At 66.5% G+C, this 56245-nt stretch carries 51 protein-coding genes and 2 tRNA genes (1 of these 53 running past the window's edge); 33 read left to right on the top strand and 20 right to left on the bottom strand.

Annotated elements, in window-relative coordinates:
* A protein-coding gene (gene acs, locus ACWPWT_RS02440; RefSeq protein WP_454278408.1) for an acetate--CoA ligase crosses the window boundary here: on the top strand, positions 1-406 show its 3' portion. The gene continues 1547 nt to the left of window position 1, outside the view; 406 of the gene's 1953 nt are visible here — the last part of the coding sequence; the start codon falls outside the window, past its left edge; the stop codon is at positions 404-406.
* A gap of 83 nt (positions 407-489) precedes the next feature.
* Here acs and ACWPWT_RS02435 read toward each other — a convergent pair whose 3' ends face one another.
* Positions 490-1359 carry a peptidylprolyl isomerase gene (locus tag ACWPWT_RS02435; protein WP_454278407.1) on the bottom strand — a complete coding sequence of 290 codons (870 nt, stop codon included), beginning with the start codon at positions 1357-1359 and terminating at the stop codon, positions 490-492.
* Positions 1360-1454: 95 nt separating this feature from the next.
* Here ACWPWT_RS02435 and ACWPWT_RS02430 point away from each other — a divergent pair.
* Positions 1455-1545, top strand: a tRNA-Ser gene (locus tag ACWPWT_RS02430).
* A gap of 253 nt (positions 1546-1798) precedes the next feature.
* Positions 1799-2452, top strand: coding sequence for a PAS domain-containing protein (locus ACWPWT_RS02425; RefSeq protein ID WP_261270999.1), 654 nt, complete (start codon positions 1799-1801; stop codon positions 2450-2452).
* Here ACWPWT_RS02425 and ACWPWT_RS02420 read toward each other — a convergent pair.
* On the bottom strand, positions 2423-2590 hold the full coding sequence (locus ACWPWT_RS02420) for a hypothetical protein (protein ID WP_454278406.1): 168 nt from the start codon (positions 2588-2590) through the stop codon (positions 2423-2425). The two genes, ACWPWT_RS02425 and ACWPWT_RS02420, sit on opposite strands and share 30 nt — an antisense overlap.
* Positions 2591-3157: 567 nt before the next feature.
* On the opposite strand from ACWPWT_RS02420, the gene ACWPWT_RS02415 reads away from it, so the two are divergent.
* On the top strand, positions 3158-5638 hold the full coding sequence (locus ACWPWT_RS02415; RefSeq protein WP_454278405.1) for a glycoside hydrolase family 95 protein: 2481 nt from the start codon (positions 3158-3160) through the stop codon (positions 5636-5638).
* Between the two features lie 19 nt (positions 5639-5657).
* On the opposite strand, the gene ACWPWT_RS02410 is transcribed toward ACWPWT_RS02415, so the two are convergent.
* Positions 5658-7196, bottom strand: coding sequence for a GMC family oxidoreductase (locus ACWPWT_RS02410; RefSeq protein ID WP_454278404.1), 1539 nt, complete (start codon positions 7194-7196; stop codon positions 5658-5660).
* Positions 7193-8572: an alpha/beta fold hydrolase gene (locus ACWPWT_RS02405; protein ID WP_454278403.1), complete on the bottom strand. Its 1380-nt coding sequence runs from the start codon at positions 8570-8572 to the stop codon at positions 7193-7195. Before ACWPWT_RS02405 ends, ACWPWT_RS02410 begins: the two co-directional genes overlap by 4 nt.
* Before the next feature lie 195 nt (positions 8573-8767).
* On the opposite strand from ACWPWT_RS02405, the gene ACWPWT_RS02400 reads away from it, so the two are divergent.
* The 3 genes from ACWPWT_RS02400 (at position 8768) to ACWPWT_RS02390 (ending at position 11695) form a co-directional block, all read left to right on the top strand.
* Positions 8768-9337: a Dps family protein gene (locus tag ACWPWT_RS02400; protein WP_261271004.1), complete on the top strand. Its 570-nt coding sequence runs from the start codon at positions 8768-8770 to the stop codon at positions 9335-9337.
* Between the two features lie 222 nt (positions 9338-9559).
* On the top strand, positions 9560-10255 hold the full coding sequence (locus ACWPWT_RS02395) for an aspartate/glutamate racemase family protein (protein ID WP_454278402.1): 696 nt from the start codon (positions 9560-9562) through the stop codon (positions 10253-10255).
* A gap of 78 nt (positions 10256-10333) precedes the next feature.
* Entirely contained in the window at positions 10334-11695 is a 1362-nt protein-coding gene (locus ACWPWT_RS02390; protein WP_454278401.1) for a chloride channel protein, read from the top strand.
* A 93-nt stretch (positions 11696-11788) separates the two neighbouring features.
* Here ACWPWT_RS02390 and ACWPWT_RS02385 read toward each other — a convergent pair whose 3' ends face one another.
* From ACWPWT_RS02385 to ACWPWT_RS02370, 4 genes are all read right to left on the bottom strand, one after another.
* Entirely contained in the window at positions 11789-12151 is a 363-nt protein-coding gene (locus ACWPWT_RS02385; protein ID WP_454278400.1) for a reverse transcriptase-like protein, read from the bottom strand.
* Positions 12148-13767, bottom strand: a complete 1620-nt coding sequence (locus ACWPWT_RS02380; RefSeq protein WP_261271008.1) for an NAD(P)/FAD-dependent oxidoreductase — start codon at positions 13765-13767, stop codon at positions 12148-12150. The genes ACWPWT_RS02385 and ACWPWT_RS02380 overlap by 4 nt, the downstream gene beginning before the upstream one ends.
* Positions 13768-13844: 77 nt before the next feature.
* Complete coding sequence (locus tag ACWPWT_RS02375; protein ID WP_454278399.1) at positions 13845-14309, bottom strand: N-acetyltransferase family protein; 465 nt, start codon at positions 14307-14309, stop codon at positions 13845-13847.
* 33 nt (positions 14310-14342) lie between these two features.
* On the bottom strand, positions 14343-15623 hold the full coding sequence (locus ACWPWT_RS02370; RefSeq protein ID WP_454278398.1) for an HD-GYP domain-containing protein: 1281 nt from the start codon (positions 15621-15623) through the stop codon (positions 14343-14345).
* A gap of 254 nt (positions 15624-15877) precedes the next feature.
* On the opposite strand from ACWPWT_RS02370, the gene ACWPWT_RS02365 reads away from it, so the two are divergent.
* Both ACWPWT_RS02365 and ACWPWT_RS02360 read left to right on the top strand, forming a co-directional pair.
* Entirely contained in the window at positions 15878-18283 is a 2406-nt protein-coding gene (locus ACWPWT_RS02365) for a TonB-dependent receptor (RefSeq protein ID WP_454278397.1), read from the top strand.
* A gap of 18 nt (positions 18284-18301) precedes the next feature.
* On the top strand, positions 18302-18985 hold the full coding sequence (locus ACWPWT_RS02360; RefSeq protein ID WP_454278396.1) for a Fe2+-dependent dioxygenase: 684 nt from the start codon (positions 18302-18304) through the stop codon (positions 18983-18985).
* Positions 18986-18998: 13 nt separating this feature from the next.
* Here ACWPWT_RS02360 and ACWPWT_RS02355 read toward each other — a convergent pair whose 3' ends face one another.
* A complete protein-coding gene (locus tag ACWPWT_RS02355; RefSeq protein ID WP_454278395.1) occupies positions 18999-21107 on the bottom strand; it encodes a TonB-dependent siderophore receptor in 2109 nt (702 codons plus the stop codon).
* A gap of 135 nt (positions 21108-21242) precedes the next feature.
* Here ACWPWT_RS02355 and ACWPWT_RS02350 point away from each other — a divergent pair, with 135 nt between their 5' ends.
* From ACWPWT_RS02350 to rarD, 7 genes are all read left to right on the top strand, one after another.
* A complete protein-coding gene (locus ACWPWT_RS02350) occupies positions 21243-22148 on the top strand; it encodes an endonuclease/exonuclease/phosphatase family protein (protein WP_454278394.1) in 906 nt (301 codons plus the stop codon).
* A gap of 92 nt (positions 22149-22240) precedes the next feature.
* On the top strand, positions 22241-24220 hold the full coding sequence (locus ACWPWT_RS02345; protein WP_454278393.1) for a sialate O-acetylesterase: 1980 nt from the start codon (positions 22241-22243) through the stop codon (positions 24218-24220).
* 158 nt (positions 24221-24378) lie between these two features.
* Entirely contained in the window at positions 24379-25674 is a 1296-nt protein-coding gene (locus ACWPWT_RS02340) for a thiamine pyrophosphate-dependent enzyme (protein ID WP_454278392.1), read from the top strand.
* A gap of 178 nt (positions 25675-25852) precedes the next feature.
* Positions 25853-26860 (top strand): alpha-ketoacid dehydrogenase subunit beta, encoded by a 1008-nt coding sequence (locus tag ACWPWT_RS02335; protein WP_454279873.1) that lies wholly within the window; start codon positions 25853-25855, stop codon positions 26858-26860.
* 1 nt (position 26861) lies between these two features.
* A complete protein-coding gene (locus ACWPWT_RS02330; RefSeq protein WP_454278391.1) occupies positions 26862-28175 on the top strand; it encodes a dihydrolipoamide acetyltransferase family protein in 1314 nt (437 codons plus the stop codon).
* A 139-nt stretch (positions 28176-28314) separates the two neighbouring features.
* On the top strand, positions 28315-28545 hold the full coding sequence (locus ACWPWT_RS02325) for a hypothetical protein (protein WP_454278390.1): 231 nt from the start codon (positions 28315-28317) through the stop codon (positions 28543-28545).
* Between the two features lie 44 nt (positions 28546-28589).
* Positions 28590-29483 carry an EamA family transporter RarD gene (gene rarD, locus ACWPWT_RS02320; RefSeq protein WP_454278389.1) on the top strand — a complete coding sequence of 298 codons (894 nt, stop codon included), beginning with the start codon at positions 28590-28592 and terminating at the stop codon, positions 29481-29483.
* Between the two features lie 120 nt (positions 29484-29603).
* Here rarD and ACWPWT_RS02315 read toward each other — a convergent pair whose 3' ends face one another.
* Positions 29604-30383 carry an SDR family NAD(P)-dependent oxidoreductase gene (locus ACWPWT_RS02315; protein WP_261271020.1) on the bottom strand — a complete coding sequence of 260 codons (780 nt, stop codon included), beginning with the start codon at positions 30381-30383 and terminating at the stop codon, positions 29604-29606.
* 513 nt (positions 30384-30896) lie between these two features.
* Between ACWPWT_RS02315 and ACWPWT_RS02310 the strand changes: the two genes are divergently transcribed.
* Positions 30897-31664 (top strand): enoyl-CoA hydratase/isomerase family protein, encoded by a 768-nt coding sequence (locus tag ACWPWT_RS02310; protein ID WP_261271021.1) that lies wholly within the window; start codon positions 30897-30899, stop codon positions 31662-31664.
* A gap of 97 nt (positions 31665-31761) precedes the next feature.
* On the opposite strand, the gene ACWPWT_RS02305 is transcribed toward ACWPWT_RS02310, so the two are convergent.
* The 3 genes from ACWPWT_RS02305 to ACWPWT_RS02295 all read right to left on the bottom strand — a co-directional run bounded on the left by ACWPWT_RS02305 (position 31762) and on the right by ACWPWT_RS02295 (position 33974).
* Positions 31762-31983 (bottom strand): DUF1289 domain-containing protein, encoded by a 222-nt coding sequence (locus ACWPWT_RS02305; protein ID WP_261271022.1) that lies wholly within the window; start codon positions 31981-31983, stop codon positions 31762-31764.
* A 7-nt stretch (positions 31984-31990) separates the two neighbouring features.
* Positions 31991-33406: a DEAD/DEAH box helicase gene (locus ACWPWT_RS02300; RefSeq protein WP_454278388.1), complete on the bottom strand. Its 1416-nt coding sequence runs from the start codon at positions 33404-33406 to the stop codon at positions 31991-31993.
* Between the two features lie 121 nt (positions 33407-33527).
* On the bottom strand, positions 33528-33974 hold the full coding sequence (locus ACWPWT_RS02295) for a hypothetical protein (RefSeq protein ID WP_454278387.1): 447 nt from the start codon (positions 33972-33974) through the stop codon (positions 33528-33530).
* Positions 33975-34041: 67 nt separating this feature from the next.
* On the opposite strand from ACWPWT_RS02295, the gene ACWPWT_RS02290 reads away from it, so the two are divergent.
* From ACWPWT_RS02290 to ACWPWT_RS02280, 3 genes are all read left to right on the top strand, one after another.
* On the top strand, positions 34042-35466 hold the full coding sequence (locus tag ACWPWT_RS02290; protein WP_454278386.1) for an FAD-binding oxidoreductase: 1425 nt from the start codon (positions 34042-34044) through the stop codon (positions 35464-35466).
* A gap of 75 nt (positions 35467-35541) precedes the next feature.
* Positions 35542-36315 carry a SapC family protein gene (locus tag ACWPWT_RS02285; protein WP_454278385.1) on the top strand — a complete coding sequence of 258 codons (774 nt, stop codon included), beginning with the start codon at positions 35542-35544 and terminating at the stop codon, positions 36313-36315.
* Positions 36316-36319: 4 nt separating this feature from the next.
* Positions 36320-36859 carry a cytochrome b gene (locus ACWPWT_RS02280; RefSeq protein ID WP_454278384.1) on the top strand — a complete coding sequence of 180 codons (540 nt, stop codon included), beginning with the start codon at positions 36320-36322 and terminating at the stop codon, positions 36857-36859.
* 365 nt (positions 36860-37224) lie between these two features.
* Here ACWPWT_RS02280 and ACWPWT_RS02275 read toward each other — a convergent pair whose 3' ends face one another.
* Both ACWPWT_RS02275 and ACWPWT_RS02270 read right to left on the bottom strand, forming a co-directional pair.
* Positions 37225-37479: a hypothetical protein gene (locus ACWPWT_RS02275; RefSeq protein WP_454278383.1), complete on the bottom strand. Its 255-nt coding sequence runs from the start codon at positions 37477-37479 to the stop codon at positions 37225-37227.
* Between the two features lie 346 nt (positions 37480-37825).
* Positions 37826-38632 (bottom strand): N-formylglutamate amidohydrolase, encoded by an 807-nt coding sequence (locus tag ACWPWT_RS02270; RefSeq protein ID WP_454278382.1) that lies wholly within the window; start codon positions 38630-38632, stop codon positions 37826-37828.
* Between the two features lie 148 nt (positions 38633-38780).
* Here ACWPWT_RS02270 and cpdR point away from each other — a divergent pair, with 148 nt between their 5' ends.
* The 7 genes from cpdR (at position 38781) to ACWPWT_RS02235 (ending at position 43864) form a co-directional block, all read left to right on the top strand.
* A complete protein-coding gene (cpdR, locus tag ACWPWT_RS02265) occupies positions 38781-39158 on the top strand; it encodes a cell cycle two-component system response regulator CpdR (protein ID WP_261271031.1) in 378 nt (125 codons plus the stop codon).
* 44 nt (positions 39159-39202) lie between these two features.
* Positions 39203-39277 (top strand) — tRNA-Val (locus tag ACWPWT_RS02260).
* 196 nt (positions 39278-39473) lie between these two features.
* A complete protein-coding gene (locus tag ACWPWT_RS02255) occupies positions 39474-39758 on the top strand; it encodes a hypothetical protein (RefSeq protein WP_454278381.1) in 285 nt (94 codons plus the stop codon).
* The gene (locus ACWPWT_RS02250; protein WP_261271033.1) at positions 39758-40189 is read left to right on the top strand and encodes a periplasmic heavy metal sensor; all 432 of its coding nucleotides are present in this window, start codon (positions 39758-39760) and stop codon (positions 40187-40189) included. Before ACWPWT_RS02255 ends, ACWPWT_RS02250 begins: the two co-directional genes overlap by 1 nt.
* Before the next feature lie 10 nt (positions 40190-40199).
* The gene (locus tag ACWPWT_RS02245; RefSeq protein WP_454278380.1) at positions 40200-40760 is read left to right on the top strand and encodes an RNA polymerase sigma factor; all 561 of its coding nucleotides are present in this window, start codon (positions 40200-40202) and stop codon (positions 40758-40760) included.
* A 48-nt stretch (positions 40761-40808) separates the two neighbouring features.
* The gene (locus ACWPWT_RS02240) at positions 40809-42617 is read left to right on the top strand and encodes a copper resistance system multicopper oxidase (RefSeq protein ID WP_454278379.1); all 1809 of its coding nucleotides are present in this window, start codon (positions 40809-40811) and stop codon (positions 42615-42617) included.
* A complete protein-coding gene (locus tag ACWPWT_RS02235) occupies positions 42614-43864 on the top strand; it encodes a copper resistance protein B (RefSeq protein ID WP_454278378.1) in 1251 nt (416 codons plus the stop codon). The genes ACWPWT_RS02240 and ACWPWT_RS02235 overlap by 4 nt, the downstream gene beginning before the upstream one ends.
* Here ACWPWT_RS02235 and ACWPWT_RS02230 read toward each other — a convergent pair.
* From ACWPWT_RS02230 to ACWPWT_RS02220, 3 genes are all read right to left on the bottom strand, one after another.
* On the bottom strand, positions 43861-45060 hold the full coding sequence (locus ACWPWT_RS02230) for a DUF1624 domain-containing protein (protein WP_454278377.1): 1200 nt from the start codon (positions 45058-45060) through the stop codon (positions 43861-43863). The genes ACWPWT_RS02235 and ACWPWT_RS02230 overlap by 4 nt on opposite strands.
* A complete protein-coding gene (locus tag ACWPWT_RS02225) occupies positions 45039-45653 on the bottom strand; it encodes a DUF1826 domain-containing protein (protein WP_454278376.1) in 615 nt (204 codons plus the stop codon). Before ACWPWT_RS02225 ends, ACWPWT_RS02230 begins: the two co-directional genes overlap by 22 nt.
* Before the next feature lie 149 nt (positions 45654-45802).
* A complete protein-coding gene (locus ACWPWT_RS02220) occupies positions 45803-47113 on the bottom strand; it encodes a sugar MFS transporter (protein WP_454278375.1) in 1311 nt (436 codons plus the stop codon).
* Positions 47114-47296: 183 nt separating this feature from the next.
* Here ACWPWT_RS02220 and ACWPWT_RS02215 point away from each other — a divergent pair, with 183 nt between their 5' ends.
* Positions 47297-48391, top strand: coding sequence for an aldose epimerase family protein (locus ACWPWT_RS02215; RefSeq protein WP_454278374.1), 1095 nt, complete (start codon positions 47297-47299; stop codon positions 48389-48391).
* Positions 48392-48404: 13 nt separating this feature from the next.
* Positions 48405-50195 carry an IlvD/Edd family dehydratase gene (locus ACWPWT_RS02210; protein ID WP_454278373.1) on the top strand — a complete coding sequence of 597 codons (1791 nt, stop codon included), beginning with the start codon at positions 48405-48407 and terminating at the stop codon, positions 50193-50195.
* Between the two features lie 68 nt (positions 50196-50263).
* On the opposite strand, the gene ACWPWT_RS02205 is transcribed toward ACWPWT_RS02210, so the two are convergent.
* Entirely contained in the window at positions 50264-50647 is a 384-nt protein-coding gene (locus tag ACWPWT_RS02205; RefSeq protein ID WP_454278372.1) for a hypothetical protein, read from the bottom strand.
* 204 nt (positions 50648-50851) lie between these two features.
* Between ACWPWT_RS02205 and ACWPWT_RS02200 the strand changes: the two genes are divergently transcribed.
* From ACWPWT_RS02200 to ACWPWT_RS02190, 3 genes are read left to right on the top strand one after another with little or no spacing between them, the layout of a single operon-like run.
* Positions 50852-51997: a fumarylacetoacetate hydrolase family protein gene (locus ACWPWT_RS02200; RefSeq protein ID WP_261271043.1), complete on the top strand. Its 1146-nt coding sequence runs from the start codon at positions 50852-50854 to the stop codon at positions 51995-51997.
* A gap of 14 nt (positions 51998-52011) precedes the next feature.
* Positions 52012-52797, top strand: a complete 786-nt coding sequence (locus tag ACWPWT_RS02195) for an SDR family NAD(P)-dependent oxidoreductase (RefSeq protein WP_454278371.1) — start codon at positions 52012-52014, stop codon at positions 52795-52797.
* Positions 52798-52826: 29 nt separating this feature from the next.
* Positions 52827-53690, top strand: a complete 864-nt coding sequence (locus ACWPWT_RS02190) for an SMP-30/gluconolactonase/LRE family protein (protein WP_454278370.1) — start codon at positions 52827-52829, stop codon at positions 53688-53690.
* A gap of 63 nt (positions 53691-53753) precedes the next feature.
* Here the strand turns inward: ACWPWT_RS02190 and ACWPWT_RS02185 are convergent, their stop codons facing one another.
* Positions 53754-54551, bottom strand: a complete 798-nt coding sequence (locus tag ACWPWT_RS02185; RefSeq protein WP_454278369.1) for a FadR/GntR family transcriptional regulator — start codon at positions 54549-54551, stop codon at positions 53754-53756.
* A 103-nt stretch (positions 54552-54654) separates the two neighbouring features.
* Here ACWPWT_RS02185 and ACWPWT_RS02180 point away from each other — a divergent pair, with 103 nt between their 5' ends.
* Positions 54655-56178 (top strand): aldehyde dehydrogenase (NADP(+)), encoded by a 1524-nt coding sequence (locus ACWPWT_RS02180; RefSeq protein ID WP_454278368.1) that lies wholly within the window; start codon positions 54655-54657, stop codon positions 56176-56178.
* The last annotated feature ends 67 nt before the right edge of the window (positions 56179-56245 follow it).

The following is a 56245-nucleotide window of genomic DNA, read 5'->3' as shown; positions in this document are numbered from 1 at the left end:
CATCAATGTCTCGGGCCACCGCATGGGCACCGCCGAGGTCGAGTCCGCGCTGGTCGCCCATGTGAAGGTCGCGGAGGCGGCGGTGGTCGGCATGCCGCACGACGTGAAGGGGCAGGGCATCTATGCCTTCGTCACGCTGAATGCCGGTGTCGAGGAAGACGAGGCGCTACGTGCCGAGTTGGTCCAGTGGGTCCGTCGCGAGATCGGACCGATCGCCACCCCCGACGCTCTGCAATTCGCGCCCGCTCTCCCGAAAACCCGCTCGGGCAAGATCATGCGTCGCATCCTGCGCAAGATCGCCGAGAATCAGGTCGATGCGCTGGGCGACACCTCGACGCTGGCCGACCCGGCGGTGGTGGATCATCTGGTCGCCAACCGGGTCGAGCCGGGGAAGAAGGCGGCGTGATGCCGGATGGGGCCGCTTCGCGGTAAGCGGCCCCGTTTCGCCCATGGGCCTTCTGGCCACACCCAACGCTCAAACCAAACCGATCAAGGCGCCTTCCGAAGCGGCGGCAATGCCGCACAAATGTCCACACCCCCGGCCGGCACGGTGAAGAAGTCGTTCTTCCGATTCTCCCGTCCCTTGATCCAGGCGGCGAAGCGAGGAGACGCCGTCTCGCGATACTGATAATGCGGCCGCTCGGCGGCGGGCAATTCGCTCGCCAGCCGCGCCGACACGATCGGCAGACGCTGCCCCTCTTCCTTGTAGAAACCCAGATCCCCCGTGCCGCGCGGCAGAGTGGACAGCGCCTCCATCCCATCGATCACCCGCCCCGCGACCGCGATATTGCGGTCGAGCCCGCGCGGCGAATGGCCGATGATCGTGTAAAGCTCCGCCCCCGTCCCGGTGCTGGGCGCCAGATCGCGCGCGACGCCGACCATGCCATAGCAATGCGGTATCCATTCGGACGAAGCATCCCCCGCCAACGGCCAGCCATCCCGGCTATAGCCCGCCCAGGCGGCATAGGGATCGGGCTTGCTCAACCGCGCCACCGCGCTGTTGCCGGCGCGGACATATTCCGCCGGCGGATTGGCGACGATACCGGGCGGCACCGGCTTCTTCTCGGTCGCATCGCCCCATTGCGCGACATAGTTCTCCTGCACGCGATAGACGCTGGTCCCCGCATCCCACCAATGCGCCCGCGCCAATGCGCGGATATTGGCGACATGCACCGGCGCCTGGGCGGCGGCGAGCCGTACCGTCACCATCTTGCCGTTCGACAGGGTGAAGATCAGCACCTCGTCATCGGGAACCGCGATCCAGTCGCCGGGCAGGGGATCGCCCGGTGGCGCGGCGGCCGGGGCGGGAGCGGGCGAGGCCTGCGCAAACAGCGCGGCGAGCAGAAGCGCGATCGTCATGGCGGAACAGACTGCCTCACCCGCTTCCCCCACGCAATCGCTTGCGCGCCGGGCAGAAGCGCATTAGGGGCCCGTGCTCCAGGCATGATTTCAGCGGAGCGGTGGCCGAGTGGTCGAAGGCGCTCGCCTGGAAAGTGAGTATACGGCAAAACCGTATCGAGGGTTCGAATCCCTCCCGCTCCGCCAAATTTTGCTCAAGTCATTAGCTTTTCGATATTTCAGCGTTTTCGAACCCTGGGTCCCACATCTCCCGGCGACACGCATTTCGCGCGGGTCCGGTTGTCGGCGACCGACTTTCGACCGGCGCATGGTCGGTCAATTTCCTAGCCGATCGTCCCGCTGCCACGCCATCGTCAGGAAACGCGCCGGTCATTGACCTGAATCATTGACGCAGAAAAATTCGGCATGTCATCTGCAGCGATGCGGGGACCTTCTTGATATGCCGACGGCGCATTGTGTCTCTACGATCGACGGCTTCATCCTAGAGGCGGACAGGGGCTTTCTGGACCTTGTCGGGCGCCGCGAGGACGAGATATTGGGTATGTCCTACAAGGACATAACTCACCCTGACGATCTCGATCGCAGTGGCGCGATGCTCGCGTCGTTGATCAAGCGGGCGGCCCCGGTGCGGTTGCAGAAGCGCTATATCCGGCCCGATGGCTCGTTGATTGCAGCCAATCTCTACGTCTCGCGCTTCGACAATCCCGATCGGCTGGTCAGCACCTTGTTCTGGAACGAGGTCGGGCGTGAATTACCCCCGGCGCGCTTATGGGAAATGGCGCTGCGCGTGCGTCGGCTGCGCGAAGTGCGACGGGAGGAATTCGGCGTCGATGTCGCGATCAGCCCGCTCGGCGATATTCTGAACTGCATCTATCTGGCGGAGGCGGAAGGGCGCATCGTGGGCAGCCCCGAGATTTCCGCCGAAAGCAAATTGCCGCCCCATATCGTCACGCGGTGGGTGAACCACCTGACCGATCAGGGTGTGCTCGAACCCGGCTCGAAGATGGGCCGGAACGTGCAATTCACCCATCTCGGCATATCGAAGATGGAGCGGATGCTCGCCTCAGCGTATGATGTGCCCGTTTCCGACTGACGCGGCCTCGACCATCTGGATGACCCCGTCGAGATGCGCGGCAGCGACCGACAGGCCTTGCTCATCCAAGAGCGCCAGAGCCTCTTGAAGCAGCGCCTCGATCTGCGCCAGCCGCGCTTGGTCAGGAACGGTCCGCATTGGCTGGCTCCATCATCAATGGGTTTCCTTTGAAAGTTTAGCCGATGGAATCGCGGCGTAAATGGGAAATTTGGCAAGCCGCCAACCATCCGCCGCGAAACGCTCCGGACCGGGCGCCATGCTTTGCGAGCCGCGCCGCCCGGGGGTGATCGATAAATCCGAACGGCGCGACCTGGCATCACGACGGCCTTGCAGCAGGCTTCGTTCCATTCGGTATCGGTTGCGGAGCAATAGGAGAATGCAGGGCCTGCCAGTTGGGAGAAGAAGCAGGCCCTGCGGTCGAACGCCGTTAGGGAGTTGCGCCCGACTCGGCCCCAATAGGGTCCTTTTGAACATCTGTCATTAACAGAAGGCAAGGCCAGCATGAAACAGGGGACGGCGAGCCGCCCGATCATCCCCGGTGAAATGCCGAACGATGATCGGGTCCCCGATAATGGCCGTTGGCCGCCTGCTCATGATGCATCTGTCGCCTGAGACATGACGAAAATTCGTTCTTTCTTCATGGCGTTAAATGGGTCACCGTCATCGACGAACAGTGAATCTTATACAGGCGATTGAGGGGGCGGGATGTCGACCGATCTGACGCGGCGGGGCGTGCTGGGGGCAGGGGCGTTTGCGGCTGCCGCGGGTGGGCTCGGCAACCTGCCGTTGCTCGCGCAGCCGGTGGCCGCCGACGACTCGCATCGCCTGTGGTTCGATGCCCCCGCGACTCGCTGGGTGGAGGGTCTTCCGGTCGGTAACGGACGGCTGGGCGCGATGGTCCGCGGCGGGACGGATCGCGAGATCGTGTCGCTGAACGAGGACAGCTTGTGGTCGGGCTATCCGACCCCCGACACCAGTTCCGAGGGCCAGGCCGCGCTGCCGGGCGTTCGCCAGGCCACGCTGGCGGGCGATTATCACGCCGCCGACGAACGGGCGAAGCGGCTGCAGGGCCCCTATTCCAACAGCTATGCGCCGCTCGGCGATCTGGTGATCGCGCTGCCGGGGGGCGGGGCGGTGAACGAGTATCGGCGCGAGCTTGACCTCGACCAGGCGGTGATCGGTGTCGCCTATACCGCCGGCCGGACGCGCCACAGGCGCGAGGTGTTCGTATCGCATCCCGCGCAACTGGTCGTCGTGCGGCTGACGGCGGAGGGTGGGACGATCGATGCGGACCTGTCGCTCTCCACCCTGTTGCGCGGATCAGCGCGGGCCGAGGGCCATCGGTTGATCCTGCATGGCAAGGCCCCGGCCTATGCCGCGCCCAATTACCAGCAAGTGGCCGATCCGATCCGGTATGACGATGCGGCCGGACGCGGCATGATGTTCGCGGCGGTGGCCGAAATCGCGACGGAGGGCGGGCGTGCCAGCCCATCGGGCGAGACCATCGCGGTGCGCGGCGCGCGCAGCGTCGAGATCCGCATCGCCGCCGCCACCGGCTTTCGCCGTTTCGACCAGCCACCCGACCTGCCGATCGCGACCATCGAGGCGAAGGCGGTCGCCGCCCTGGCGGCAGCGCGGGGCAAGAGCTATGCCGCCCTTCGCGCGGCGCATGTCGCAGACCATAGCGCGCTTTATCGCCGTGCCGAGCTTCGGCTGGCGGGAGAGGCGCAGGGCACCACCGCACAGCGCCGCGCAGCGAATGAGCGGGTCAGCGATCCGGGACTGGCCGCGCTGCTGTTCCATTTCGGCCGATACCTGTTGATCGCCAGCTCGCGCCCCGGCACCCAGCCCGCCAACCTTCAGGGCATCTGGAACGCCGAGGTGCGGCCGCCCTGGAGCAGCAATCACACCACCAACATCAATACCGAGATGAACTATTGGCCCGCCGAGGTCGCCAATCTCGCCGATTGCCATGGCGCGCTGTTCGACTGGATCGAGCATGTCGCGGTGCGCGGTCGCCGCGTCGCGCAAAGCTATTACGGCATGCCCGGCTGGTGCCTGCACCATAACAGCGACATCTGGGCGATGGCGAACCCGGTCGGCGAGGGCGATGCGACGCCGGTCTGGGCCAATTGGCCGATGGGTGGACCATGGCTGATGCAGCATCTGTGGCAGCATTATCGTTTCGGTGGCGACCTGACCTTTTTGCGGGAACGGGCTTGGCCGCTGATGCGCGGCGCTGCCGAGTTCTGCGCCGCCTGGCTGGTCGCCGATCCGGCGAGCGGTCGGTTGACCACCGCGCCGTCCATCTCGCCCGAGAATGAGTTTCTGGCCCCCGACGGCAAGAAGGCGTCGATCAGCGCGGGTTGCACCATGGATCTGGCGCTGACCCGCGAGCTGTTCGCCAATTGCATCGCGACCGCCGATTTGTTGAACACCGACGCGGCCTTCGCGGCCCGACTGCGCGGGCTGGTCGGGCGGCTGGAGTCCTATCGGATCGGCAGCCAGGGGCAATTGCTCGAATGGTCGCGCGAATTCGCCGAGGCCGAGCCTGGCCATCGCCATATCTCGCACCTCTATCCGCTTTATCCCGGCGATGAGTTCACGCCCCGCCACACGCCGCAATGGGCTAGGGCGGTGGCGACCTCGATGCAGCGTCGCGAGGACAATGGCGGGGCGCAGACGGGCTGGAGCCGCGCTTGGGCGACCTGTATCTGGGCGCGGATGGGGGATGCGGGCCGCTCCGGCCGGTCGATCGACGCCTTTTTCAAGGGAAGTACGCTCGACAATCTGTTCGACACCCACCCGTCGAACAAGGGGCCGATCTTCCAGATCGACGGCAATTTCGGCATCACCGCCGCCATCGCCGAGATGCTGTTGCAAAGCCATGACGGCGCGATCGCGCTGTTGCCCGCACTGCCCCCGGCCTGGCGGGACGGAAGCGTCCGTGGCTTGCGCGCGCGGGGCGGGGTGACCGTCGATCAGCGCTGGGCGGCGGGGATGCTGGAGCAGGCGGAACTGCTGTCCACGCACGGCGGAGAGTTTCGGGTACGCCTGCCCGCCGGTCGTCGCCTGCGTGCCGCGACCCGGGGCGGGGTGGCCGTCGCCACGCGTAGCGAGGCGGACGGCCTGCGCTTCACGGCACGGGCGGGGGATCGGATCACGCTGAGCATCGGCGCCGCCTGAGCGTCACGTCACTCCGCCGCTATTGCCCCGATGCCAGAAAGCGATCCGCAGTGCGCAACGACAGGGCCATGATGGTCAGCGCAGGGTTGGCGGCCAGCGCGCTGGGGAAGATCGAATTGTCGCAGATCAGCAGGTTGGGAATGTCGAAGCTGCGCCCATCGGCATCGACGACCGCTTCGTCGCCCTTTTCGCCCATGCGGCATGTGCCGATGGTGTGCGCCGAACGATCGACCGCGAAAATGTCCTGCGCTCCCGCCGCCGCCCAGATCGCGGTCATCGTCCGGCGGGAATGCGCATCGATCGCCCGTTCATTGTCATGATAGCTGAAGTCGATCCGCGCCTTGCGATGACCGAAGCCATCCCGCTCGTCCGACAGGGTCAGGCGATTGTCGTCATGGGGGAGGCATTCGCCGTTGATGCCGATCCCGGCCATGCGGTTATAGCCGTAGAGCAGATGCTGTAGCCGCTCCCCCCACAGCCCCGCCCCGCGCGCCAGCCCTGTCGCGAGGTTGACCGGCAACACGCCCAGGCTCTGGATCAGATACCCACCGGCACATCCCGCTTCGGCGGGACGCATCATGTCCTCGGTAATCAACGAAGACGGATAGCCCCGGTTCATCCGCATATCGTCGTCGAACCGACCCCAGACCTGGGTGGCGACATGCGCCATGAAGTTGCGCCCGACCTGCCCACTGGAATTGGCGAGATCGAGATTGAGCAGCAGACGCGGCGTTTCCACGCCGCCCGCACACAGGAATACAGCGCGGCATCGCTGGCGGCGTTCCTCGCCCGCTTGGTGATAGACCACGGCATCGATCCGCCCGGCATGATCGCGATCGAGGGAGAGGACACGGCATTCGGACCGGACCTCCGCCCCATGCGCCACGGCGTAGGGGAGATAACTGGTATCCATGCTGGTCTTGGACGCGTTGCGACATCCCTGGTGACAGGTTCCGCAGTTTACGCACGCCTGACGCTGCCCCCAATAGGGCTGGTCGCGGTCGCGGGAAACCAGTGCGGCGGGCGCGTCGGTCGCGGTGATGCCCAGCGCCGCGCAGCCCCGCGCCATCGCATCGGCCGATGCGTTGCGTGCCACGGGGGGATAGGCATAGCGGCGCGTGTCGTCCCAGGGATAATGAGCGGGCCCGGAGACGCCGGTGAAATCCTCGACCTCCTCGATATAGGCGGTCAGCTCGGCATGGGGGATGGGCCAGTCCGCGCCCTGCCCGGTCAACGTCTTCAGCATCAGGTCGCGCGGGTCGGGCCGTGGACAGAAAGCGCCCCAATGCAGAGTCGATCCGCCGACGCCCATGCCCGAATTGTTCGATCCGAAGGCGGTGGGGTCCGCACCACCGCTCAGCCGTTCCTCCATCCAATAAATGTCGGCGGCCACTTCGTCGGCGACATGGTCGTTGGGACGAAAGGCGCGCCCGGCCTCCAGCGCCACGACCGACAGTCCCGCCTTCGCCAGCCGCGCCAGCAGCGGTGCCCCGCCCGCGCCGGTGCCGATGACCACGGCGTCGACCGCATCCCGACCGTCATAGGGAGGGCGGCTCATGCGCCGGTCCCCATCCCGATCTCCGTTCCGCTCTCTGCCCCGTGCTGCCACGCCTCGCGATCATTGGCGGCGGTGCGCGCATATCCCTGTTTGCGCGGGCCATCGCCACCGACCGCGAAGCCGTCATAGCCGATCGCGGCCATGGCGGATGGCGATGCGATCCACTGGCGGACGATCTCGGCACGGACATCGGTGAACCACAGCGCCATCTGCTCGGGGGACGGACAGGCGTCTTCACCGGCGATACCCGCCCCGCCCGCCGCCATTTGCGTCAGCCAGTCGGCCTGCACCGACCGTTCCAGCAAGGCGAAGCCGCCCGTCAGAGCGTCCAGCGTCGCCAATCCGCGCGTCCAGGCGATCGGATCGGGGGGAAGATCGGCAAAACGCCAGCCATCGCCGGGCCCTGCGACGACGGCAGCTTCGACATGGCGCGCCAGATCATGATCGGCGCCCCGGTCGGGCAGGATATGCGCGATCAGCGTGGCGACGAGCGCGCATTGATGGTCCGACCAGCCGGTTTCCGGCCGCTTCGCGGGACGTGTCCGCTCCAGCATCGCCGCGCGGGTTCGGCGGCTGACCCGGTTGGAATCGAGGGCGTGCACGAACCCGGCGGGCAGGATCGCGGCCGCGACCGAGGCGGCATGCTCGGCGATCAGATCGGCCAGCGCGTCGGGCTGGTCATAGGGGATGAGGTGCGCGGCGCCTTTGACGACGCGGATGTCGGCATGGCGATAATGCGGCAGGTTCAGGCGGCGCTGGGCGTCCTCCCCGAGATCGCCGTCTTCCGACCCGGCGACGATGAGCGCGGGAATGGAAATCCGACCGGCCGTCGCGCGCCAATCCTCGCGGCTGCCGCGCTCCAGCCAGCCCAACCACGCCTCGCGGCTGGAGCGACGCACATCCTCTATCGCCTTGTCGCGCAAAGGTTCGGGCAGCGGCGCGGCCGTGTTGGCGTCGACAAAGGTCTCGGCATCCTCCCGGCGGATCGGGCCATTTTCGACCCAGCCGATCATCTGCGCGCGGCGATCTTCCTCCATCGGTTCGGGCGAAGGTGGGGAGGCCGCGACCAGCACCACGCCGACCACGCCTGCCAGCCCGGCCTCGCCCGCGGCGGCACGCGCCGCGACGAGGGTGGCGATCTTGCCACCCATGCTGTGGCCGACCAACAGGCAGGCGGTCATTCGCCGCTTGCGGATTTCATCGGCCAACCCGTCCGCCATGGCGGTGACATCCGCATAGCCCTGGTCCGCATGCTCACCGAAACCGGGCAGGTCGAGCGCGATGCCGGGCATGGGGGCAAGCCGCTCACGCACCCGATCCCATTCGCGCCCGCTGGCGCCCAGCGCATGAAGAAAAACCAATGTCGGTTGGGTCATATCGTCTCACCCGAGTAAATCCCATGCTGGACGTTACAAAAGCGGGACCGTTCCCCGTCGCGACCGACGATCAAAAATTAATTTGGATTATGAGTGGGATGATTTGGTTCCCGATTTCCCGTCGATAATTTCATGGAACCCTGTCCGCCCGAAAAGCGCTTCGGCACGAACTGCATCCATCATAGGAGTGACGTCATGGCCGATACCGACCAAGCGCAGCCGCAATACAAGATCGAATATCGCGAAATCCAGGCATTCAACACGCTGAAAGACTTGCCGCTCGGCCTGTCGGACAATGCCCGCAAGCAGAGCGTGTCGATCCTCAATCAGGTGCTGGCCGACACGATGATGTTGCGCGACCTGTACAAGAAGCATCACTGGCAGATGTCGGGCGCGACCTTCTATCAACTCCATCTGCTGCTCGACACCCATTATGAGAAGCAGGCCGAACTGGTCGACATGGTGGCGGAGCGTATCCAGTCGCTGGGCGGGATCAGTATCGCGACGCCGCACGACGTGGCCGAGATGACGAAGATCGCACGCCCGCCGCGCGGTCGCGAAGATGTGCCGACCATGCTCGCCCGTTTGCTGGAAGCGCACAAGATCGTGCTGGAAGAGGCGCATGAAGGCGCCAAGGTCGCCGACGAGTCGGGCGATGACGGCACTAACGACCTGTTGGTCAGCGACATCATCCGCTCCAACGAGCCGCAGGTCTGGTTCATCGGCGAGCATCTGGCCGCCACCGCGCTGCAACGCGCGGATTGATCCGGAAGATTTGGCGGGGAAGCCCGATCATTCCTCGCCTGTCTGAAGCGGTTCAGGTACGAATAGGGCGCAGCGCCGGGTCTGGTGGGTTATCCTTGCCCGGTGCTGGCCCTGTGCCAAAGCAAACCATGCTTTCGACGGAGCGGACTTCGTTCCTATCGCCAGGCTCCCGTCTGACCTCCTGATGCGATAAGCAGAGATGGGCGGACGGGAGACGACGGAATGCGGACGATCGGCTTGATCGGGGGAATGAGCTGGGAAAGCTCGGCAGAATATTACCGCATCCTCAACGAGGGCGTTCGCGACCGGCTGGGCCCCACGGCCTCGGCGTCCTGCCTGTTATGGTCTTTCAACTTCGCCGAGATCGAGGCGTTGCAGCATCACGGCGACTGGAACGCGCTGACAGCGCGTATGGTGGACGCCGCACGGCGGCTGGAGGCGGGCGGTGCCGAACTGCTGCTGATCTGTACCAATACCATGCATCGGATGGCGGCCGCGGTGCAGCAGGCGGTGGCGATCCCGCTGCTCCATATCGCCGATCCGACGGCGGAGCGCATCCGCGCGGTGGGCATTCGGACGGTCGGGCTGCTCGGCACCGCCTTCACCATGGAGCATGACTTCTACAAGGGGCGTCTGGCGGAACGCCATGGCTTGAACGTCATCGTGCCCGGTGCGGCGGACCGGGCGGAGGTGCACCGGGTGATCTATGAGGAACTGGTCGCGGGTCAGGTGACCGCCACATCGCGCGAGGCGTATCGCGCGGTCATCGCCCGGCTGGTCGCGGCGGGCGCGGAGGCGGTGATCCTGGGCTGTACCGAGATCATGCTGCTGGTCCGCCCGGAGGACAGCGCCGTGCCGCTGTTCGATACGACCGCACTCCACGCCGCCGCCGCGGTCGAGATCGCCCTGGCCGACTGAAGCACCATCGCTCGGGTGCGGGAAAGCGGCCGTGCTTCGGCTGGTTTTTGCTAGCGGTCCCGGTGTAGGGATGGGCGCATGGCAGACCCCCGATCGGACAATGTCGGCGCCCGGAAATGGACGCCCGCCCGTTACCGCGCGCTGTTGCGGGCGCAGGGGCCGAAGTCGGTTCGGTTCCGCACACGGCTGGCCATCCTGATCGGCGCGGTCGCGGTGGGCCTGGCCGCCAGCGCCTTCGCCCAGGCCGCCGATCTGGCTGGGGAGATTTTCGGCCATTTCGCCGCACGTTGGCATTGGGCGCCGCTGGTCGTGACGCCGCTCCTGTTCGCGGCCCTGGTCTGGATCACGCGGCGTTTCGTGCCGCTGGCGCGTGGATCGGGCATTCCGCAGGTGATGGCGGCGCAGGCCGATCCCGACCATGCGACCCGGGGGCTGGTGTCGATGCGGACGGTCATCGGCAAGGCGGGGCTGACCTTGGCGGCGGTTCTGGGCGGCGCGTCGGTCGGGCGCGAAGGGCCGACGGTTCAGATCGCCGCCGCGATCATGGGCCTGACCCATCGTATCCTGGGCGTGCCGCTTCGCGGGGCGGTGTTGATCGCGGGCGGCGCGGCGGGCGTGGCGGCGGCGTTCAATACCCCGCTGGCAGGCCTGCTGTTCGCGATCGAGGAACTGGCCTCCGCCTATGAGCAAAAGGTGACCTTGCTGGTGATCGCCGCCATCGCCATCGCCGGGATGATCGCGCAGTCGGTGCAGGGCGATTACGTCTATTTCGGGCTGATCGGTGCGCATATGCCGATCGTCACCGCGCTGGTGGCCGCCCCGCTGGCGGGCATCGTCGGCGGACTGGCCGGCGGCGGCTTCGCCCGATTGATGCTGATGATGGCGACGGGCACCAACCGCGTCACTATGTGGAGCAAGCAGCGGCCGATCCTGTTCGCCGCGCTGTGCGGGGCTATCGTCGCGGGCTTGGGCGTGGGCACCGGGCTGACCTGGGGCACCGGCTATGGCGCGGCGCGAGCGATGATCGTCGGGGTCGATGCGCCCTTGTGGTTCGGCCCGGCCAAGTTCCTCGCCACGCTGGCCACGGCGGTGGCGGGCCTGCCGGGCGGTATCTTCGCGCCGTCGCTGGCGGTCGGGGCGGGCGTGGGCAATCTGCTGCGCTCCGTCTTTCCCGACTCCCCCGCCTCGGCCATCGTGATCCTGGGCATGGTGGGCTATTTCGCGGGTGTGGTCCGCGCGCCGCTGACCGCCGTCATCATCCTGTCGGAAACGACCGCCAGCCGTGGCCTGATGCTCCCCATGTTCGCCACCGCCTTCATCGCCGATGGGGTCAGCCAGTTGGTGTGCCGCGAGAAGCTGTACCACGGCCTGTCCCGCACCTTTGCGATACGGCCGGCGGAGCAGGCGAGGGATGCCCAGAAAGACCAACATGCCGGGTAGGTTCGACGCCATTTCGTCTTGCTGAATGCCGGCCGATAATCCAGCCCGTCCTTCCGCATCGATCGCCGGTTTGCCTTGTTCCTGACGTCGGACCTAAGTCGATTGCGATCGGGCCAGCGCGATCCCGGCCAGATTCTGCGTCCGCTTGACGTGGCGCAGGCGGAACCGACCCGGCGGGCGGGGCAGGGCGGACCAGCGATCCCGAAAGGGGCGGCAGAGTGGCGGCACGCGCACCGTGCCATTCGCCTGTGCGATGACGGCCAGCGCATCACCGAGCAGGATTGCATCGGCGATGCCCCGCTCATGCGCCAGGCGGGTGGCGGCGATCAGCGCCAGCCATTCGGCCTCCATCGCCGACCCCGGCCCCGGCGCTCGCTCGACATAGGCCTGTCCGCCCAGCACCACCGCCCATTCCATGCCGGAGGGGCGGTGGCCGCCGTCGAAGAAGATCTTCACGCCCCGGCCGCGATGCTGCGCGCGACCGCCTCCGCCGTCTTGATGCCGTCGACCGCTGCCGACAGGATGCCCCCCGCATAGCCCGCGCCCTCGCCCGCCGGAAACAGGCCCGGAGTGTTCAGGCTTTGTCCGTCCTCGCCACGCGTGAAGCGGACCGGCGAGGAGGTGCGGGTTTCGACGCCGGTCATCACCACATCGGGATGATCATATCCCGCGATCTGGCGACCAAAGGCCGGGATCGCCTCGCGCATCGCCTCGACCACGAAATCGGGCAGGCATTCGGACAGGTCGGTCGGCGTCACGCCGGGGCGATAGGATGGGGTGACCGACCCCAGGCTGGTCGAGGGACGCCCCGCCAGGAAGTCGCCGACCCGCTGTGCCGGGGCCTTGTAGTTCGATCCGCCTGCGACGAACGCCCGTTCCTCCCAATGGCGTTGTAGCGTGAGGCCCGCCAGCGGATCGCCCGGATAGTCGCGTTCGGGATCGATCGCGACGACGAAGCCCGAATTGGCGTTGCGCTCGTTGCGCGAATATTGGCTCATGCCGTTGGTCGCCACGCGCCCCTCTTCGCTGGTCGCGGCGACCACCGTGCCGCCCGGACACATGCAGAAGCTGTAGACGGTGCGCCCGTTCCGGCAATGGTGCGAGATGTGATATTCCGCCGCGCCCAGGATCGGATGTCCCGCCTGATGTCCGAAGCGCGCCCGGTCGATCCAGCCTTGCGGATGCTCGATACGGACGCCGATCGAGAAGGGCTTTGCCTCGACATGCACGCCCGCCGCCTGCAGCATCGCAAAGCTGTCGCGCGCGCTATGCCCGATGGCGAGGACGACATGATCGGCCTCCAGATAGCCGCCGCCGTTCAGGTGAAGCCCACGCACCCGCCGCGTGCCCGATCCGTCGGTCTCGACGTCCAGCCCGTCGACGCGGGTGGAGAATCGGTATTCGCCGCCCAATTCCTCGATCGTCGCGCGGATGCTCTCCACCATCGTGACCAGGCGGAAGGTGCCGATATGCGGGTGCGCCTCGGTCAGGATTTCGGGCGGTGCGCCCGCCTTGACGAACTCGGTCAGCACCTTGCGGTTCAGATGGCGTGGGTCCTTGATCCGGCTATAGAGCTTGCCGTCCGAAAAGGTGCCTGCGCCCCCTTCGCCATATTGCACGTTGGATTCGGGGTTGAGGACGCTGCGCCGCCACAGGCCCCAGGTGTCCTGGGTCCGCTCGCGCACCACCTTGCCGCGCTCCAGGATGATCGGGCGATAGCCTGCCTGCGCCAGGATGAGCGCGGCGAACAGGCCGCAGGGGCCGGCCCCGATCACCACGGGCCGCCGCGCACCCGCCGGCGGGGCGGAGGGCAGGTGATAGCGCGTGTCCGGCGTCCGCTGCACATCGCGGTCGCGGCGGAACCGCTCCAGCACGGCGGCCTCGTTCTTCAGGTTGATGTCGACCGAATAGACGAGTTGGATATTGTTCTTGTCGCGCGCGTCATGGCCGCGCCGGGCGACGGTGAAGCGGATCAGGTCGCGCGGCGTCACGCGCAACCGGCGACAGATGGCGGCGGGCAGGGCCTCGTCCGCATGGTGGAGAGGCAGTTTCAGTTCGCTGAGGCGGATCATGCCCCGCGCCATACAGATTTGTCGCGTGTCCCGCCATTGTGGGCCGCCATTGCGACAAGGAAACGGCGCGGGCCCCGTCAGGCGCCGAGCGTCAGCAGTTTCTGGACGATGCCGTCGCCCTCGCGATAGGTGCGAAAGCCCATCGCCTCATAATAGCGCAGGCCCATCGCATTGTCGGCACCGATATAGGCGTCGATCTTGGGCAGGCCCGCCGCGACCGCCGCCTGTCTGGTCGCGGTGAACAGCGCGGTGCCCACGCCCCTGCGATGCGCGTGTGGACTGATGTGCGTGCCGATGATCCCCCAACCCTCGGGAACGTCGTAGCGGTTGCCCGGGACGGCGCGGACCAGCGACTGAAAGCCCAAGATCGCGCCATCCGCATCCAGCGCGACGCTGCACCGCACGCTGTCCCGGTTGGCGATATAATGGGACAGGACGAAGGCCGGGTCGTGCGGACGCATGCGGCCGGTCAGCGCGATGATGTCGAGCAGGACCCGGCTCATCGCCGGAGCGTCCGTTTCGATGGCGGGGCGGATCAGCATGGCGGGGCGTCTTCGGTCATGAGGGGGACCGGATCATCCGGCAAGACGGTGATGCGGGGGTTCCGGCATTTCGGTCTGTGCCATGATCTCCGCCTGAAGTGCAGGCCAATGCGTGCCGAACCAATATTCCCCGCGTTCGACGCGAAGGATTGCGTCATGCGCCGTCGCGACTTCCTCCGCGGGCAGCATCCTTTGCTCCGGCACGTCGAAAAAGGTGCGGACGACCGGCGTGGTCGGGCTTTCGCCTTCCCGCACCACGATGCCCAGCCGGTTGGAGGTCAGCCGGACCAGCGCACCCAGGGGCTGGATACCCAGGCTGGCGATCAGGGCGTGGACCATTTCCATATCGAAATGGCCGTCCCATTCGAGCATCTGCGCCAACGCCTCATGCGGCGACCAGGCACGCTTATAGGGTCGGATCGAGGTGACCGCGTCATAGACGTCGCATACCGCCGACAGCCGGACGAGCGGGCTGAGTTCATCGCCCTTCAGCCCGTCGGGATAGCCCGCGCCATCGATCCGCTCATGATGATGGCGGCACACATCCAGGATGCGCGGGTCGAGCCCCTCCATGTCGAGCAGGATGCTGTGGCCTATGCCGGGATGCTGGCGCATCTGGGCCAGTTCCTCGGGGTCGAGGCGGCCGGGTTTCTCGACGATGCCCGCCGCAACCTGCATCTTGCCGATGTCGTGCAGCAATCCCGCCATGCCCGCGACGCGGACATCCTCCTCGCTCCATCGCAGATGCCGCGCCAGCCCCATCATCAACGTGGCGACCGCGACCGAGTGGATATAGGTATAATGATCCCGGTCCCTCAGTCGGGTCACCGCCACCATGGCGGCGCTACCCTTCGATATGGTCTGCGCGATCTCCTCGACGATCGGGACCAGGTCGGCGGCGTAGATGACCCGACCGAGCCGCGCCTCGCCGTACAATCGGCTGACGGCGGCGGTCGCGCGTTCGGCGACGATGCCGACCAATTCCCATTCCGTTGGCGACTTGCGCCGCCGAACCTTGGTCGGCGCGCTCGTGGGAACGGGGGAGGCGTAGGCTTCCACAGCAGGCGGATCGATCCGTTCGACCATGTTGCCGGCTTTGGGTTCTTTCAGCCCGCGACCTCTGGCGAGATCGATCGTGACATGCGGCACCGAATTCTGAATTTTCGCACGATCCTCTGGGTCGGTCAGCAGGAACGATTTTCGCCAAAATGGGCTGTTTAGCCACGAACAGTGAAGAGTGTGGACATACATTCCCAACTCAACCTGTGCCCCTTCGATACGGACGTATCGAACCTTGTTTGGCCGTTTTGTCATGAAGCCACAGGTATCAAAGGGTTGTGAAGACTTGGTTGCCGAAGCGCCTTCGTCAAACCACCTGATTTTTCCTGAACGGCCTCAAAAGCCTGAATTCTGTCCGAATTGGGCAGTGGCTGGGGTGGAACGGTCGAAAGAGGGGTGCCGGGCAGATGCCGACCCGAGCCGCCGTTCATGCCTTTATGCGAGTAGCTATCAATCGCATTGACGATGAGAGTGTTTCTCATTAGCGGCGGCGCTGAAGGGGAATATTCATGTCACAAACGTTCATCGCCTTGTCGTGCGTGGGCTTTCTGGCGACCGCACCGAATATCGCCGCCGCAGAAGCGGACGGTCGTGCCGATCCGTCGAGCGCCCATGCTTCGGCCGCGCGTGGCCAGGACTCGACCGGCCAGCGCGACATCGTCGTCGTCACCGGCCAGCGCGCTACGGGCGCGGCGACGCTGGAAAGCCCCAAGGCGACCGCGCCGCTGCTCGACACGCCGCAGACCATCACCGTGGTCAGCGAACAGACCATCCGAAAGCAGAATCTCCAGACGCTGCGCGACGTGCTCCAGACGATTCCGGGCATCACCTTCGGCGCAGGCGAAGGCGGCGGCGGTTATGGCGACTCGATCAATCTGCGCGGCTATTCGGCGAACAACGACGTCACGATCGACGGCGTTCGCGACAGTGCCCAATATAGCCGCACCGACCCGTTCAACCTGCAGCAGGTCGAGGTCTATAACGGTGCGAACAGCGTCTTCAACGGATCGGGATCGGTCGGCGGCACGATCAACCTCGTCTCCAAGGTGCCGACGCGCGAGACGCTGACCATCATGCAGGGCTCGGTCGGCACCGACAATTATTATCGCGGCGCGATCGACAGCAATGTCCGCGTGTCCGATCTGGTCGCGGTGCGGCTGAACAGCGCCTATCACCATAATGACGTGCCCGGCCGCGATGTCGAGAAGATGGAGCGTTGGGGCATCGCGCCCTCGGTCACGATCGGCATGGATGGCCCGACCAGCCTGACCTTGGCCTATGTCCATCAGGAGGATCGCAACACGCCGGTCTACGGCGTGCCCTATTTCGACAACGGCATGATCGACGGCTTCGTGCCGGGCGCGAGCCGCAGCGCCTATTTCGGGATCGCCAATCTCGACCACCAGGACATCACCGTCGATCGGTTGACCGCGACCTTCCGCCACGCGATCGACGATCACCTGAGCGTGCGCAACCTGACCCGCTGGCAACAGGTGAAGCAGAACAGCGTCACCTCCGCGCCGCAGGGAACGTTCTGTCTGGCCTCGACCGGACTTCAGCCGGTGACGACGGCGGCAGGAACGACGGTTGGCCAGGCCTGTCCCACCACCGTCCCGGCTGGTTTCTATCTGCCCTCCGGCCCGCGCGGGCTGGTGCGGAACCAGGAAAACCAGATGCTCTACAACCAGACTGATCTTCGGCATGAGGCGGGGGCCAAGGGCGGCCTGCACAATGTCCTGAATGTCGGCCTGTCGGGCATGATCGAGAATTACCGGCTTACCCAGGGGTCGCTGCTGCGCAATGCGAATGGCAGCGCGGTATCACCCTTGCCCCTGATCTCGATTGCCAACCCGAACACCAACTATACCGGGCCGGTCAACTTCACGATCACCGGCCAGTCGCGCAGCGAGACGCGCAACCTGGCCGTCTATGCCTTCGACACGCTGGAGCTGAATCGCTTCTTCGAAGTGAACGGTGGCGTGCGCTGGGAAACGCAGGACGCGAATTTCCGCGCCCTGCCGCTGACCGTCGTGCCGCCGGGCTCGACCCAGTTGACCGCGCTCCAGGCTCGGCCCCAGCTGAGCAGCGAACGGCTCTTCTCCTGGCGGGTCGGGGCCGTGTTCCACCCGGTGGAGAATGTCAGCCTCTATGCGGGCTATGGCAATGCCAAGTCGCCCTCGTCCACGACCGTTCGTCTGGGGTGCGGCGTGCCCACGACCGCGACGGCGGCCGATCCGTGCGCCGTCGCGCCCGAAACCGCCAAGAATTACGAGGCGGGGATCAAGGCCGGGCTGTTCGACCGCCATCTGGAGTTGACCGCCGCCGTCTTCCGCAACGAGCGGACCAATTACCGCGTCCCCTCCAACGATCCCTCGCTGCCCGCCAATCTGCAGGTGCTCGACGGACGCAGCCGGGTGGACGGCATCGCGCTGGGGGCGTCGGGGGCGATCACCCATGCGTGGACGATCTTCGCCAACTACACCTATCTCGACGGCAAGGTGCTTCAGAGCATTTCCAACCGCGACAAGGCGGCGGGCGTGGTCGATCCTCAGGCGGGCACCCAGCTCTTCCAGACGCCCAAGCATTCGGGCAGCCTGTTCACCACTTACAAACTGCCTTTCGGTCTGGAACTGGGCTATGGCCTGACCTATCAGGGATCGTTCGCGACCAATGCGCCGGTCGCGGCCAATCCGGTCCAGTTCCATGTGGACGACTATCTGATCCACCGCGCCTTCCTGGCCTATACCCTCGCGCAGCGCTGGACCTTGCAGCTCAACGTCCAGAACTTCACCGACGAGAAATATGTGACGGGCGTGCGCAACAATGTGAACGCGACGACCGGCATCGTCACCGGCGGCTGGGCGGTGCCCGGCGACCGGCGGCAGGCAACGCTGAGCCTGTTCTACAATTTCTGAGCAGGCTAGGCTGACCCCATGCTGATCGTCCTTCCCGACATCCTCGATCCGGCGGGAGTCGCCGGGCTCCGCGCCGTCATCGACGCGGGCCCCTGGGCGGACGGCAATGCGACCTCCGGCCCGCAGGCGGCGCTGGCCAAGCGCAACGACCAGTTGCCGGAGGATTCGGGGGCCGCGATCGAGGCGGGACGGATAGTCCTGGACGCGCTGGGGCGTTCGCCGCTGTTCGTGGCGGCCGCCTTGCCGCTCAAGGTCTATCCGCCGCTGTTCAACCGCTATGCCGGGGGGCAGGCCTTCGACACCCATGTCGACAATGCCGTCCGGCTGAAGCGGGGTAGCGACTTTCGGATTCGTTCGGACCTGTCCCTGACCCTCTTCCTGGAAGATCCCGACGCCTATGATGGCGGCGAGCTGGTGGTCGAGGATCTGTATGGCGAGCAGCGGGTCAAGCTGTCGGCGGGTAGCGCGGTGCTCTACCCGGCCTCCAGCCTCCACCGGGTCGAGCCGGTGACGCGCGGCACGCGGGTGGCATCCTTCCTATGGATTCAGTCGATGGTCCGCGACGATGGTGAGCGGCGCATCCTGTTCGACCTCGACCGCGCAATCCAGCGGGTCGGGGTCGAGAAGGGGCAGGGCGATCGTTCGGTGGTCGAATTGACCGGCGTCTATCACAATCTGCTACGCCGCTGGGCCGACGCCTGACGGCCCGACGGCGTCAGAACCGCCCGCGCAGCGTCACCCGGACATTGCGGGGCGCACCCGGCATCGTCCACACATCGGCATAGCTGCTGCTGATATAATAGGTGTCGAACAGGTTCTCGAGGTCGAGCCGCACGTCGAAGCGCGGGTTGACCGCCCAGGTCGCATCGGCCCGCACGATCGTATAGCCGGGCAGGCGATAACCGCTGGCGAAGGGATCGCCGTTGCGAGCGCCGACATGGGTGACGCCGCCGCCGACCGTCACCGCACCCACCCGCTGATGCAGGTCGAGCGCGGCGAGATGCTTCGGGACATTGGACAGCGTCGTGCCGATCAGCGCGGCATTCTTGTCGTTGCGCACCGTGGCATCGGTATAGGTATAGGTCGCCGTGCCGGTCAGCCCGCCGGCCAGCCGCAGATCGGCCACCGTCTCGACCCCGCGCGACCGCTGGCGGCCGATCTGGGTCTTGGTGAAGACGTCGGTGGCATGGGGGTTCAGCACGTTGCGCTTGGTCATGGTGAACAGCGCGGTCTGGCCGGTCAGCGCGCCGCCGAACAGGGCATATTTCGCGCCGACCTCGGTCGAATTGCTGCGCTCGGCGTCGAAGCTGCTGATCCCGTCCGACGGGTTGAGGCGCAGCGACTGGCCCCAGCTGGTGAACAGCGAGAATTGCGGGCTGGCCGCCCAGGTCAGCGCGGCGCGCGGAGTGATGCCGCGATCGACCGTGTCGAGCCGCAAATCGCCGCGCAGATAGTTGGTCATCGTCTCGCGAAAACTGTTCCACCGCGCGCCGACCAACACGGTGAACGCGCCGAAGCGGATCAGGTCCTGCGCATAGACGCTCTCGCTGCGAAACGAGGAGTAGCGGTGCGCGAAGGGGGCGGGCACGGGCAGCGGCTGGCCATAGACGGGAGCGAAGGCGTCGATGGTCAGGATCGGCGCGCCGGGGCGTCCGCGGGCCTGGTCCATGCGGAAGTCCATGCCGTGCCGCACCCGGTCCACGCCGAAGCGCAGATCGTGCGCCATGCCCAGCCAGTCGAGCTTGGCGGTCAGCTCGGCGCGCGCGGTCAGGTCTTGCCAGCGGAAGTCATGGAACCGGCGCGAGCGACCGATGGTCCGCCCATTCGCCTGAACCCCGCGCCCGCCAAAATCCGGCTGGGTTGCGAAACCGGTCAGGAAACCGTCACGGCTGGACAGCCCGGCCTCCAGCGAGACCCGGTCGGACAGTGCGGCGAAGACGCTGCCCTGCTGCCACAACATGCGCTGCGTCATCCGGCCATCGGCGGGCTCGCCCAGGAAGGTGGTGCGGTCCATTGCTCGCGCATCGCCCTTGATCGCCGCCACGCCGCGGTCGATCGGCGCGCGGTTTCGCATGAATTCGGCCTGATAGAGAAAACGCAGGCTCTCGGTCGGCATGAACGACAGCGACGGCGCGAGCAGCAGCCGGTCGGTATGGACAAAGTTGCGGAAGCTGTCGCCTTCCTCCGATACGCCGATCAGCCGGGCGGACAGGGTGTCGCTGATGGGCCCGCTGATGTCGCCGGTCGCGCGCACGCGGTTCCAGCTGCCATAGCTGAGCGAGGTTTCGCCTTGGAGAGTGGTGGTCGGGGTCTTGGTGACGATGTTGAGCGATCCGCCCGGTTCCCCCAAACCCGACAGCGCGGCGGCGGCGCCCTTCAGAAACTCGAACCGCTCGACCGTGGCGACATCCACCGGCGCGTTGAAGCCGAGATTGCTGTTGAAGCGATTGATGAGGATATCGGGGCCGCTATTCTCGTTCCCGGCAAAGCCACGGATCGAATATTTGTCCCACAGCCCGCCAAAGTCGTTCTGCCGCGCGACCCCGCCCGCCAGATCGATCGTGTCGTCCAGTCGGGTCGCCCCCACCCGATCGATCAGCGACCGGTCGATGACTCGCAGCGATTGCGGATAGCGGGCAGGGGGCGTGTCGGTGCCCGTGATGCTGGCATTGGCGTCGCGCAGGCCGATGACGACCACGTCGCCCCGATCCTCGACCCGCTCATCCCTATCGGCCTGGCCGATACCATTTACGGCTTGCGCATGCGCCGCCTGTGCAAGCGTCGCCCCGGCCAGCAGCATGGCGCGCCAAATCGCCTTCGACATGTTCAACAACCCCCCGAATCAATCGATTTCGGCGGCGCATTATCGATAGTGATAATAACTCGCAATCGTAAAATAGGCCGATTGGAATTGCTTGTCATGTCATGCCTCTGCCATGTGACACTGCCAGGGGCGGCCATGGCCATTTCCGATGCGGGCGGCCCCATTTGCGTAAGGATGGCGATCATGAAGGCGTGGCAGTGTGTACGAAATGGCATGGCGCTGGCGGCGGCGCTCCTCGCGCCGGTGGCGGCCGGAGCCCAATCGCTCAAGGTCATGACGTTCAACGTCCGCTATGCCTCGGACGAAGGGGAGCAGCGTTGGGCGGTGCGGCGGCCTGTCATGGTCGAACTGCTCCGTCGCGCCGCGCCCGACGTGATCGGGACGCAGGAACTGCTTCAGCGGCAGGGCGACGACATCGTGCGGGCGCTTCCCGGCTATCGCTGGTTCGGGCGCGACCGGCGCGGGGGGCATGATAATGAGCATATGGGGATCCTCTATCGGGCCGACCGTCTGACCCTGATCCGGCATGGCGATTTCTGGCTGTCCGACACGCCAGACATAGTGGGCAGTCAGAGCTGGGGTACCGACCTGCCACGCATGGCGAATTGGGCGGTGTTCGAGACCAAGGGCGCGGAGCGACGCCAGTTCCTGTTCCTCGACACCCATTTGCCGCATCGCGACGAGGATGCGGAGGCGCGCGACCGCGCCGCCAGGCTGATCCTGTCGCGTCTGCCCGCGCTGGCACGGGATATGCCGATCATCGTGGCGGGCGACATGAATGCGCGTCCCGACAGCGCGGCCTATCGGACGCTGGCCGCCGCCCTGACCGATGCCTGGACCAGCGCGGCCAAGCGGGAAGGGCCGGACAAGACCTTCCACGACTTTACCGGCACGGCGGACCGGCGGATCGATTATCTCTTCGTGCGCGGCTTCCGGGCGGAGGCGATCGCCGTCGATCGCTGGCATCGCGGCACGACCTATCCCTCCGACCATTTTCCCGTCCGTGCGACCCTGTCCTTCGCAGATCCCGGCGGCCGATAACGTCTTTGCGATAGCGTTATCATTTCCGCGATCCTATGATCGGCAAACAGCCGATGGCCGCGAACGGGTGGCCTGACGGACATAGGAGAGGGATGAGGATGCGAAAGGGGCAACGGCGTTCGGGTTCAGAGCGTTACGCGATTCTGGCGCTGGCATGGGGCGCGGCGGCGGCATGGCCCGTCATGGCCGAAGCCCGGCCCCGCATCCTGACCCCGATGAGCGCGCACGCCGTCCTGCAACGCGGGGCTCCGATCATTGTCGAGGGCATGGGCGATGCGGGCGAACGGGTGACGGTGACACTGGGCGACCAGAGCGCCGATGCCACCGCCGACCGTCAGGGCCGTTGGCGCGCGACCCTGCCCGCCATGGCGGCGATGGCCACCCCGCTGACCCTGACCGCGACCGGCAAGGACGGTGCCGTCGACACGATGGACGATCTGCTGATCGGCGATGTCTGGCTGTGTTCGGGCCAGTCCAACATGGAATATCCCACCAAGCAGGCGCTGAATGGTGAGGGGCTGGTCGCCATGTCGGCCAATGATCGCATCCGCCTGCTCGATATAGCGCATCATGTCGGATTGTCCGCCGACGAGATGTTGGAGAAACGCCCCGTCTGGGCGGCGGCGAGCCCGGCCAGCGTCGCCAATTTTTCGGCCGCCTGCTATCTGATGGTCAAGGACATGGCCGCCAAGTCCAACGTGCCGATAGGCGCGATCGATTCGAGTTGGGGCGGCACCAAGATTCTTCCCTGGGTCGCGGGCAGCGATGCGCGCAAGCTGCCCGGCCTGGCCGCCGATGCCGATCTGCTGGCGCTCTATGCCCGCGATCATGCGGCGGGGCTGCGCAGCTTCGGGGATCGCTGGGGCGAATGGTGGCGCAAGGCAAGCGGGACCAGGCGCGGACAGGAGCCGTGGAACGCACCCGATCGCCTGACCTGGGCTCCCGTTCCCAAGTTCAGCCCCTGGGAGGAATGGGGCGTGCCCGCCCTCGCCGATTATAACGGGCTGGTCTGGTTCCGGCAGGGCTTCGAGCTTCCCACCGCTCCGAGCGGCGACGGGGTGATCGAGCTGGCGGGGATCGACGAACTCGACACGGTATGGGTCAACGGCGTGGTGGTCGGCGCGACCTTCGGCTGGGGCGACTGGCGGCGCTACACCGTGCCGCGCGCCGCGTTGAAGAAGGGGCATAACGAAATCGTCGTCGGACTGGGTGACACCTATGGTCCGGGCGGCATGTTCGGCCCGGGCGACAAAATCCAATTCACTCCCGCCGGGGGGCAGCCCATCCCGCTGGGGTCGGGATGGCGCTATTCCATCTACAAGGCGAACGACCAGAGCTATCCGCGCAGCCCTTGGGAAAGCCATGCGGGGCTGGGGACGCTGTACAACGGCATGATCGCGCCGCTGGGGCCGATCGGGTTGAAGGGCGTCGCCTGGTATCAGGGAGAATCGGATGTCGGTCTCGCCAGCTATGGCGACCGGCTGGCCGCGCTGATGACCGGATGGCGGCGGCAGTTCGGCAATCCCAACCTGCCCTTCCTGATCGTCCAGCTCGCCAATTTCGGTGCGCCGCCGATCAGGATCGAGGATAGCGGCTGGGCGGCGTTGCGCGAGGCGCAGCGGCTGGCGGTGCTGCGCGATCCCCAGGCGGCGCTCGCCACGACGGTGGACATCGGCGTGCGGAACGACATCCACCCGGCCGACAAGAACGAATTGGCCAAGCGGTTGGTCTTTGCGCAAGCGCATCTGGAGGCGGGCGACCGCGCCAATGCGTCCGGCCCGATGATCGCCTCGGCGACGCGAGGCCAGGGCGAGGTGGTGCTGCGCTTCACCGGGGTTCAGGGGGCGCTCCATGCCTGGAGTGCGGCGGCGCCGATCGGGTTCGAGCTGTGTGACGCCACGGCCTGCCGCTACGCCAATGCCCTGGTGAACGGGGCCGAGGTGCGGCTGGCCGATGCCAAGCCAAGCGATGTGCGGGTGCGCTATGCCTGGGCTGATGCGCCGGTGGTCAATCTTTATGACGAAGCACCGCATCCGGTGGTTCCGTTCGAGGCGGCGATCGCGGGGAACTGACCTACTCTTCCTCTCCTTCCGGGGGAGGACGCGAAAAACGCCATCACGCGACGCGATCCATCGGACGAAGCGCTCCAAAAGGCGCTTGAAATAAAATTCCATCGGGTTGAAAGATAGCAACGACCCGGTGGAATCGGGCGAAGCGTTGAGGAGAGAGCATGGCCGTGCCGCCGGAAGCCATTTCGCGCGCCAATCTGGCCCCGTTGCAACTGCATGTGCCCGAGCCGAAATTCCGGCCGGGCGATGCCGTCGACTTCGCCGGTGTCGAGGTTCCCCCCGCCGGAGCGCAACGCCGCCCGGACACCGCCGCGCCTGCCGACAGCTTCCACGAACTGGCCTATACGCTGGTCCGCGTGCTGGATGACGAGGGCCGCGCAGTCGGCCCCTGGGACCCCAAACTCTCACCAGAGCGCCTTCGCCGGATGCTGCGCCACATGGTGCTGCTCCGCGCGTTCGACGAGCGCATGTTCCGCGCGCAGCGTCAGGGCAAGACCAGCTTCTACATGAAGGCGCTGGGCGAGGAGGCGGTCGCGGTAGCCGCCGCCCATGCGCTCGATTATGAGGATATGTGCTTCCCCTCCTATCGCCAGCAGGGGCTGTTGATTGCGCGCGACTGGCCGCTGGTCGACATGATGAACCAGATCTATTCCAACAGCGCGGATCGGCTGGGCGGCAAGCAGCTGCCCATCATGTATTCGGCCAAGGAAGCGGGTTTCTTCTCGATCTCGGGCAATCTGACGACGCAGTACCCGCAGGCGGTGGGTTGGGCGATGGCCTCGGCCGCCAAGGGCGATACCCGAATCGCCGCCGTATGGTGCGGCGAGGGCTCGACGGCGGAGGGCGACTTCCACTCGGCCTGCACCTTCGCCGCCGTATACCGCGCGCCGGTCGTGATGAACGTGGTCAACAACCAATGGGCGATCTCCAGCTTTTCCGGGTTCGCGGGGGCGGAGGCGACGACCTTTGCGGCGCGGGCGATCGGCTATGGCATTGCGGGCCTCCGGGTCGACGGCAACGACGCTCTGGCGGTCTATGCCGCCACCCAATGGGCCGCCGAGCGCGCACGGACCAACCAGGGCGCGACGCTGATCGAGCATTTCACCTATCGCACTGAGGGCCATTCGACCTCGGACGATCCTACCCAATATCGCTCGGCGGGTGAGCCGACCGCCTGGCCGCTGGGCGATCCGATCCGGCGGCTGAAGGACCATTTGATCGCGTTGGGCGAGTGGGACGAGGAACGTCACGCGATCCAGGACCGCGAAGTCGCCGAGGAAGTCCGCGCCGCGCAAAAGGCGGCCGAGGCGAACGGCATTCTCGGCCACGGCCTGCACCAACCGCTCGACAGCCTGTTCGACGGCGTGTTCGAGGAAATGCCCTGGCATTTGCGCGAGCAGCGCCAGCAGATGCTCGACGAGGAACAGGCAAGCGGGCGGCCATGGGCGCGCAAGTGACCCCCTTGCGGCACCACCCCGGCGAAGGCCGGGGTACAGACGCCACGTCCCCGCGACCGCAGGGCATCGCGCGCCTCCACTCGTCTTGTAACTGGATCCCGGCCTTCGCCGGGGTGGAAGATAATCGATGAGCGATCTTATCACCGAAACTGCCCCCGAAGCGGGCGAAACCACCCGCATGAACATGATCCAGGCGATCAACTCCGCCATGGACGTGGTCATGGCGCGCGATCCGGATGTGGTCGTGATGGGCGAGGACGTCGGCTATTTCGGCGGCGTCTTCCGCGCGACGGCGGGCCTTCAGAAGAAATATGGCAAGACCCGCGTGTTCGACACGCCGATCACCGAATGCGGCATCATCGGTGTCGCGGTCGGCATGGGTGCCTATGGCCTGCGTCCGGTGCCGGAGATTCAGTTCGCCGATTACATCTACCCCGCGCTCGACCAGCTGGTCAGCGAGGCGGCGCGGCTGCGCTATCGCTCGGCGGGCGAGTTCACCGCGCCGATCACGGTGCGCTCGCCGTTCGGCGGTGGCATTTTCGGCGGCCAGACGCACAGCCAGTCGCCCGAGGGCATCTTCACCCATGTCTCGGGCATCAAGACGGTGATCCCGGCGACGCCGTACGATGCCAAGGGCCTGCTGATCGCCGCGATCGAGGACAATGACCCCGTCCTCTTCTTCGAGCCCAAGCGCATCTATAACGGCCCGTTCAACGGCCATTGGGGTCGCCCGGCCGAGAACTGGTCCAAGCATCCCGGAGGCGAAGTCCCGACCGGCTATTACCGCATCCCGCTGGGCAAGGCGGCGACGGTGCGCGCGGGCGAGGCGGTGACGATCCTCTGCTATGGCACGATGGTCCATGTTTGCGCCGCCGTGGTCGCGGAGATGGGCGTCGATGCCGAGATCCTCGACCTGCGCACGCTGATCCCGCTCGACATCGAGGCGATCGAGGAGTCGGTGAAGAAGACCGGCCGCTGCATGATCGTGCATGAGGCGACGCGGACGGCGGGCTTCGGCGCGGAATTGTCGGCGCTGGTGCAGGAACGCTGCTTCTACCACCTCGAAGCGCCGATCGCGCGCGTGACCGGCTTCGACACGCCTTATCCCCACAGCCTGGAATGGGCCTATTTCCCCGGCCCGGTCCGTATCGGCCAGGCGCTCAAGACCCTGTTGAAGGACGCCTGACATGGCTCGTTTCACCTTCCGTCTGCCCGATATCGGCGAAGGCATCTCCGAGGCCGAGATCGTCGCCTGGCACGTCAAGCTCGGTGATCGGGTGGAGGAGGATCAGTCGGTCGCCGACATGATGACCGACAAGGCGACGGTCGAGATGGAATCGCCGGTGTCCGGCACGGTGGTCGAGCTGGCGGGTGAGGTCGGCGACCAAGTGCCGATCGGATCGGCGCTGATGGTGATCGAGACCGATGCGGTCGAGGAGGCTGCCTCGCCCGCGACGGAAGAGGCGGTGCTCGAAGCCGAGAACCCCGGCGTCGAAGAAGCGCAATCTCTTTCTCCCCTCCGGGGAGAGGGTCGGGGTGAGGGGATGCCGCAAGCTGAAACCTCCGACGAATCGCCTGCCGCTGCCCCTCACCCCGGCCCTCTCACCGGAGGGGAGAGGGAGCAGGAGAAGAAGGTCTTGGCGTCTCCGGCCGTCCGGGCGCGGGCGCAGGACTTGGGCGTCGATCTGGGCAGCGTGAAGCCCGCCGAGGGCGACCGCGTCCGTCATTCGGACCTCGACGCCTTCCTGCGCTACGGTTCGGGGCAGGGCTACACCCCCGCCCGCACCCCCCGCGCCGACGAGCAGGTCCGCGTCATCGGCATGCGCCGCCGCATCGCGGAGAACATGGCGGCGTCCAAGCGCGCCATCCCGCACTTCACCTATGTCGAGGAAATCGACGTCACCGCACTGGAGGACACGCGCGCGCAGTTGAACGCAGGCCGGGGCAATCGGCCCAAGCTGACGCTGCTTCCCCTGTTGATCGTCGCGATCTGCAAGACGTTGCCCGACTTCCCGATGCTCAACGCGCGCTATGACGACGAGGCGGGCGTCGTGACCCGCTCGGGCGCGGTGCATATGGGCATGGCGACCCAGACCCCGGCCGGGCTGATGGTCCCCGTCATCCGCAATGCCGAGAACCGCAATGTCTGGCAGCTCGCGACCGAGATAGGCCGTCTGGCCGACGCCGCCCGCGCGGGCAGCATTGCCAGCACCGACATGGGCGGCGGCACCATCACGCTGACCTCGCTGGGACCGCTCGGCGGGATCGCGACGACGCCGGTCATCAACCGGCCCGAGGTGGCGATCATCGGCCCCAACCGGATCGTCGAGCGGCCCGTCTTCCGCTCCGACGGACGCGGGGGCGAGACGATCGCACGGGCCAAGCTGATGAACCTGTCGATCAGTTGCGACCACCGCGTCGTCGATGGCTATGACGCGGCAAGCTATGTCCAGGCGCTGAAGCGGTTGCTGGAGACGCCGGTGATGCTGTTCGCGGATTGAGGACGTTTCCCTTGGCCTTCGACTACGCTCAGGCTGAACGGGGTCGGGAGTCACCATTCCGTTCGCGCTGCGCGAAGTCGAAGCGCACGCGTGAACCTATCCGCCGAGAGCGCGTCTTTCCCCAGAGCAGGAGGATGCCATGCGCGGAATGACGGCGGGATCGCTGGAAATGACGTCGGACGCTACGGTGCGCGGAATGGTCGGCGGGGACGTCGTCGTCGCGCCCGGCGTCCATGCGACTATCAAGGGCATGGTCGCGGGCGACATCATCGTCGAGCGTGGCGCATCGGTGCGGATCACAGGCATGGTGTCGGGCCGGGTCGTCAATCGGGGCGGTGCGGTCGAGGTGAGGGGCATGGTCGCCGGGTAACGCCCGGCTTGCCATCCGCGTCCCGAGCGTCGACAGAGTGCGGCATGACGACCGACCGCACCGCGCGCACCGGCCTGTTGCTCGGCATCGGGGCCTATGTCTCCTGGGGTATCTTGCCCCTGTATCTCAAGCTCTTGAAGGGCGTGCCCGCACTTCAGGTGCTGGCCCATCGGATATTGTGGTCGCTGTTGCTGCTGGCCGTGGTCGTGCTGATCGCCCGGCGAGGGCCCGCGATTCGGGCGGCGGCGCGGGGGCGGACCCTGCTGCTGCTGTGCGCGAGTGCCGCGCTGATCGCGGTCAACTGGCTGATCTATATCTGGTCGGTGCAGCATGATCATGTGCTGGAGGCCAGTCTCGGTTACTTCATCAACCCGCTGATCAATGTCGCGCTGGGTGTCGCGCTGCTCGGCGAGCGGATTCGGCGGGGACAGGCGGTCGCGGTCGGGATCGCCGCGCTCGGCGTCGCGATACTGGCGGTCAGCGGGGGCGGCGCGATCTGGATCTCGCTGGCGCTGGCGCTGTCGTTCGGCTTTTACGGTTTCGTTCGCAAGATCGCCGCGATCGATGCATTGGGCGGGCTGACGGTCGAAACCGCGCTGCTCGCCGGGCCCGCATTGGCGGTGCTGGTCCATGCGAGCGCCAGCGGTACGGCCGCCTTCGGAACGGACCGGCATCTCGACCTGCTGCTGATCCTGGCGGGGGCGGTGACGGCGGTGCCCCTGCTGATGTTCGCGGCGGCGGCGCGGCGGATGCGCTATGCGACGCTGGGGCTGCTGCAATATCTCGCGCCGACGCTGCAATTCGCGCAGGCCGTGCTGCTGTTCGGCGAGCCGCTCAGGCCCGTCCATATCGTCACTTTCGCGCTGATCTGGACCGGGTGTGTGCTCTACGCTGTCGATAGCGTGCGAGGGAGTCGAACGCCGGCGACGGCCGAATAGGTTCGGACCCAGCCACAGGCTGCCAATCTCGACAATCAAGCGGTTTTGTACGCCGATTTGCGAGGAGCGGTCTGAGCGCGGTGCGTCCATACGGCTCCGCGCTTCCGCGCGAACAAAAACCTATCGCCGCCCGCTCTGCAATTTCGCGACCGCCCGCCGAAGAACGCCGCGCGGCGCCACCCGCGTGCTGGCGGCGGTCAGGCGGTTGAGCAGGCCGGATACCATCACCGCTTGCCCTCGCTCCAATGCCGCCAGGCCGTCGCGCACCACCTGTTGGGAGTCCGATGCGAAGCGGGTGAAGAGCGGCGTCTCCCCCATCCCCGCGACATCGGCGAATTCGGTCCTGGTCGGCCCCGGGCACAGCGCGGTGACGGTCACGCCGCGCCCTTTCACCTCTTCGTGTAGTGCTTCGGAGAAATGCAGCACGAACGCCTTGCTGGCATAATAGACCGCCATATACGGCCCCGGCTGAAAGGCGGCGGTCGAGGCCACGTTCAGCACCGCGCCGCGTCCGCGCGCCAGCATCGGCGGCAGCAGCGCATGGGTCAGCGTCACCAGCGCCCGGACGTTCAGGTCGATCATCCCGGTCTGCGTCGCCAGATCGCCATCGGCAAAGTCGCCCAATGCGCCATAGCCCGCATTGTTGATGAGCGTGTCGATATGCAGGCCGCGATCGGCCACCGCGTGGAGCAGCGTCGCGACCCCCTCGGCATGGCCCAGATCGGCGGAGATGACTTGCACCTCCACCCCCGGCCGCTGCGCCAATTCGTCGGCCAGCGCGGTCAGCCGCTCGGTCCGTCGGGCGGTCAGGACCAACGTCACAGGCTTCTTCGCCAGCGCCCGTGCGAAGTCCGCGCCCAGACCGGCGGAGGCTCCGGTGATCAGGATGGTGTCGGTCATGGCCGCGCTCCCAACAGGGGCGGCGGCTCATCGTTCAGCCGGCCGCCGGTAAAACCTGCCCGTTGCAATCCCCGCCGGAGGTGCGGGTTCCGCCGCATCGTCCTCCAGACCGGGCCATGCGGTGATTCTCGGCCATCGCGACCATGGGTCCCTGATCGATGCCCGGATCCTCTTTGTCGATCCTACCGATACCGGGGACGATGCACATTTGCTTCAACGGCCCGTGCGGCGCGTTGGCGAAGGATGTGCGGGGCGAGACGGTTGGGAGGCAGGAAGGGGCGGCCCGCCATCGGGCCGCCCGGCATCCTCTCCCGGCACGGAGCCCGCAGGCTCCAGATGCCCGATGTCGACCTGTGCCGGCCGATCATCATGACATGGAGGTCATCTAGTCCCGACCTGCCGGGCCACTCAAGCACCTGATGATAGGTTCCGGTACGAAGCGCGGCGGGTGTGACTTTCGAGCAACGGGTATGGTGGTGGCGTCGTGCCAGACTATCGCGCTATGAGGACTGTATGAATGTGGAAATTCGCCATGACGGACCTGTCGCGATCATAACGCTACGGAATCCGCCAAATAATCATCTGGGACTGGGAACCATTTCGCAATTGGCGGATGCGTTCGATGCCGCCGATGCCGATCCTGCGGTTCGGGCAATTCTTCTTCGATCCGAGGGTAGGGTTTTTTGTGCGGGGGCCGATCTGGTCAACGCCAACCCGGTCGCCGATCCTTTGCCGGAGGGCGAGCGCAGCCCCTTCTACATGGCGGCGGCGCGGTTGTTCGGCGTGGCGACCCCGATCGTCGCGGCGGTGCAGGGGGCGGCGGTCGGCGCGGGGCTGGGCCTCGCGCTGGTCGCCGACTTCCGCATCGCCACGCCCGAGGCCCGGTTTGTGGCGAACTTTGTGGCGCTGGGGCTGCATCCGGGGTTCGGGATTTCGGCGGTGCTGGAGCGGGTGATCGGGCGGCAACGCGCCGCGATGATGCTGTTGACCGGCCGACGCATTCGCGGCGAGGAAGCCGAGCGCTGGGGTCTGGTGGATCAGCTTGTGTCTGCCGAGGCGCTGGACGAAACGGCGCTGGCTCTGGCGCAGGAGATCGCAGCGGCCGCGCCGCTGGCGGTGGCGGCCACCCGCCGGACGCTGCGCGGCGATCTGCGGGCGCTGGTCGAGGCGGCGACCGATCACGAACTGGCCGAACAGGCGAAGCTGATGCGGACCGAGGATTTCGCCGAAGGGGTGCGCGCAGTTGCCGAGCGGCGACCGGGGCGGTTCGTGGGACGGTAATACGGCAATTCACCGAAGCCCCCACCCGTCGTTCAGCCTGAACGGCGGTGGGGGATTGTCGGCAAGCGCGGATCAGCAGCGGAGTCGCGGTTGGGCCTCAGCCTTTGCGCGCCGCCAGTTCGGCCTGGCGCGCGGGCAGCGCGGCCAGGATCGCGCGGCGTTCCTCGGCGGGCTTGGCGCTCCAGTTGGAGATTTCACGGATCGTCCGCGCGCAGCCCAGGCACCAGCCGGTGGCCTTGTCCATCGTGCAGACCAGGACGCACGGGCTGGCAAGGTCCACCGGTTGCGGTTCGACGAAGCTGATGATGTCGAGCGACATGGGACGGTCAGAGTCCGAACGAAACCTTCAGGAAGTCCGGGATCGGGCCGTTCCAGCCATTATCGTCCGCCGCCTCATCGCCGCCCGAGCGACGACGGTCGCGGTGCGGGGTTTCGGCACGCGGTGCGCGCGGTTCCTCGAACCGGGGTTCCTCGCGGCGCGGACGCGGCGTCCGGGCGCGGGGTTGTTCGGCCTGGAGAACAGGCGCGTCCTCGGCCTGGGGAGCGGGCGCTTCCGCCTCGGCCTGACGTGCGCCGCGATCGCGGCGAGACCGGCGCGGCGCGCGCTCTTCCTCGGCGGGGGCGGGGAGTTCGAGGCGATCGATCTTCTGTCCGGTCAGCTTCTCGATATTGTCGAGATTCTCGGCATCGTCGGGCGCGACGAAGGTGTAGGCGACGCCCGTCGCACCGCCGCGACCCGTGCGGCCGATGCGATGGACATAATCGTCCGGATGCCAGGGCGCGTCGAAGTTGAACACATGGCTGACGCCCTTGACGTCCAGCCCGCGCGCGGCAACGTCCGATGCGACGAGGATATTCACCTCACCCCGCTTGAACAGCTCCAGCTCGGCCAGACGCTGCGGCTGTTCCATGTCGCCGTGAATCTCGCCCGAGCGGAAGCCGTGCTGCTTGAGCGACTTGTTCAACTCGCGCACGGTCGTCTTGCGGTTGCAGAAGATGATCGCGGTGCGGACCTCGTCCTGCTGGAGCAGCTGGCGCAGCCGCTTGCGCTTCTCGAACGACTGCGGCGCGACGGGTACGACCCATTGCTTGATGTTGATATTGGTCGAGGCGGGGCGGGCCACCTCGATCGTCTTGGGGTTGTCCAGGAACTTGTCGGCCAGCTTCTTGATCGGCGGCGGCATGGTCGCGGAGAAGAGCAGGGTCTGGCGCTGCGAGGGCAGCTTGGTGCAGATTTCCTCGATGTCGGGGATGAACCCCATGTCGAGCATCCGGTCCGCCTCGTCGATGACCAGCATCGAACAGCCGGTCAGCAGGATATTGCCGCGCTGGAACAGGTCCATCAACCGGCCCGGCGTCGCGATCAGCACGTCGACGCCCTTTTCCAGCGCCTTGATCTGGTCGCCCATCGACACGCCGCCGATGAGGAGCGCCATGGAAAGCTTGTGGTTGGCGCCGTATTTCTCGAAATTCTCGGCCACCTGCGCGGCGAGTTCGCGCGTCGGCTCCAGGATCAGGCTGCGCGGCATGCGCGCGCGGCTGCGTCCATGCGCCAATATGTCGATCATCGGCAGCACGAAGGAGGCGGTCTTGCCCGTGCCCGTCTGGGCGATGCCGATGATGTCGCGCATCATCAGGACGGACGGGATGGCGGAGGCCTGAATCGGCGTCGGCTCGGTATAGCCGGCGTCGTTCACCGTCTTCAGGAGTTCGTCGGAGAGGCCGAGATCGGCAAAGCTCATGCAGTTTTCCGAGATATGGCGGGATGGGAATCGCCCCGCGCTCGCCCAGCAGCTTTCGGGCGCTTGCGGATTTGGCGGGAAAAGTCAAGTTTTCTCCCGAATCGGGAGCATTGCGGCCCGGTCAGCGGATGGGCGTCAACAGGCGGAAGCGCTGAATCTCGCAGGTCTGTCCGGCTCGGGTGCGAATGGGGTCGCGGTCGGCGCAAATCTGTCCGTCCAGCCCAGGGCGGATATAGAAGCTGGAATAATAATCGATCTGCCGACAGGCACGGGCCAGCTTGGCGCGCACCCGCTTGCCACCGGTCAGGACGATGTCGATCGTCCCCTCGTCGCCGGGCAGGGCCCCGGCCAGTTGCTGGGCGGGGATACAGCGCGGGCCCTTGCGCTCCTTCCAGCGGATCGGGGCGGCGGGGCGGATCGGCGTGCGGGGCACGCGGATGACGACATGCTCGCGAAGGATCATCTGCGCATATTGCACACGCACCGGCGCATCCGCCGCCCCCAGCAGAGCGGGCGTCGTCAGCGTCATCGACGCGATGGCGGCGAGGTTTCGTGTGCGGCGCAACATGTCAGCAAGAGCCCTTCATAAGACCCATCGTTGAACGCTTTATGAACCTGGCCTAGGCGGATGCATCATGAACCCCGCCCAGACCGCCCTGATCCATGCCCTGTCGCCTATTTTGGGCGAAAAGGGGATCGTCACCGACGCCGCGCTGATCGCGCCGTGGGAAGTCGACTGGCGCCGTCGCTTTTCAGGCTACGCCCCTGCGATCCTCGCGCCCGCCGATACCGGGCAGGTTCAGGCGGTACTGCGCGCAGCGGCCGAGCATCGGGTCCCATTGGTCCCGCAAGGGGGGAACAGCTCGATGGTCGGCGGGGCGACCCCGCCGGGCGACGGATCGGCGGTGATCCTCTCCACCCGCCGGATGAACCGAATTCGCCGCATCGACGCCGACGCCCGCATGGTGGTGGCCGAGGCGGGCGTGATCCTGGCCGATCTGCACGCCGCCGCCGAGGGGGAGGGGGCACGCTTCCCGTTGACCCTGGGGGCGAAGGGCAATGCGACTGTGGGCGGGCTGGTGTCGACCAATGCCGGCGGAACGCAGGTGCTGCGGTTCGGCACGATGCGCGGGCTGACGTTGGGGGTAGAGGCGGTGCTGCCCGACGGGACACTCCATGACGGCCTGTCGGCGCTGAAAAAGGACAATCGCGGTTACGATCTGGGGCAGTTGCTGATCGGGGCGGAGGGGACGCTGGGAATCGTCACGGCGGCGGCGCTGCGGCTGGCACCGGGGATCGCGGCCAGCGCGACCGCCTGGGTCGGCCTGGCCGATCCCGCGGCCGGGCTGGCGCTGCTCCGCCGGTTGCAGGCGGCGAGCGACATGATCGAGAGTTTCGAGATCATGCCCGCCGAAAGCCTGGCCGCCGCCGTCGCGCATCTGCCCGGTGCGCGCCGTCCGCTGGAAACCGATCATCCCTGGCACGTCCTGATCGAGGCCGTGACGGGCGACCCCGACGTCGATCCGGCCGCGATGCTGGAGACGCAATTGGGCAGGGCGCTGGCCGAAGGCATCGCCACCGATGCGGTAATCGCCGCATCGCAAGCGCAGAGCGAGGCGTTCTGGCTTCTCCGCCATTCGTTGTCCGATGCCGAGCGGGCGCTGGGCCCGGCGGTGCAGCACGACATTGCCGTGCCGGTCGAGGCGATGCCGCGTTTCATGGTGGAGGCGGCGGCGGCATGCGATGCGCGCTTTGCCGGCACCCATGCCTCGGGCTTCGGGCATCTCGGCGATGGCAATATCCATTTCCATGTCCGCGCCGCCCCCGGCACCGATCGCGACCGCTTCTATGCCGAGCAGGCCGCGACCATCACCCGCTTCGTCCATGATCTGGTCATGGCGGCGGGGGGTACGATCTCCGCCGAACATGGCATCGGCCAGATGAAGCGCGACGAACTGGCCCGCCTATCGCCGGAACGGGTTGCGGCGATCCGCGCGATCAAGACGGCGCTCGATCCGCACGGCCTGTTCAATCCGGGCAAGCTGATTGCTTGCGCATAAGGCTCCGGCCCCATAGACACGGGGCCAGGACGCGCGGCCGGGGGGCTCGCGTGACTTGAGTTTTTGGAGATCATCATGGCCAGCGCGCCGTCCCTTCCCCTTTTCTACAATGGCCTGGAGCCGCTTTCGAGCGAGGCGCACGCCAATTACAAGGTTCGTCCGCAGGAGACGGCGCCCTTCCTCGTCGGCCAGCACGCGATTCCCGTCACCGTCGACGAATTCCCGCTGGTGCAGCGTTTCATGCCGATCGTCTTCTCGGTCGGTGAGCAGCCGATCCCGCTGGCGCTGATGGGCCTGAACGAAGGCGTCAACGTCTTCGTCGACGACGAAGGCCGCCTGACCGAGACGAACTTCTACGTCCCGGCCTATATCCGCCGCTATCCCTATATGCTGGCCAGGCTGCGTCCCGAGGCGGAAGAGCTGTCGCTGTGCTTCGATCCGACCTCGCCGACCATCGGTGCGTTCGACGAGGGCGATGCCCTGTTCGACGGCAACCAGCCCAGCGAGCTGACCAAGAACATCCTGTCGTTCAACGAATCGTTCGAACAGGCGGGCGCCCGCACCCAGAACTTCATGACCGAGCTGACCGAAATGGGTCTGCTGATGGACGGTGAAGTCTCGATCCAGCCGGATGGCGCGGATCAGCCCTTCGTCTATCGCGGCTTCCAGATGATCAACGAGGAAAAGCTGGTCGACCTGCGCGGTGACCAGCTGCGCAAGATGAGCCAGTCGGGCATGCTCCCGCTGCTCTATGCGCACCTCTTCTCGCTGTCGCTGATGCGCGACATCTTCGCCCGTCAGGCGCAGCTGGGCAAGACGCCGCAGCCCCAGCTTCAGCCGGTCGGCTGATCCGATGCGCGGACCGGTCGTCGCCAGTCCGCGCTACAGCCAGGTCGCGATCGTCTTTCACTGGACGATCGCGGCGCTGGTCGTGGCCAATCTGGCCATCGGGCTTCTCCATGAGAGCCTGTTGCAGGGGACGATTCCGCTGCATAAGGCGATCGGGTTGACCGTGCTGGCGTTGACCGCCGCGCGGATCGTCTGGCGGCTGGGACACCGCCCGCCGCCCTTGCCCGCAGAGATCCCCGTCTGGGCGCGGGGCAGCGCCCATGCGGTCCACGCCACGCTCTATTTCCTGATGATCGCCATGCCGATGACCGGCTGGGCAATGGGGTCCGGCCGCGACGTACCGCGTCCCGTCAGCTGGTTCGGCCTGTTCGACGTGCCGCCCCTGCCGATCGGCAAGGCCGCCGCCGGGCTCGGTCACGAAGCGCATGAGATATTGGGCTGGGTGATGCTGGCGCTGGTGGCGATCCATGTCGCGGCGGCGCTGCGCCATCACTATCTGCTGCGCGACGGTCTTCTGGCGCGTATGGGTTTTCGCATAGGCTGAGCTGCTTAGCCCGGCTTTCCGAGGCGATGCCCCCGACGGATTGGGCGCTAGGGAACCATCGCTCCATGATCCATTGCTCAGGAGCAGCCCAAATGGCCGGATTGGGCGTCAGCGGACTAAGGCCCAAAACATCAGTACGGCTAACATGGGGGGAAGGCGGACGTTAGCGCTCGCGCCCAACGAGCGCATAGAGTGCAGCCCAAGCGAGTGCCTCTGCTGCCAAGAGCACGATCGCGCTGGTCCGATCGCCCAAAGCCCATAACGCCGCACCGATGATCGCGCGCCAATGATGAGACAACTTGCGGCGGGGCTTGGCATTTTCATACCTCAGTATCGCCCGTACGGCGAATGTCCGCTTCTGGGCGTCAACGGCCGCGTTGTCGATAGCGAAGGAAGGCATTGATCGTGCCTCTCGCGGCGACGCCAATGATCCCGGATATGGCTGCGGCGGCTGCGATCATCTTCCAGCCATCGATGCAATCCGCTTCCGGGATGCAATGCCCCATCGAAGCATAGATAAATGCGGCACCAAGAAGGGGCAGGCCGGTGATGGCTTCCACCGCGCAGCCGAGCTTTCCTCCCGTGGTTCCGCCACCCTGGTAAGCGCTGTCATTCGGCATTGGTTGACACCGGGGGATCGGCCATTCGGCAGCAAGCGAATCCCGTCCGGGAGCGGCAAGCAATGGACGTCGGCAGACTGGCAGCTTCCGGATCTACAGACCAGATTCGCCGGGGCTCGCCTCATGCAGGGAAGCCGTGCGCCGGTTCCGCCATCACCCGTGACGAAAAAATGACGAATTGTGCGATGCGGGGTTGAACCAAATAGGCCCCTTCTTATTTATATCCTGTACGACGTCGTGTCCCCCCTTTCGCGATGTCGTATGACACGCTTTCAGCGTGTCTCCTCCCTGAACCTTGGCCACCTCGCGCTCCTCCCCCTTTGTGCGAGGTGGTTTTTTGTATGGGCTATTCCGCCGCCAGTGCGACCGGCTGGCCCAGCGCCTCGGCGTTGAGGGCGGACAATATATTGCGCACCAGCGTTACCGTCGCGTCGAAGCCCGCCCCCGGCGCCTCGAGCGCTTCGTCCAGATAGAGCGAACGATCGAGTTCCAGCTGGATCGCGTGGAGTCCTCGACGCGGTGCACCATGCCGCTGTACGATATGGCCCCCGGCATAGGGCGTATTGCGCGTCGCCGGGACGCCCGCCGCGCGCGCCTCGGCCTCGATCCGCCGGACAAAGCGCGTGTCAGCCGTCAGCCCATGACGATCGCCGATGACGATCCGTGGCATGAGGTTGGCGGCCCCCAGCGGCGGCATCGAGTGAAGGTCGAGCAGCACCGCCACGCCGAACTGCGCCCTGGCCTCCGCCAGGGCATCCGAGAGTGCCTGGTGATAGGGGCGATGATCGGCGGCGATCCGCTCGATCATTTCCGCATCGGTGAAGCGGCGGGTCCAGATGTCGCCATGCCCGGCGACCCGGCGCGGCACGAGCCCCAGGCCGCTGCGCAACTTCGCCGAAGCGCGCCCCTGTGGTCTCGCCCCCAGGTCGATGACCGGATCGCGTTCCTCCTCGTCCCGGTTGAGGTCGATCCAGGCGCGGGGCAGCCTCTGGAACAGCGTCGGTTCGTGCCGACGTGCCGCCAGGGCGACCCGATCGATCAATCGATCCTCCAGTCCCATCACGGCCGACACCGGTACGCGCAGCGCCTCGATCAGCGTGGGGGGATAATCGCGCCCGCCATGCGGCACCGAAATCACGACCGGGCCCGCCATCGGTCCGCAAAGGCTTTGAAAAGATGCGCCGGGGTTTGGGCTGGCCATTGTGCGGGACAGTAGGTCGGGCCGGGAAAGGGCGCAATGGACTGGAAATATTAACCAGCTTTTCGCTAAGCTCGACGCCAAGATGAATCGGAATCACGACATGTTTCACATCCTGCTGGCCGAAGACGACGACGTCATGCGCGAATATCTAACCCGCGCGCTGACCCGGTCGGGTTACCGGGTTTCGGCGGTCGATCGCGGGACGGCGGCCTTGCCGCTGCTGGAGAATGAGCGCTTCGATCTGTTGCTGACCGACATCGTGATGCCCGAAATGGACGGCATCGAACTGGCCCAGCGCGCCGCCGCGATCGTCCCCGACCTGCGGGTGATGTTCATTACTGGCTTTGCCGCCGTCACGCTGAAGGCCGGTCAGGCCGTGCCCAACGCCCGCGTCCTCTCCAAGCCCTTCCACTTGCGCGACCTGGTGATGGAGGTCGACCGACTTTTTCACGCAGATTCGGTCGATGGCGCAATTTAGGGGTTGCCAGCCCCGAACAACCTGCTAATTGGCCGGCCTCCGGCGGGCGTGTAGCTCAGTGGTAGAGCACTGTGTTGACATCGCAGGGGTCGCAAGTTCAATCCTTGCCACGCCCACCATCGAAAACCCCGCTAGGCCAATAGGCTTAGCGGGGTTTTTGTTGTTGGCGAGCTGGTCGCTTCGATTGGCGGGTTTCGGTATCTCGCCGTCTTTATGACATCCATTGAGCCCCGGAGCGTTGCGGGGGCAACGAGTCATCGCCCTTGCGCGAAACGTGCATGAGGGGATTGGCGGGATTTTGCGTATAATGGGATCATGACCGATCCCTTCGACCGAGATCTTGCCCGGCTGGCCAGCCTTGCGCCGCCGGATTCCCTGCATGAGCTGGAGGACCGGGTGGTGTCGGCCATCCGGGCGGACGTGCCGGCCGGCCGGTCATCCTCCCTGCGGGGCATGGCCGTCGCGGGTAGCGCGGCGTTGCTGCTGGGGCTGGCCGGGGGCGGGGTGATGGCGGGGCGGATCGAGGCACGGGAGCGGCCCGTCGCACTCGTCGCGCTGGATGCGGGGCTGGCGCCCTCGACATTGCTGCTGGGGCGGTGATGCGACAGAATCTCCTGACGTTGGTCATCGCCTTTGTCGCCGCGTTGGCGGGAGTGGCCATCGGGTGCCGGGTTTTGATGCCCGCCGAGCCGCAGGCCAGCGATCTCCACACGCTGGTTCATCACGAAATTCCGCTCGATCCGGCGCAGAATGTGGCGCTCGACCGATTGGAGGCGCGGTTTGCCGCCACCCGTGCGACGCTGGAGGCGCGGTTGCGTGGTGACAATGCGCGGCTGGCGGCAGCGATCGAGGCCGAGCATCGCGATGGTCCGCGTGTCACCCAGGCGATCGACGCCGTCCATCACAGCATGGGCGATCTGCAAAAGGCGACGCTGGCGCATGTCTTTGCCATGCGCGCGCAGTTGCGCCCGGATCAGGCGGCGACCTTCGATCGGCTGGTCGTGGCCAAGCTGACCGATAGCGACCATTGAGCCGGGCGGGGTGAGCCGCGATCTGGCGGGACTGGCCGATGGCGATCTGGTGGCGTTGGCGCGGAGCGGCCGCCCCGGCGCCTATGCGGCGATCGTCACGCGGCACAAGGCGGCGCTCTACCGCCTGATCCTGGCGCATGTCCGCGACGCCGACGAGGCGCTGGATCTGGTGCAGGAGAGCTTCGTCGCGGCGCATGACGCGCTGGCACGCTTCGACGAGACGCGCTCGCTCCGCGCCTGGCTCAGCCGGATCGCGCTCAACAAATGCCGGGACTGGGCCCGGCGGCGGCGGGTGCGCGCGATGCTGTCGCGTGTCTTGCCGGTCGAGGCGGCCGCGGCGGTCGCCGATGACCGGATCGGAGCCGAAGCAGCGGCGATCGAGCGCGATTCGCTGGCGCGGACGCTGGCGGCGCTGGACGACCTGCCCGAGGCGTTGCGGGTGCCGCTGATCCTCTGCGCGATCGAGGGGCTAAGCCAGATGGAGGCGGCCGAAGCGCTGGGCCTGAGCGTCAAGGCGATCGAGCTTCGCATTCGCCGTGCGCGCGCGGCGTTGCGCGATGCCATTCCCTGAATTTCCGCCATGGGTGAGGGGGCGGCCCAGCCCGCGCGTATAAGGGGCATGACCGACACCGCGATTTCGATCCGCCGCCGTGAGATTCTGGCCGGCGGCATGGGGCTGAGTGCCCTGGCGGCACTGCCCGCCTGGGCACAGAGCCATGGCGGCGGGCTGGCGCATGGACCGGCCGCCATGGCAAACCCGCGTGAGATGCTGACCGGTCCGGACGTGACCCTGACCGTCGCGCGGCAGATGATGCGGATCGACGGCAAACCCTATCATGCGATCGGGATCAACGGAGCGACCCCCGCGCCGCTGATCCGCCTGCGGGAGGGGCAAAAGGCGCGGATCACGGTCGTCAACACGCTGGATGAAGAGACGTCGATCCACTGGCACGGGCTGCTCCTGCCGTTCCAGATGGACGGAGTGCCGGGAATCAGCTTTCCCGGTATTCCGGCGGGCGGGCGCTTCACCTATGAATTCCCGGTCGTGCAGGCGGGGACCTATTGGTATCACAGCCATTCGGGCTTGCAGGAGCAGGAGGGGCATTACGGCCCCATCGTCATCGATCCCGCCGGTCCCGATCCGATCCTGTCCGATCGGGAGCATGTCATCGTCCTGTCGGATCACAGCCCGCTCCATCCCCATGCGATCTTTCGGCGGTTGAAGCTGCAGGGCGGCTATTTCAACTATCAGAAGCAGTCGGTGTCGGGCCTGCTGGCGGGGCGGGACCAGCCGCTGGCGGAGCGGTTGCGCTGGGGCGCGATGCGGATGGATCCCAGCGACGTGTCCGACGTGACGGGTTCGACCTATCGCTACCTGATCAACGGTCATGGTCCGGCGGACAATTGGACCGGCCTGTTCGCGGCGGGCGAGCGGGTGCGGCTGCGGGTCGTCAATGCCTCGGCCATGACCAACTTCAACCTGCGGATACCGGGCCTGTCGCTTCAGGTGGTGCAGGCCGATGGGCAGAATGTCCGGCCCGTCGCGGTCGACGAACTCCAGATCGCGGTCGCCGAAACCTATGACCTGATCGTCACGCCGACCGAGGACCGCGCCTATACGCTGGTGGCGGAGGCGTGGGACCGTTCGGGCATGGCGCGGGGGACGCTGGCCCCGCGCCCTGGCATGGTCGCCGCCGTGCCCGCGCTCCGCCCGCGTCCGCTGGCGACGATGAAGGATATGGGGATGGGGTATATGGGCACGATGGACCATGGTGGAGAGGGCGGCGGCTGCACCCCCGAGCATGCCGCCATGGGGCATTGCCAGCCCGGTACCGCGCCTACGATGGACCACGGCGCGATGAAGCACGACATGCGCGACTTCGCCAATGCGCCCGGCCTGCCGCGTACGCCCGTCGTCCAGACGGTGTCGCCGATGCCGGTCGACCGGACGGGCGAGCCGCCGCAAGGGCTGGCCGATGTCGGGCACCGCGTGCTGACCTATCGCGATCTCGTGAGCCTTGCCCCCAATCCCGATCGACGGGTGCCGTCCCGCGCGCTGACCATCCACCTGACCGGCAATATGGAACGCTATATGTGGGCGTTCGACGGGGTGAAGCTGAACGCGGTGACCGCACCCATTCCGTTCCGGCTGGGCGAGCGGGTCCGCGTGACGTTGGTCAATGATACGATGATGGCGCACCCCATCCATCTTCATGGCCATTTCTTCGAGCTGGTGACGGGACATGGCGATCATGCTCCGCGCAAGCATACCGTCAATGTCGCACCCGGCGGCACAGCCAGCTTCGACCTGACGGCGGATGCCGAGGGCGACTGGGCCTTTCACTGCCATCTGCTGTATCACATGCATGCGGGAATGATGCAGGTCGTCACCGTGCGACCGGACGCCGGCGGGGAGGCGGCGGCATGATCGCGCTGATGCTGATGCTCGCCGATCCGACGATGCAGCATCAGGGCATGGCCATGCCCGGCATGACGATGCCCATGGCAAAGCCAAAGCCTGTGGCCACTCCCAAGCCCCGGCGGGGTGGTTCGTCGACGCCGGCCAAGCGAGGCAAGCCCGGTGGGGTTCGGCCTGCCCGGACGGGATCATGTTCGGCGGAGCACGCAGCGATGGGGCATTGCCGCCCGACTGCCGCTACCCCGATCGGGGAGCATGACGGCATGGCTCACGAGGCGATGCCACCCATGACCATGCCATCGCCAGCACCCGCTTGCTCGGCGGAGCATGCGGCGATGGGGCATTGCCAGCCGGGGGCGGACGCCGCGGGGGGAATGTCGGGCCAAGATCATGGCGCGATGCCGGGCATGGCGCCCGCCGCCGCGCCTGCCTGTCCTCCCGAGCATGCGGCGATGGGACATTGCCAGCCGGGCACCGCCATGGGCACCGAGATGGTCATGGATCACGGCGCCATGCCCGGCATGGCCGACGGGCAGCAGGCCATAGGCCATGCGCCGCCGCCAGCACCCCCCGGGGACCGGGCGGCGGATCGCTTCTATGACCCCGCCACGATGGCGGCCGCCGATCGGCAGATGCGGATGGAGCATGGCGGCATGCGCTTTTCGCAGATTCTCTTCAATCTGGCCGAGGTGCAATGGCGCGACGGCCGCGACGGCTATCGCTGGGATGGCGAGGGCTGGTTCGGCGGCGATGTCGACCGGCTGGTCGTCAAGACAGAGGGGGAGGGCACGCTGGGCGGACGGATCGGCGCCGCGGAGGTGCAGGGGCTCTATTCCCGGGCGATCGACCCCTATTGGAACGTACAGGCGGGCGTCCGGCAGGATGTGGGCGTCGGTGCGCGGCGGACCTATGCGGTGCTGGGCGTCGAAGGGCTTGCCCCTTATTGGTTCGACGTCGAAGCCACGCTGTTCCTGTCCGACAAGGGCGAACTCCATGGCCGGGCCGAGGCATGGATCGATCAGCGCATCACCCAGCGCGCCATCCTGCAGCCTCGCGCCGAGGTGAATCTGGCCGCACAGGACGTCCCCGAGCAGGGGATCACGGCGGGCGTCTCCAGCCTCGAACTGAGCCTGCGCCTCCGCTACGAGGTCGCACGCGAATTCGCGCCCTATGTCGGCGTCAACTGGGAGCGGCGCTACGGCGCGGGCGGCGGGGGCGGTGCAGCGCTGGTGCTCGGTATCCGTAGCTGGTTCTAGAGATAGCGGAGCCAGTGCAGGTCGCGGCGGCGGCGCTTCAACTCGGCGAACCATTTGGTCGGGACGTAAAGCGGTACGATCAGCAGCAGGTACATCAGCCACATCGCCCCGACCGATGGAAGGCCGAACACCTCCCCGTGATTGGGCCCCCAAATCGCGATCGCGCCGGTATACAGGATGCGCAGGACGTAGAGATGGAGCAGATAGAAGAACATCGGCGCCCCGCCCATTACCGCCAGCGTCTGCGTCACCGGGCCCTTACGCCCCTCGAACGATGCGAGCAGCAGCGCGGCGACGCCCAGGGTGGGTAGCAGGAACAGAAGCGATGGCGGATATTTGGTCAGCGCCAGAAAGCTCATGACGCTGCGCAGCGTATCGCCCGGCACCCGCGCCCAGGGGACATCGCCATAGCCGTTGATCGTCCGAAGCAGAACGAAGGCAAAAATCAGGGCGAAGCCCAGCGAAGCCAGCCAGCGCCGCCGCTCTTGGGCCGTGCGTTGGAACCAGGGGCCGATCGCATAACCGAGCGCGATGACGCCGATCCAGGGGAGGACCGGATAGCTCGTCTTGATCGTGATCCCCATGAAGGCGAATGCGGAGCGCTGGTGGATCATCGCCCAAGGTTCGGACCAGGGGCTGTCGGGGGTGAAGACGACGGGGTCGAGCAGGTTATGCCCCGCAACGATCACGCCCCCGATCATGGCGATCGCAATGCGCGGCAGATGGATCAGCCCCGCCAGCGCGATCATGCACACGCCGATCGCCCAGATGACCTGCAACCACAGGGTCTGCGGCGGCAACCGCCCCGACCAGGCGAAGCTGACCAGCGTTACCTCCAGCAGCATCAGGAACAGGCCGCGCGTCAGCAGGAAGCGGCTCGTCTCCGCACGGCTGTGCGTCTGGCCGTAGAGCCACGCCGACAGGCCGGTCAGCGCGATAAAGGTCGGGGCGCAGAGCGACGCCAGCGTCCGGCTGAAAAAGAGGGCAGGGGCAACGACCCGCGTGTCCATCGGGTCGCCGACCTGCCAATGGGTGCAGAAGGTGTCACGCACATGGTCGAGCAGCATGATGACCATGACCAGCCCGCGCACCGCGTCGATGCCGGTCAGCCGAGTGGTCGTGGCGGCGGGGCGCGCGACCGTCCGGGCCGCGTCATGGGGAATGGCCAAGCTGGTCACGCCTCCCGCTCCGGCCATTCGGCATCGATGACCAGCAGCAGCCGATCCTCGCCCGACCCCGCGATCGGCGGCGAGCGATGGATGATTGCCTGGTCGCCGGCGCGCTCGCGCCCCTTGAACAGCCCGACGTCTCCGGCCGACAGCGCACGGGGCTCGGTGTCGGTCGTCGCGCCCTGGGGCAGCCACTGGGTCGCCTGTCCGCAATAGGTGGTGATCAGGCGAAGCGCGACATAGTCGGCATGAAATTTCCAGCAGCCATTGCCCGTTACCCGCTCGATCCGCACCTCCACCCGGTCCTGCCCGGTGAGCGCGGCATAATGCAGGGCCAGATGCTGCGCGTCGGCGGCGAGCAGGTGATGCCAATCGCGCGGCCGCAGTGGCGCGAGCGCCTCCGCGATCCGGTGCGCGACCGATCGCATGTCACAGGCGAAACGCAGGGCCGGAAAGTCTTCCAGCGTCGGGCGGGGCAGCGGGGAGGCGCGTTGCCAGATGGCGAGGGTCACGGCCGGATCGTCGATCCTGCCGAGGATTGAGGCGTCACCGCCGATACGCACATGATCGGGCAAAATGGGGGCCGTGCGGGGAGCTTCGAATTCTATGGTCTGGATCACGCCTGCCATCATCAGTCATCAGTGTTACGGTGTAACATTACCAGATGGCGTCAGAGAGCGAAAGACCGTCAGGGGCGGGCACGTCCATAAGGAAAAGGGCGGCACCTTTCGGCACCGCCCCATCCGTCCGTCTGCCGAAGCGACGCGGATCAGCCCGCGTCTTCGTCGGGGAAGGCGTTGGTCGGCTTCGACCCCCAAAGTGCGTAGAACAGGATGTAGAGTTCGCACACCGCCGTCAGCAGGAACGACTCCTGCAGGCCGTAATGATCGGCCAGCCAGCCATGCACCGCGACCAGCGCGCCGCCCGCGATCGCCATGATCAGTAGGCCCGAACCCTCCTCGGTCAGCGGACCCAGGCCACGGATGCCGAGCGTGAAGATGGTTGGGAACATGATCGAGTGGAACAGGCCGACGAGGATCAGCGACCACATGGCGACGGTGCCGGTGGTGAAGACGGTCGCCAGCATCACGATGAATGCGCCGATCGAGAAGACGGCCAGCACGGTCCCGGCGGGCACCTTCTGCATGATCGCCGAGCCGACGAAGCGACCGACCATCATCCCGCCCCAGAGCAGGGTCAGGTAACGGCCCGCGGCCTCGGTGGTCATGTTGCCGATGTCGGGGCGGCTGACGAAGTTCACGAACAAATTGCCCACGCCGATCTCGGCGATCAGGTAGATGAAGATCGCGCCGATGCCGAACACCAGATTGCGATGCTTCCACAGCGAGTGGTTCTTGCGATCCTCCTTGGCGACGCGGCTGGTCGCCGAGCCCATGGCGGGCAGGGGGAAGCGGGCGATGACAAGGGCGAGGACGACCAGCACGACCGCGACCAGCCCATAGGGCAGGACCACGGCATGGGCGTCGGCCAGGCGTTCGGCCTGGGTCAGCGCGGCGCTACCGGCTTCGGCCGTGCCGCCCTTCGACCGGCCGAGGATCAGATAAGCGCCGAACAGCGGGGCCAGCATCGTGCCCATCGAGTTCATCGCCTGGACGAGATTGAGGCGCGACGACGCCGTGTCCGCCGGGCCCAGCACGGCGACATAGGGGTTGGCCGCGACCTGCAGCAGCGTGATGCCGCTGGCGATCACGAACAGCATCAGCAGCGTGACGCCGTAAGAGGGCAGCGATGCCGCCAGCATCATGCCGACCGCACCCGCCGCCATGATGAGCAACCCGGTCACCAGCGACTTCTGATACCCGATCCGCTCGATCAGCTTGGCCGAAGGGATGGAGGCGAAGAAATAGGCGATGAACCACACGCTCTCGATCAGCGAAGCCTGGAAATAGCTCAGCTCGAACACGCTGCGCAGATGCGGCAGCAGCGTCCCGTTGATGACGGTGATGAAGCCCCACATGAAGAACAGGCTGGCCAGCAGGGTCAATGCCGACCCGTAATTGGTCGTCCCTCCTCCGACAGGCTGTGCGCCGGTGGCGCGGGACGTGACGGGTGCGGCCATGCATTCCTCTCCTACGGACCGGTGATCATCATCAAAAGATGTTCGTCGACCGGCTTGCTCCTGATATTTTGTCTGACTATAGTGATGCCTAAGGCGCGTCAATGGCGTCGGGCGACGGAGGGATGAGGCATGTCGATGGCGTCAATCAAGAGCTTTCTTACTTTGGTAGCGGTAACCTCCGCAATGACTTCTACGGCCGCTTTGGCGAGCGAGGCAAAGCGTGCGCCCGCCGGCTATTCGGTCGAGGGGACGGGCGTCGAGTCGGTGACGCTGACCAACAAGGCCGGGCTGTCGGCGCGCGTGCTGACCTATGGTGCGACGCTCCAGTCGGTGATGGCGCCCGATCGCGAGGGCAAGCTGGCCGACGTGCTGCTCGGCTATGACAAGGCCGAGGATTATGTGAACCATCCGAACTTCTTCGGCGTGACGGTGGGGCGCTTCGCCAACCGCATCGGCGGTGGCCGTTTCACGCTCGACGGGCGCCCCTATCAGCTGACGCTGAACGACAAGGTCAATTCGCTGCATGGCGGGACCAAGGGCTTCGACAAGCATCTGTGGCGGATCGTGTCGATGAAGGACGGCCCGACCGCCAACGTCGTCATGGCCCTGACCAGCCCCGATGGCGATCAGGGTTATCCGGGCAAGGTCGATGCCACCGTCACCTATTCGCTCGACGAGGCGGGGTCGCTGACCATCGCGTTCGAGGCGAAGACCGACAAGCCGACCATCGTCAACATGACGAACCACGCGATCTTCAACCTGAACGGCGAGGGCTCGGCCCTGGGCGCGACCTTCCACAAGCTGACCATTCCCGCCGCCGCCTATACCCCCGTCGATACCAAGCTGATCCCGACCGGCGAGCGCAAGCCGGTGCAGGGCACGGTGTTCGATTTCCGTGCGCCCCGCGTCGTCGCCGACGGCATCCGCGACGGCAATGACCAGCAGATCCGCTACGGCCAGGGCTATGACCATAATTTCGCGCTCGACAAGGGCCTGACCGCCACGCCGCAACTGGCCGCGCGTCTCGAGGACCCGGCGTCGGGCCGCGTGCTCGAAGTGTTGTCGACCGAACCGGGCGTGCAATTCTATACGGGCAATTTCCTCGACGGCACCTATGTCGGCAAGAAGGGCCATCTGTACCGCATGGGCGACGGCATCGCGCTGGAGCCGCAGAAATTCCCCGACTCGCCCAACAAGCCCGATTTCGTCTCGCCGCGCGTCGATCCCGGCAAGCCCTACCGGCATACCATGATCTACCGCTTCTCCACCGTTCGCTGACCGAAAGCCTGACATGACCGACATGCCCAAACTGCGCAGCCGCGCCTGGTTCGACAATCCCGAGAATATCGACATGACCGCGCTCTATCTGGAGCGGTATCTGAACTTCGGCCTGTCGCTGGAGGAGCTTCAGTCGGGCAAGCCGATCATCGGCATCGCGCAGACCGGCTCGGATCTCTCGCCCTGCAACCGCCACCATCTGGTGCTGGCCGAGCGGGTGCGCGAGGGCGTGCGCGAGGCGGGCGGCATCGTCCTGGAATTCCCGGTCCATCCGATCCAGGAAACCGGCAAGCGCCCGACCGCGGGCCTCGACCGCAACCTGGCCTATCTGGGCTTGGTCGAGGTGCTGTACGGCTATCCGCTCGACGCGGTGGTGCTGACCATCGGGTGCGACAAGACGACCCCGGCCGCGCTGATGGCCGCCGCCACCGTCAATATCCCGTCGATCGCGCTGTCGGTCGGGCCGATGCTTAACGGCTGGCACAAGGGCGAGCGGACCGGCTCGGGCACGATCGTCTGGAAGGCGCGCCAGATGCTGGCGGCGGGCGAGATCGACGATGCGGAGTTCATCCGCCTGGTCGCCTCGTCGGCGCCGTCGACCGGCTATTGCAACACCATGGGCACCGCGACCACGATGAACTCGCTGGCCGAGGCGCTGGGCATGTCGCTGCCCGGCTCGGCCGCGATCCCCGCGCCGTATCGCGATCGCCAGGAAGTCGCGTATCTGACCGGCAAGCGCATCGTCGAGATGGTGAACGAGGACCTGAAGCCCTCCGACATCCTGACCAAGGAAGCGTTCCACAACGCGATCAAGGTGAACTCGGCGATCGGCGGCTCGACCAACGCGCCGATCCACCTGGCCGCCATCGCGCGCCATATCGGCGTCGACCTGCCCGTGCAGGACTGGGAGACCGAGGGGCACAAGATCCCGCTGCTGGTGAACCTGCAACCGGCGGGCGAATATCTGGGCGAGGATTATTACCGTGCGGGCGGCGTGCCCGCCGTGGTCAACCAGCTGATCGAGCAGGGGCTGATCCACGAGGGCGCGATGACCGTCAACGGCAAGACCATGGGCGAAAATTGCCGTGGCAAGGCGATCGAGGACGAAAAGGTCATCCGTCCCTTCGCCCAGCCGCTGAAAGAAGAAGCGGGCTTCATCGTCCTGTCGGGCAATCTGTTCGACGCCGCCGTGATGAAGACCAGCGTGATCTCGGAGGAATTCCGCGAGCGCTATCTGTCCAACCCCGACGATCCCGATGCCTTTGAAGGTCCGGCGGTCGTGTTCGACGGGCCGGAGGATTATCACCACCGGATCGACGATCCCGCGACCGGCATCACGCCGCAGACGCTGCTGTTCATGCGCGGCGCGGGGCCGATCGGCTATCCGGGCGCGGCGGAAGTCGTCAACATGCGCCCGCCCGCCTATCTGATCACCGAGGGCGTGCACTCGCTGCCCTGCATCGGCGACGGGCGTCAGTCGGGAACGTCGGGGTCCCCCTCAATCCTGAACGCCAGCCCGGAAGCGGCGGCGATGGGCGGCCTGGCGCTGATCGAGACCGGCGACCGGGTGCGCATCGACCTGAACAAGGGCACCGCCAACATCCTCATCTCCGACGAGGAACTGGCCGAGCGTCGCAAGACCCTCGCGGCGGCGGGCGGGTATAAATATCCCGCGTCGCAGACCCCGTGGCAGGAAATCCAGCGCTCGGTGGTCGGCCAGATGTCGACCGGCGCAATCCTGGAGGGCGCTGAGAAGTATCAGCGTATCGCCCAGACCCAGGGCCTTCCGCGCGACAACCACTAAGAGCAGGCAAGAACGAGCGGATCGAGCGAATACCCCATCGCTCGGTCCGCTCGGGCCTGACCCAGCGGTCAGCTATTCTCCAGCCAGGCCAGGGCGGCGCCATAGGACAGGAAGGCGTCGAGATTTTCCAGCGGATAGCTTTGGCGCACCTGCGACTTGAGCGGACTGGAATCGACGACCAGGGCAAGGCGGTCGCCGGGGGCATAATAGGTGACGATGCCCTCGCGCATCTTCTCGACCATCGCCATCGGCATGATCGGCGCGCCCCGCCGGTCGATCAGCGCCTTTGCATGGCCGAGATGCGCCCGAGACTCGATCAGGAAAGGGTGGAAGGCGGGCCAGTAACGGTCCGCAATGTCTGGCGTCCAAATCCCGCGCGCCCGGACATGGATGATGTGATGATCGCCCATCGCGATCGCGAATGCGGCGTCCTCGACCTTTTCTGGTGTCATCCGGCTCTCCCGACGCATTTCCATCGCATTCCGGGCGATGACAGGATTAATACCAAAACCGACCATATGCGAATCGCCGCGTGAGGCCAAACCATGTTGCCGGCTTTGGTACAGCCAGGGCAAAGCCCGCGACTGTTTCGAACGAGACCTTGACCTGTGAACCACACCAATCGATACCGCTAACAAAGTATGCGGAGAGGATATATGCCGATCGAATTCACCGACCTGATCAGTGCGCTGCCGGAAGACTGGCGCGAGGGGCGTTTTGTCGGTCGGATCGACCGGGGCGAAGGTCCCTGTCCCATATTGGTCAAGGGCGGCAAGGCCTATGACATGAGCCGTGTCGCACCGACCGTCTCCGCGCTGCTGGCGGGCGGCACGGTCGATGCATCGCAGGGCGAGGCGCTGGGCGAACTGACCGAACTGAACCTGTCACCCGAACAGGGTGCGGCCCATCGCCTGCTCTCGCCGATCGATCTGCAATGCGTGAAGGCGGCGGGCGTGACCTTCGCCGTCTCCGCGCTGGAGCGGGTGATCGAGGAGCGCGCGCGCGGCGATTATGGCAAGGCGGCCGAACTCCGCGCGACGCTGGAACAGGCGCTGGGCGGCAATATCCGCTCGGTGGTGCCCGGTTCGCCCGAAGCCGCGCAGCTCAAGGATGCGCTGATCGCCGAGGGGCTGTGGTCGCAATATCTGGAGGTCGCGATCGGCCCGGACGCGGAGATCTTTACCAAGTCGCCGGTGCTCTCGACCGTAGGCTGGGGCATGCCGGTCGGCGTCCGCTCCGACTCGACCTGGAACAACCCCGAGCCCGAGGTGGTGCTGGTCGCCGATGCGCATGGCAAGGCGGTCGGCGCGACGCTGGGCAACGACGTCAATCTGCGCGACTTCGAAGGCCGTTCGGCGCTGCTGCTCGGCAAGGCGAAGGACAACAACGCCTCCTGCTCGCTGGGGCCGCTGGTCCGCCTGTTCGACGACGGCTTCACCATGGACGATGTCCGGTCGAGCGAGGTCAAGCTGACCATCACCGGCACCGACGGCTATGTGCTGGAGGGGGCCAGCTCGATGGACCAGATCAGCCGCGATCCCGAGGACCTTCTGGGACAGGCGCTGAGCGAGCATCATTATCCCGACGGCTTCGTCCTGTTCCTCGGCACGCTGTTCGCGCCGACCCAGGACCGCGACGAGCCCGGTCGCGGTTTCACCCACAAGGTCGGCGATAGCGTCGTCATCACCAACCCGCGTCTCGGCACGCTGGTCAACCCGGTGACGACCTCCGCCGACGCCCCGGCCTGGACCTTCGGTCTGGGCGAATTGATGCGCAATCTGGCCCGGCGCGGCCTGTTGTGACGGAGTCGGACGAAATGTTGCAGAAGACCAGCGCGGCGGACATGACCGCACGCTATCCCAGCCTGATGGACAAGCGCGTCATCGTGACGGGCGGCGGATCGGGGATCGGCAAGGGGCTGGTCGAGGCGTTTGTGGCGCAGGGCGCCCGCGTCGCCTTCGTCGACATCGCCGAGGAGGCGAGTCAGGCGCTGGTCGACCGGCTGTCGGCCGATGCTCGCCATGCGCCGATCCATCGCCGCTGCGACCTGACCAATCTCGATCACCTCAAGACGGTCTTCGCCGACCTGGAAGCGGCATTGGGCGGGGTCGATATCCTGGTCAACAATGCGGGCAATGATGATCGCCACAACATCGAAGACGTCACCCCGGCCTATTGGGACGAGCGGCTGAACGTCAATCTGCGGCACCAGTTCTTCGCCGCCCAAGCGGTGATCCCCGCGATGAAGCGCGCCGGGGGCGGCGCGATCCTGAACTTCGGGTCGATCAGCTGGCACCTCGGCCTCAACGATCTGGTCCTCTACCAGACCTGCAAGGCGGCGATCGAGGGGCTGACCCGCAGTCTCGCGCGCGATCTGGGCCGCGAGAATATCCGGGTGAACACCATCGTTCCCGGCAACGTCCAGACGCCGCGCCAGGAAAAATGGTACACGCCCGAAGGCGAGGCGGAGATCGTCGCGGCGCAGTGCCTGGACGGGCGTATCCAGCCTTCGGACGTGGCGGCGCTGGTGCTGTTCCTCGCCTCGGACGATGCGAAGATGTGCACCGGCCACGATTATTTCATCGACGCCGGTTGGCGCTGACAAACCGGGCGAGAGCATAGGAGAGAGTGATGCAGCAGGCCCAACACTGCCTGACCGTGGGTGCGACGCTGGGCGAAGGCCCGATCTGGGTCGATGACGCGCTGTGGTTCGTCGATATCAAGCAGCAGCGCATCTATCGTCACGATCCGGTGGCGGGCACGCTCGATCACTGGGCCTCGCCCGAAATGGTCGGTTGGGTCGTGCCCGCGCAGCGTGGCGGTTTCGTCGCGGGGTTGAAGTCGGGGCCGCATCACTTCGATCCCGCGACCGGCGGTTTCGAGCGGCTGGCGGAGGTCGATGCGCATCTGCCCGCCAACCGCCTCAACGACGCGTGCGTCGACGGGCAGGGGCGTATCTGGTTCGGTACGATGGACAATGACGAGACCTCGCTGTCGGGTCGCTTGTTCCAATGGGCCGCCGGGCTGGTCACGCCGACCAGTGCCGACGCGGTGTGCATCACCAACGGCCCGGCCATCTCGCCGGACGATTCGACGCTCTATCACGTCGATACGCTGGGCAAGGTGATCCTGGCGCATCCGATTCTGGGCGACGGCACGCTGGGCCCTGCGACCGAGTTTGCGCGCTTCGGCGATGCGGATGGGCATCCCGACGGTGCGATCTGCGATTCCGAGGGCGGCGTGTGGGTCGGTTTCTTCGGCGGCTGGGCGGCACGGCGCTATGGCCCGGACGGCGTGATGACCGATGAGGTCCGCTTCCCGGTGTCGAACATCACCAAGATCGCGCTGGGCGGTCCCGATGGCCGCACCGCCTATGCCACCACCGCGCGGCAGGGTTTGTCGGAGGAACAACTGGCCGGGCAGGTGCAGGCGGGGGACATCTTCACCTTCCGCGTGACCGTGCCGGCCAAGCCGGTGCACCGCGCGGCGATCTGACCCATTTGGCTTTCGAACCCGGCGTCTCGGGTCGGCCCGCTCCTTTTCGGGGCGGGCCGCTTCTTATTCCTCCATGGCGCTGCGGGTGTCCTCCAGCGCCAGATCGACGAGCAGCCGCATGGCCTCTCCCGCCCCCTCGACATCGCCCGCCGCGATCGCGTCATAGACCTTCACATGGTCGGGCACCGGATTGCGGGGCAGCGCGCGCGAACGCTGCTTGAACTGGGTGGTCCAGGCGACCGCCGCGCCGATGCTGGCGGTCAGCACGACCAGCGCATCGTTGCGGGTCGCCGCCAGCACCGCGTTGTGGAAATCGCGGTCCGCCGTCCGCCCCGCCTCGGTCGCCAGCGTATGGCGGCGCATCGCGGCCAGCGCGTCGCGCATCTCCTTCAGATCCGCCTTGTCGCGCCGCTCCGCTGCCAGGCGCGCGGCGGCGGGCTCGACGATCGACCGCAACTCGAACAGGCTGCGCACGAACTGAATGTCCGGCTCGCCCGAAAAGGCCCAGGCGAGCACGTCGGGGTCGAGCAGATTCCAGCGGTTGCGCGGCAGGACGCGGGTACCCGTCTTGGGACGGCTTTCGACCAGCCCCTTGGCGGTCAGCACCTGCACCGCCTCGCGATAGGCGCTGCGCGATACGTCGAGCGCTTCGGAAAAGGCGACCTCGCCCGACAGCGTGTCGCCGGGGCGATACTCGCCCGACACGATTGCCGCGCCCAGCTTGTGCGCGATCGCGCCGTGCAGGCGGCGGCCGGTTCCGCGCCGCGTCCGGGGCGAATTCGCCGTGCCCGTCGTCGTCGCGTCATCACCCGTCTCTACTGTCGGGGAAGGGGGGGTATCCTGCCTGTCGATGTCGCTCATTCCCTGTGTTTCACCTCTCCGCCCCTATCTTGGCGCACAACGTTTAACATTGCCATCACTCCGTCAAATGAATATGTCGGAGTAATATAAAGGAGCTTCCCCTATGACCGATTTCCGTTCGATCGACGCCGCCACCGGCCAGCCGGTGGGCGACGCCTTTGCGGTGCACGGACCGGCCGATGTCGACGCGGCCTGTGCCGCGGCAGAGGAGGCGTTCGACGTCTATCGCGCCACCAGCCGCGAAGAGCGCGCCGTGTTCCTCGACAAGATCGGCGCCGAGATCATGGCCATCGGCGACGACCTGATCCAGGCCGCGATGCGTGAAAGCGGTCTGCCGCGCGCGCGCCTGGAAGGCGAGCGTGGCCGCACGGTCGGCCAACTCGGCCTGTTCGCCAAGGTGCTGCGCGCCGGGGCCTATCTTCAGGTCCGTATCGACCCCGCCATGCCCGACCGCCAGCCGCTGCCGCGCCCCGATCTGCGCCTGCGCATGGTGCCGCTGGGCCCGGTCGCGGTGTTCGGCGCATCCAACTTCCCGCTCGCCTTCTCGACCGCTGGTGGTGACACGGCGTCCGCGCTGGCCGCCGGTTGCCCGGTCATCGTCAAGGGCCACCCCGCCCATCCGCAGACCGGTGCGCTGGTCGCCGCTGCGATCGCGCGGGCGGTCGAAGCTTGCGGCCTACCGAAGGGCGTGTTCGGCCATCTGACCGGCCCCAGCAACGAGCTGGGCGGTGCGCTGGTCCGCGATCCGCGCATCACCGCGGTCGGCTTCACCGGCTCGCGCGCGGGTGGCCTGGCGCTGGTCAAGATCGCACAGGAGCGGCCGGTGCCGATCCCCGTCTATGCCGAAATGTCGAGCATCAACCCGGTCGTGCTGATGCCCGAGGCGCTGAAGGCGCGTGGTTCGGCGCTGGGCACCGCCTTTGTCGGCTCGCTGACCATGGGCGCGGGCCAGTTCTGCACCAATCCGGGCCTGCTGCTGGCGATCGAGGGCGAAGGGTTGGATGCGTTCGTCGAGGCGGCACGCACCGCGCTGACCGACGCGGCAGCGCAGACCATGCTGACGCCCGGCATCCACGCCGCCTATACCAAGGCGTCGGAGTCGCTGGCGAGCCACGACAAGGTCGAGACGGTCGCGCAGGGCAAGGTGGGCGAGGGCGTCACCGCCGGTCGCGCCGCCTTCTTCCAGACCACCGCTGAAGCCTTCCTCGCCGACGAGGCGCTGGGTCATGAAGTGTTCGGCGCGTCGTCGATCCTGGTCCGCTGCCGCGACGAGGCGGAGTTGATTGCGGTGCTCAAGGCGGCCGAGGGACAGCTGACCGCGACGATCCAGATGGACGAAGGCGATACCGACATGGCCGCGCGGCTGGTCCCGGTGCTGGAGCGCAAGGCGGGGCGGATCTTGGCGAATGGCTGGCCGACCGGCGTCGAAGTGGCGCATGCGATGGTCCATGGCGGCCCGTTCCCCTCGACCTCGGACGCGCGCACGACCTCGGTCGGCAGCCTCGCGATCGACCGCTATCTGCGGCCGGTGTCCTATCAGAACCTCAGCGCGGCGCTGCTGCCTGAGGATCTGAAGGACGAAGCGGCGGGCACGCTGCCCCGTCTGGTCGACGGCCAGCCGGGCTAAGGAATGGCGGGGCGCGTCCCGGACCGGGGACGCGCCCCTTTTTGTTGAAAAGACGATAAGGGGAGGA

The organism is Sphingomonas sp. Marseille-Q8236 (assembly GCF_965112005.1).
Note: the sequence above shows the minus strand (reverse complement) of the source record. Positions and strands in the feature narration are given on the sequence as shown.

Bases quoted from the DNA above. Each gene is read 5' to 3' on its own strand.
- ACWPWT_RS02435 (WP_454278407.1), bottom strand. From the start codon at position 1,359: ATGACGATCGCGCTTCTGCTCGCCGCGCTGTTTGCGCAGGCCTCGCCC.
- ACWPWT_RS02425 (WP_261270999.1), top strand. From the start codon at position 1,799: ATGCCGACGGCGCATTGTGTCTCTACGATCGACGGCTTCATCCTAGAG.
- ACWPWT_RS02420 (WP_454278406.1), bottom strand. From the start codon at position 2,590: ATGCGGACCGTTCCTGACCAAGCGCGGCTGGCGCAGATCGAGGCGCTG.
- ACWPWT_RS02415 (WP_454278405.1), top strand. From the start codon at position 3,158: ATGTCGACCGATCTGACGCGGCGGGGCGTGCTGGGGGCAGGGGCGTTT.
- ACWPWT_RS02410 (WP_454278404.1), bottom strand. From the start codon at position 7,196: ATGAGCCGCCCTCCCTATGACGGTCGGGATGCGGTCGACGCCGTGGTC.
- ACWPWT_RS02405 (WP_454278403.1), bottom strand. From the start codon at position 8,572: ATGACCCAACCGACATTGGTTTTTCTTCATGCGCTGGGCGCCAGCGGG.
- ACWPWT_RS02400 (WP_261271004.1), top strand. From the start codon at position 8,768: ATGGCCGATACCGACCAAGCGCAGCCGCAATACAAGATCGAATATCGC.
- ACWPWT_RS02395 (WP_454278402.1), top strand. From the start codon at position 9,560: ATGCGGACGATCGGCTTGATCGGGGGAATGAGCTGGGAAAGCTCGGCA.
- ACWPWT_RS02390 (WP_454278401.1), top strand. From the start codon at position 10,334: ATGGCAGACCCCCGATCGGACAATGTCGGCGCCCGGAAATGGACGCCC.
- ACWPWT_RS02380 (WP_261271008.1), bottom strand. From the start codon at position 13,767: ATGATCCGCCTCAGCGAACTGAAACTGCCTCTCCACCATGCGGACGAG.
- ACWPWT_RS02375 (WP_454278399.1), bottom strand. From the start codon at position 14,309: ATGCTGATCCGCCCCGCCATCGAAACGGACGCTCCGGCGATGAGCCGG.
- ACWPWT_RS02370 (WP_454278398.1), bottom strand. From the start codon at position 15,623: ATGACAAAACGGCCAAACAAGGTTCGATACGTCCGTATCGAAGGGGCA.
- ACWPWT_RS02365 (WP_454278397.1), top strand. From the start codon at position 15,878: ATGTCACAAACGTTCATCGCCTTGTCGTGCGTGGGCTTTCTGGCGACC.
- ACWPWT_RS02360 (WP_454278396.1), top strand. From the start codon at position 18,302: ATGCTGATCGTCCTTCCCGACATCCTCGATCCGGCGGGAGTCGCCGGG.
- ACWPWT_RS02355 (WP_454278395.1), bottom strand. From the start codon at position 21,107: ATGTCGAAGGCGATTTGGCGCGCCATGCTGCTGGCCGGGGCGACGCTT.
- ACWPWT_RS02350 (WP_454278394.1), top strand. From the start codon at position 21,243: ATGGCCATTTCCGATGCGGGCGGCCCCATTTGCGTAAGGATGGCGATC.
- ACWPWT_RS02345 (WP_454278393.1), top strand. From the start codon at position 22,241: ATGAGGATGCGAAAGGGGCAACGGCGTTCGGGTTCAGAGCGTTACGCG.
- ACWPWT_RS02340 (WP_454278392.1), top strand. From the start codon at position 24,379: ATGGCCGTGCCGCCGGAAGCCATTTCGCGCGCCAATCTGGCCCCGTTG.
- ACWPWT_RS02335 (WP_454279873.1), top strand. From the start codon at position 25,853: ATGAACATGATCCAGGCGATCAACTCCGCCATGGACGTGGTCATGGCG.
- ACWPWT_RS02330 (WP_454278391.1), top strand. From the start codon at position 26,862: ATGGCTCGTTTCACCTTCCGTCTGCCCGATATCGGCGAAGGCATCTCC.
- ACWPWT_RS02325 (WP_454278390.1), top strand. From the start codon at position 28,315: ATGCGCGGAATGACGGCGGGATCGCTGGAAATGACGTCGGACGCTACG.
- rarD (WP_454278389.1), top strand. From the start codon at position 28,590: ATGACGACCGACCGCACCGCGCGCACCGGCCTGTTGCTCGGCATCGGG.
- ACWPWT_RS02315 (WP_261271020.1), bottom strand. From the start codon at position 30,383: ATGACCGACACCATCCTGATCACCGGAGCCTCCGCCGGTCTGGGCGCG.
- ACWPWT_RS02310 (WP_261271021.1), top strand. From the start codon at position 30,897: ATGAATGTGGAAATTCGCCATGACGGACCTGTCGCGATCATAACGCTA.
- ACWPWT_RS02305 (WP_261271022.1), bottom strand. From the start codon at position 31,983: ATGTCGCTCGACATCATCAGCTTCGTCGAACCGCAACCGGTGGACCTT.
- ACWPWT_RS02300 (WP_454278388.1), bottom strand. From the start codon at position 33,406: ATGAGCTTTGCCGATCTCGGCCTCTCCGACGAACTCCTGAAGACGGTG.
- ACWPWT_RS02295 (WP_454278387.1), bottom strand. From the start codon at position 33,974: ATGTTGCGCCGCACACGAAACCTCGCCGCCATCGCGTCGATGACGCTG.
- ACWPWT_RS02290 (WP_454278386.1), top strand. From the start codon at position 34,042: ATGAACCCCGCCCAGACCGCCCTGATCCATGCCCTGTCGCCTATTTTG.
- ACWPWT_RS02285 (WP_454278385.1), top strand. From the start codon at position 35,542: ATGGCCAGCGCGCCGTCCCTTCCCCTTTTCTACAATGGCCTGGAGCCG.
- ACWPWT_RS02280 (WP_454278384.1), top strand. From the start codon at position 36,320: ATGCGCGGACCGGTCGTCGCCAGTCCGCGCTACAGCCAGGTCGCGATC.
- ACWPWT_RS02275 (WP_454278383.1), bottom strand. From the start codon at position 37,479: ATGCCGAATGACAGCGCTTACCAGGGTGGCGGAACCACGGGAGGAAAG.
- ACWPWT_RS02270 (WP_454278382.1), bottom strand. From the start codon at position 38,632: ATGGCGGGCCCGGTCGTGATTTCGGTGCCGCATGGCGGGCGCGATTAT.
- cpdR (WP_261271031.1), top strand. From the start codon at position 38,781: ATGTTTCACATCCTGCTGGCCGAAGACGACGACGTCATGCGCGAATAT.
- ACWPWT_RS02255 (WP_454278381.1), top strand. From the start codon at position 39,474: ATGACCGATCCCTTCGACCGAGATCTTGCCCGGCTGGCCAGCCTTGCG.
- ACWPWT_RS02250 (WP_261271033.1), top strand. From the start codon at position 39,758: ATGCGACAGAATCTCCTGACGTTGGTCATCGCCTTTGTCGCCGCGTTG.
- ACWPWT_RS02240 (WP_454278379.1), top strand. From the start codon at position 40,809: ATGACCGACACCGCGATTTCGATCCGCCGCCGTGAGATTCTGGCCGGC.
- ACWPWT_RS02235 (WP_454278378.1), top strand. From the start codon at position 42,614: ATGATCGCGCTGATGCTGATGCTCGCCGATCCGACGATGCAGCATCAG.
- ACWPWT_RS02230 (WP_454278377.1), bottom strand. From the start codon at position 45,060: ATGGCCGGAGCGGGAGGCGTGACCAGCTTGGCCATTCCCCATGACGCG.
- ACWPWT_RS02220 (WP_454278375.1), bottom strand. From the start codon at position 47,113: ATGGCCGCACCCGTCACGTCCCGCGCCACCGGCGCACAGCCTGTCGGA.
- ACWPWT_RS02215 (WP_454278374.1), top strand. From the start codon at position 47,297: ATGACTTCTACGGCCGCTTTGGCGAGCGAGGCAAAGCGTGCGCCCGCC.
- ACWPWT_RS02210 (WP_454278373.1), top strand. From the start codon at position 48,405: ATGACCGACATGCCCAAACTGCGCAGCCGCGCCTGGTTCGACAATCCC.
- ACWPWT_RS02205 (WP_454278372.1), bottom strand. From the start codon at position 50,647: ATGACACCAGAAAAGGTCGAGGACGCCGCATTCGCGATCGCGATGGGC.
- ACWPWT_RS02200 (WP_261271043.1), top strand. From the start codon at position 50,852: ATGCCGATCGAATTCACCGACCTGATCAGTGCGCTGCCGGAAGACTGG.
- ACWPWT_RS02195 (WP_454278371.1), top strand. From the start codon at position 52,012: ATGTTGCAGAAGACCAGCGCGGCGGACATGACCGCACGCTATCCCAGC.
- ACWPWT_RS02190 (WP_454278370.1), top strand. From the start codon at position 52,827: ATGCAGCAGGCCCAACACTGCCTGACCGTGGGTGCGACGCTGGGCGAA.
- ACWPWT_RS02185 (WP_454278369.1), bottom strand. From the start codon at position 54,551: ATGAGCGACATCGACAGGCAGGATACCCCCCCTTCCCCGACAGTAGAG.
- ACWPWT_RS02180 (WP_454278368.1), top strand. From the start codon at position 54,655: ATGACCGATTTCCGTTCGATCGACGCCGCCACCGGCCAGCCGGTGGGC.